Source organism: Curtobacterium sp. VKM Ac-1395, assembly GCF_015350975.1.
Classification (GTDB): Bacteria; Actinomycetota; Actinomycetes; order Actinomycetales; family Microbacteriaceae; genus Curtobacterium.
This window is the reverse complement of the sequence record NZ_JADKRX010000004.1, coordinates 166,852-224,522: the sequence shown is the minus strand read 5'-3', so window position 1 is coordinate 224,522 and position 57,671 is coordinate 166,852. Positions and strand designations below refer to the sequence as shown.

General features: G+C 72.8%; 47 protein-coding genes (2 of these 47 only partly in view). 23 read left to right on the top strand and 24 right to left on the bottom strand.

The annotated features are described in order from the left end of the window. On the top strand, positions 1-463 hold the end of the coding sequence (locus tag ITJ68_RS12695; RefSeq protein WP_194661620.1) for a LacI family DNA-binding transcriptional regulator. The gene continues 557 nt to the left of window position 1, outside the view; 463 of the gene's 1,020 nt are visible here — the last part of the coding sequence; its start codon lies beyond the left edge, outside the window; it ends in the stop codon at positions 461-463. 134 nt (positions 464-597) lie between these two features. On the opposite strand, the gene ITJ68_RS12690 is transcribed toward ITJ68_RS12695, so the two are convergent. Next, the gene (locus tag ITJ68_RS12690) at positions 598-1,314 is read right to left on the bottom strand and encodes an esterase/lipase family protein (RefSeq protein WP_228505469.1); all 717 of its coding nucleotides are present in this window, start codon (positions 1,312-1,314) and stop codon (positions 598-600) included. Continuing rightward, positions 1,311-2,084 (bottom strand): alpha/beta fold hydrolase, encoded by a 774-nt coding sequence (locus tag ITJ68_RS12685; RefSeq protein WP_194661619.1) that lies wholly within the window; start codon positions 2,082-2,084, stop codon positions 1,311-1,313. Before ITJ68_RS12685 ends, ITJ68_RS12690 begins: the two co-directional genes overlap by 4 nt. A gap of 88 nt (positions 2,085-2,172) precedes the next feature. On the opposite strand from ITJ68_RS12685, the gene ITJ68_RS12680 reads away from it, so the two are divergent. Together ITJ68_RS12680 and ITJ68_RS12675 are read left to right on the top strand one after the other, a co-directional pair. Continuing rightward, on the top strand, positions 2,173-2,721 hold the full coding sequence (locus tag ITJ68_RS12680) for a dihydrofolate reductase family protein (protein WP_194661618.1): 549 nt from the start codon (positions 2,173-2,175) through the stop codon (positions 2,719-2,721). A 109-nt stretch (positions 2,722-2,830) separates the two neighbouring features. Then, a complete protein-coding gene (locus ITJ68_RS12675; protein ID WP_194661617.1) occupies positions 2,831-4,129 on the top strand; it encodes an NAD(P)/FAD-dependent oxidoreductase in 1,299 nt (432 codons plus the stop codon). 430 nt (positions 4,130-4,559) lie between these two features. Here the strand turns inward: ITJ68_RS12675 and ITJ68_RS12670 are convergent, their stop codons facing one another. After that, positions 4,560-5,462: an SDR family oxidoreductase gene (locus ITJ68_RS12670; protein WP_194661616.1), complete on the bottom strand. Its 903-nt coding sequence runs from the start codon at positions 5,460-5,462 to the stop codon at positions 4,560-4,562. Between the two features lie 120 nt (positions 5,463-5,582). On the opposite strand from ITJ68_RS12670, the gene ITJ68_RS12665 reads away from it, so the two are divergent. The 3 genes from ITJ68_RS12665 to ITJ68_RS12655 all read left to right on the top strand — a co-directional run bounded on the left by ITJ68_RS12665 (position 5,583) and on the right by ITJ68_RS12655 (position 8,643). Then, entirely contained in the window at positions 5,583-6,176 is a 594-nt protein-coding gene (locus tag ITJ68_RS12665) for a TetR/AcrR family transcriptional regulator (protein ID WP_194661615.1), read from the top strand. Positions 6,177-6,241: 65 nt separating this feature from the next. Continuing rightward, positions 6,242-7,471, top strand: a complete 1,230-nt coding sequence (locus tag ITJ68_RS12660) for an acyltransferase family protein (RefSeq protein ID WP_194661614.1) — start codon at positions 6,242-6,244, stop codon at positions 7,469-7,471. Beyond that, a complete protein-coding gene (locus tag ITJ68_RS12655; protein ID WP_323743315.1) occupies positions 7,468-8,643 on the top strand; it encodes an NAD(P)/FAD-dependent oxidoreductase in 1,176 nt (391 codons plus the stop codon). The genes ITJ68_RS12660 and ITJ68_RS12655 overlap by 4 nt, the downstream gene beginning before the upstream one ends. A 6-nt stretch (positions 8,644-8,649) precedes the next feature. On the opposite strand, the gene ITJ68_RS12650 is transcribed toward ITJ68_RS12655, so the two are convergent. Further along, a complete protein-coding gene (locus ITJ68_RS12650; RefSeq protein WP_194661613.1) occupies positions 8,650-9,504 on the bottom strand; it encodes a UbiA family prenyltransferase in 855 nt (284 codons plus the stop codon). An 82-nt stretch (positions 9,505-9,586) separates the two neighbouring features. On the opposite strand from ITJ68_RS12650, the gene ITJ68_RS12645 reads away from it, so the two are divergent. Then, entirely contained in the window at positions 9,587-10,459 is an 873-nt protein-coding gene (locus ITJ68_RS12645) for an alpha/beta fold hydrolase (RefSeq protein ID WP_194661612.1), read from the top strand. Continuing rightward, positions 10,452-11,024 (top strand): TetR/AcrR family transcriptional regulator, encoded by a 573-nt coding sequence (locus ITJ68_RS12640; RefSeq protein ID WP_194661611.1) that lies wholly within the window; start codon positions 10,452-10,454, stop codon positions 11,022-11,024. The genes ITJ68_RS12645 and ITJ68_RS12640 overlap by 8 nt, the downstream gene beginning before the upstream one ends. Positions 11,025-11,204: 180 nt before the next feature. Here the strand turns inward: ITJ68_RS12640 and ITJ68_RS12635 are convergent, their stop codons facing one another. Continuing rightward, positions 11,205-15,077, bottom strand: a complete 3,873-nt coding sequence (locus ITJ68_RS12635; protein ID WP_228505467.1) for a TIM-barrel domain-containing protein — start codon at positions 15,075-15,077, stop codon at positions 11,205-11,207. Positions 15,078-15,266: 189 nt separating this feature from the next. Next, complete coding sequence (locus ITJ68_RS12630; protein WP_194661610.1) at positions 15,267-15,656, bottom strand: DUF6578 domain-containing protein; 390 nt, start codon at positions 15,654-15,656, stop codon at positions 15,267-15,269. A gap of 116 nt (positions 15,657-15,772) precedes the next feature. On the opposite strand from ITJ68_RS12630, the gene ITJ68_RS12625 reads away from it, so the two are divergent. The 3 genes from ITJ68_RS12625 to ITJ68_RS12615 all read left to right on the top strand — a co-directional run bounded on the left by ITJ68_RS12625 (position 15,773) and on the right by ITJ68_RS12615 (position 17,768). Then, positions 15,773-16,312, top strand: coding sequence for a hypothetical protein (locus tag ITJ68_RS12625; RefSeq protein ID WP_194661609.1), 540 nt, complete (start codon positions 15,773-15,775; stop codon positions 16,310-16,312). Beyond that, positions 16,309-17,139, top strand: a complete 831-nt coding sequence (locus ITJ68_RS12620; protein WP_194661608.1) for a zeta toxin family protein — start codon at positions 16,309-16,311, stop codon at positions 17,137-17,139. Before ITJ68_RS12625 ends, ITJ68_RS12620 begins: the two co-directional genes overlap by 4 nt. A gap of 167 nt (positions 17,140-17,306) precedes the next feature. Next, positions 17,307-17,768, top strand: coding sequence for a DUF4383 domain-containing protein (locus ITJ68_RS12615; RefSeq protein WP_194661607.1), 462 nt, complete (start codon positions 17,307-17,309; stop codon positions 17,766-17,768). Positions 17,769-18,035: 267 nt separating this feature from the next. Here ITJ68_RS12615 and ITJ68_RS12610 read toward each other — a convergent pair whose 3' ends face one another. Beyond that, the gene (locus tag ITJ68_RS12610) at positions 18,036-18,998 is read right to left on the bottom strand and encodes a DMT family transporter (RefSeq protein WP_194661606.1); all 963 of its coding nucleotides are present in this window, start codon (positions 18,996-18,998) and stop codon (positions 18,036-18,038) included. Positions 18,999-19,068: 70 nt separating this feature from the next. Here ITJ68_RS12610 and ITJ68_RS12605 point away from each other — a divergent pair, with 70 nt between their 5' ends. From ITJ68_RS12605 to ITJ68_RS12585, 5 genes are all read left to right on the top strand, one after another. Next, complete coding sequence (locus tag ITJ68_RS12605) at positions 19,069-19,917, top strand: LysR family transcriptional regulator (protein ID WP_194661605.1); 849 nt, start codon at positions 19,069-19,071, stop codon at positions 19,915-19,917. A gap of 32 nt (positions 19,918-19,949) precedes the next feature. After that, on the top strand, positions 19,950-20,762 hold the full coding sequence (locus ITJ68_RS12600; protein WP_194661604.1) for a fructosamine kinase family protein: 813 nt from the start codon (positions 19,950-19,952) through the stop codon (positions 20,760-20,762). A 196-nt stretch (positions 20,763-20,958) separates the two neighbouring features. After that, on the top strand, positions 20,959-21,141 hold the full coding sequence (locus tag ITJ68_RS12595; protein ID WP_071278138.1) for a hypothetical protein: 183 nt from the start codon (positions 20,959-20,961) through the stop codon (positions 21,139-21,141). Between the two features lie 326 nt (positions 21,142-21,467). Then, on the top strand, positions 21,468-27,065 hold the full coding sequence (locus ITJ68_RS12590; protein ID WP_194661603.1) for a glutamate synthase-related protein: 5,598 nt from the start codon (positions 21,468-21,470) through the stop codon (positions 27,063-27,065). Further along, the gene (locus tag ITJ68_RS12585) at positions 27,062-28,846 is read left to right on the top strand and encodes a sulfite reductase subunit alpha (protein WP_194661602.1); all 1,785 of its coding nucleotides are present in this window, start codon (positions 27,062-27,064) and stop codon (positions 28,844-28,846) included. Before ITJ68_RS12590 ends, ITJ68_RS12585 begins: the two co-directional genes overlap by 4 nt. A gap of 250 nt (positions 28,847-29,096) precedes the next feature. Here the strand turns inward: ITJ68_RS12585 and ITJ68_RS12580 are convergent, their stop codons facing one another. The 9 genes from ITJ68_RS12580 to mvk form a co-directional block, all read right to left on the bottom strand. Continuing rightward, positions 29,097-29,459, bottom strand: coding sequence for an ATP-dependent DNA ligase (locus tag ITJ68_RS12580; protein ID WP_194661601.1), 363 nt, complete (start codon positions 29,457-29,459; stop codon positions 29,097-29,099). Positions 29,460-29,795: 336 nt separating this feature from the next. Then, positions 29,796-31,022, bottom strand: a complete 1,227-nt coding sequence (locus tag ITJ68_RS12575; protein WP_194661600.1) for an alpha/beta hydrolase family protein — start codon at positions 31,020-31,022, stop codon at positions 29,796-29,798. Between the two features lie 13 nt (positions 31,023-31,035). Continuing rightward, positions 31,036-31,941, bottom strand: a complete 906-nt coding sequence (locus ITJ68_RS12570; protein WP_194661599.1) for a hypothetical protein — start codon at positions 31,939-31,941, stop codon at positions 31,036-31,038. Further along, the gene (locus ITJ68_RS12565; protein ID WP_194661598.1) at positions 31,941-32,396 is read right to left on the bottom strand and encodes a hypothetical protein; all 456 of its coding nucleotides are present in this window, start codon (positions 32,394-32,396) and stop codon (positions 31,941-31,943) included. The genes ITJ68_RS12570 and ITJ68_RS12565 overlap by 1 nt, the downstream gene beginning before the upstream one ends. Positions 32,397-32,460: 64 nt before the next feature. After that, positions 32,461-33,624: a hydroxymethylglutaryl-CoA synthase gene (locus ITJ68_RS12560; RefSeq protein WP_194661597.1), complete on the bottom strand. Its 1,164-nt coding sequence runs from the start codon at positions 33,622-33,624 to the stop codon at positions 32,461-32,463. Then, positions 33,621-34,700, bottom strand: coding sequence for a hydroxymethylglutaryl-CoA reductase (locus ITJ68_RS12555; RefSeq protein WP_194661596.1), 1,080 nt, complete (start codon positions 34,698-34,700; stop codon positions 33,621-33,623). The genes ITJ68_RS12560 and ITJ68_RS12555 overlap by 4 nt, the downstream gene beginning before the upstream one ends. Then, positions 34,687-35,775 (bottom strand): phosphomevalonate kinase, encoded by a 1,089-nt coding sequence (locus ITJ68_RS12550; protein WP_194661595.1) that lies wholly within the window; start codon positions 35,773-35,775, stop codon positions 34,687-34,689. Before ITJ68_RS12550 ends, ITJ68_RS12555 begins: the two co-directional genes overlap by 14 nt. Further along, complete coding sequence (gene mvaD, locus ITJ68_RS12545; protein ID WP_228505465.1) at positions 35,772-36,770, bottom strand: diphosphomevalonate decarboxylase; 999 nt, start codon at positions 36,768-36,770, stop codon at positions 35,772-35,774. Before mvaD ends, ITJ68_RS12550 begins: the two co-directional genes overlap by 4 nt. Then, entirely contained in the window at positions 36,770-37,747 is a 978-nt protein-coding gene (mvk, locus tag ITJ68_RS12540) for a mevalonate kinase (RefSeq protein ID WP_194661594.1), read from the bottom strand. Before mvk ends, mvaD begins: the two co-directional genes overlap by 1 nt. A 95-nt stretch (positions 37,748-37,842) precedes the next feature. Here mvk and ITJ68_RS12535 point away from each other — a divergent pair, with 95 nt between their 5' ends. From ITJ68_RS12535 to ITJ68_RS12525, 3 genes are read left to right on the top strand one after another with little or no spacing between them, the layout of a single operon-like run. Then, on the top strand, positions 37,843-38,298 hold the full coding sequence (locus ITJ68_RS12535) for a MarR family winged helix-turn-helix transcriptional regulator (protein WP_194661593.1): 456 nt from the start codon (positions 37,843-37,845) through the stop codon (positions 38,296-38,298). Between the two features lie 26 nt (positions 38,299-38,324). Beyond that, positions 38,325-38,747 (top strand): organic hydroperoxide resistance protein, encoded by a 423-nt coding sequence (locus ITJ68_RS12530; protein ID WP_071278111.1) that lies wholly within the window; start codon positions 38,325-38,327, stop codon positions 38,745-38,747. An 18-nt stretch (positions 38,748-38,765) separates the two neighbouring features. Then, positions 38,766-39,740, top strand: a complete 975-nt coding sequence (locus ITJ68_RS12525) for a zinc-binding dehydrogenase (protein ID WP_194661827.1) — start codon at positions 38,766-38,768, stop codon at positions 39,738-39,740. Between the two features lie 95 nt (positions 39,741-39,835). Here the strand turns inward: ITJ68_RS12525 and ITJ68_RS12520 are convergent, their stop codons facing one another. The 5 genes from ITJ68_RS12520 to ITJ68_RS12500 form a co-directional block, all read right to left on the bottom strand. After that, on the bottom strand, positions 39,836-40,306 hold the full coding sequence (locus ITJ68_RS12520; RefSeq protein WP_194661592.1) for a hypothetical protein: 471 nt from the start codon (positions 40,304-40,306) through the stop codon (positions 39,836-39,838). Positions 40,307-40,504: 198 nt separating this feature from the next. After that, a complete protein-coding gene (locus ITJ68_RS12515; protein ID WP_194661591.1) occupies positions 40,505-41,404 on the bottom strand; it encodes an NmrA family NAD(P)-binding protein in 900 nt (299 codons plus the stop codon). Positions 41,405-41,478: 74 nt separating this feature from the next. Then, entirely contained in the window at positions 41,479-42,441 is a 963-nt protein-coding gene (locus tag ITJ68_RS12510) for an NAD-dependent epimerase/dehydratase family protein (protein ID WP_194661590.1), read from the bottom strand. Beyond that, on the bottom strand, positions 42,438-45,167 hold the full coding sequence (locus ITJ68_RS12505; protein WP_323743314.1) for an alpha/beta fold hydrolase: 2,730 nt from the start codon (positions 45,165-45,167) through the stop codon (positions 42,438-42,440). The genes ITJ68_RS12510 and ITJ68_RS12505 overlap by 4 nt, the downstream gene beginning before the upstream one ends. Further along, positions 45,164-46,237: a 3-oxoacyl-ACP synthase III gene (locus tag ITJ68_RS12500; protein ID WP_194661823.1), complete on the bottom strand. Its 1,074-nt coding sequence runs from the start codon at positions 46,235-46,237 to the stop codon at positions 45,164-45,166. The genes ITJ68_RS12505 and ITJ68_RS12500 overlap by 4 nt, the downstream gene beginning before the upstream one ends. 142 nt (positions 46,238-46,379) lie before the next feature. Here ITJ68_RS12500 and ITJ68_RS12495 point away from each other — a divergent pair, with 142 nt between their 5' ends. Together ITJ68_RS12495 and ITJ68_RS12490 are read left to right on the top strand one after the other, a co-directional pair. After that, the gene (locus ITJ68_RS12495) at positions 46,380-51,497 is read left to right on the top strand and encodes an Ig-like domain-containing protein (protein ID WP_194661589.1); all 5,118 of its coding nucleotides are present in this window, start codon (positions 46,380-46,382) and stop codon (positions 51,495-51,497) included. Positions 51,498-51,658: 161 nt separating this feature from the next. Beyond that, on the top strand, positions 51,659-52,585 hold the full coding sequence (locus ITJ68_RS12490) for a LysM domain-containing protein (RefSeq protein ID WP_194661588.1): 927 nt from the start codon (positions 51,659-51,661) through the stop codon (positions 52,583-52,585). Positions 52,586-52,930: 345 nt separating this feature from the next. On the opposite strand, the gene pgi is transcribed toward ITJ68_RS12490, so the two are convergent. Both pgi and ITJ68_RS12480 read right to left on the bottom strand, forming a co-directional pair. Then, positions 52,931-54,649, bottom strand: coding sequence for a glucose-6-phosphate isomerase (gene pgi / locus ITJ68_RS12485; protein ID WP_194661587.1), 1,719 nt, complete (start codon positions 54,647-54,649; stop codon positions 52,931-52,933). A gap of 187 nt (positions 54,650-54,836) precedes the next feature. Continuing rightward, positions 54,837-55,829 carry a nitronate monooxygenase gene (locus ITJ68_RS12480; RefSeq protein WP_323743313.1) on the bottom strand — a complete coding sequence of 331 codons (993 nt, stop codon included), beginning with the start codon at positions 55,827-55,829 and terminating at the stop codon, positions 54,837-54,839. Between the two features lie 124 nt (positions 55,830-55,953). Between ITJ68_RS12480 and ITJ68_RS12475 the strand changes: the two genes are divergently transcribed. Both ITJ68_RS12475 and ITJ68_RS12470 read left to right on the top strand, forming a co-directional pair. Next, positions 55,954-56,493, top strand: a complete 540-nt coding sequence (locus ITJ68_RS12475) for an RNA polymerase sigma factor (protein ID WP_194661586.1) — start codon at positions 55,954-55,956, stop codon at positions 56,491-56,493. Then, the gene (locus ITJ68_RS12470) at positions 56,483-57,319 is read left to right on the top strand and encodes a hypothetical protein (protein WP_194661585.1); all 837 of its coding nucleotides are present in this window, start codon (positions 56,483-56,485) and stop codon (positions 57,317-57,319) included. The genes ITJ68_RS12475 and ITJ68_RS12470 overlap by 11 nt, the downstream gene beginning before the upstream one ends. Before the next feature lie 69 nt (positions 57,320-57,388). On the opposite strand, the gene rimK is transcribed toward ITJ68_RS12470, so the two are convergent. Beyond that, positions 57,389-57,671 carry the 3' end of a 30S ribosomal protein S6--L-glutamate ligase gene (gene rimK, locus ITJ68_RS12465; RefSeq protein ID WP_194661584.1) on the bottom strand. 908 nt of this gene lie beyond the right edge of the window, so the window shows 283 of its 1,191 coding nt (coding positions 909-1,191); its start codon lies beyond the right edge, outside the window — the gene reads right to left on this strand; its stop codon occupies positions 57,389-57,391.

The window sequence follows — 57,671 nt, the reverse complement described above, 5'->3', positions numbered from 1 at the left end:
CGCTGCTGACGGCGCCCAGGTCACCGCCACGAGCGAGCGGCGGGTCAACGGACACGACGCCGCCCTGCGCGACGCCGGCCTCACCCCCGACCCCGCGCTCCGGGTGCCGCTCCCCGGGTGGTCGACGGCCGACGCAGCCGGGGCCTTCGGCGTCTGGCTGGACACCCACCCGCTGCCCGACGCCGTCTTCGCGTTCACGGACTCGATCGCGTTCGGCGTGCTGCACGTCCTGGCGGCACGGGGCATCAGCGTGCCGGACCAGGTGAGCGTGGTCGGGTTCGACGACGTCGACGGTGCGGCGTTCGCGATCCCCGCCCTGACCACGGTGTCGTTCGACCGACGGGCCTTCGCCGACGCTGCCCTCGACCTGCTGACGGCACGGATCGCGGACCGCGACGCTCCCCCGTCGACCGTCGTGATCCCGCACCGGATCGTCGAGCGCGCGAGCGTCGCCCGGCGCTGATCCCGCACCGTGCGCGGTCGCTCGACCGGTGCGAGCTCCCACACCTGGTGCGCCGCCACGACCGGGCACGGGGTGGTCCACCCCGCACCGGGCCGTCGGCTCGCTCACGGACAGGCCGCCCCAGCCCGTGCGGGTCAGCGCGGCGCGGCCGCCTCGAGCACGGCGTCGCGGGCCCGGGCGTCGCCGAGGATCCGGAAGTGGCCCCCGACGGGCACCCGCACGTTCGTGGCCCCGGCGAGCGCGCTGCCCCCGGGGATGAGCGTGTCGAACACCCCGTACACCGACGTGATCCGCCGGTTCGCGTCGAGCTCCCGCGCCAGCCCGGCGAGCACCGGGTCCGCCGCACGGAACGCGCGTAGGTGCGGCACCGGCGCGAGGTTCGCGTAGACGGAACCGCCGAACGGGGTGGACACCGCGACCATCCGGTCGAGTCGCCCGTCGTGGTCCAGGTGCGCCATCGCGTACTTGCCGATCAACCCGCCCTTGCTGTGCGTCACGAGCAGCACGTTCCGCAGGTCGAGCTCCTCGATGGAGGACATCACCTCTGCTGCGGAGATCGGGACCGGCCGGAGGTTGTGCCGCAACGACGCGAGCACGTGCACGGGGTGTCCCCGGTCGTGCAGGGCGTCCATGAGCGGCCGCATGAAGTGCCAGGTCTCGTAGACCCCGGGGATCACGACGACGGGCTGACCGTCACCGTCCCGGTAGTCGTCGGCCGTGGTCGGTCCGAAGCTCTGCACCTGCCAGCGGATCGCGTAGCACCAGTCGAGGACCGCCCACCACGCCCGTCGCACCAGTCCCACCCGGACAGGAGGCTCGGCCCGGGCCGCGTGGACCTGCCCGCCGCTCATGGGGTCGCCTCCAACGCCTGCATCCGGCGGAACTCGTCGACGAGCTCCGCGAAGGCGCCCGGCTCGTGCTCCTGCACGTGGTGCGCCCCCCGGAGTTCGGCGAGCGCCCCGCGCTCGGCGACCTGGGCGAGCCGCGCGGTCCAGGCGCTCCTGGCGATGGGGTCCCGGTGCCCACGCACGACGAGGACCGGCACGCGCAACCGCCCGACGGCCTCGCGCATCGGGTACCGCATCATCGGCCGGAGCTGCCAGCGGTACTGGCGGAGGCTCCGGAGGTAGTCCGTCACGAGGACGGCGTTCATCCGCGCCGTCTCGAAGAACCCGTCGACCCCGAGCGAGAGCGCCTGCTGCAGCAGGGTCCTCCGGTGGTCGTCGATGACCGGTCCGACGAGGACGACCGAGTCGACCTCCTCCGGATGGCGGATGGCGGCTTCGACGACGACCTGCGCCCCCATCGACTGGCCGACCAGGATGCTCTCGTGCACGCCGCGGGAGCGGACCGCCCGCATGACGAGGTCAGCGAGCTCGGTGATCTCGAGCCGGCGTCCGGTGCCGGGCAGGCCGCCGAAGCCGGGCAGGTCGACGGTGATGGTGCGGTGTTCCCGGGCCAGGGCGATCTGCGACCGGCCGAACGAGCGATGCGACATCCCGATGCCGTGCACCAGGACGACGGTCGGCTCGAGGGCGTCGTGCCGTCGGCCGGCCGGCGCGATCGTGCGGAGCCGGACGGGCATCCCGTCCACCGAGACCGTCTCCACCAGTGCGCGCACACCTCGACAGTACGCAGTCGTGGCTCGCAGTCGCCCGGTGGACGACCCGGGGGTGTCGCGACGGCGCCCGGCGCACTAACCTCCGGTCATGCGCACGGTGACAGCGGGCCTGTTCACGTCGGTCGACGGCGTGGTGCAGGACCCCTTCAAGTTCCAGTACGACAGCTTCGACGACGAGCTCGGCGCGGGCATGGGGACCTTCATGGCCCGGACCGACACGGTGCTCCTCGGGCGGAACAGCTACACGGAGTGGTCTGAGTGGTGGCCCGCCCACCCCGAGGACCCGTTCGGCCAGTGGATCAACCCGATCGAGAAGCACGTGGCCTCGACCACGCTCGGCGACGACCTGACGTGGGAGAACAGCTCCCGCATCACCGGCGACGTGCACGCCTTCGTGCGGGAGCTCAAGGAGCGGGACGGCGGTGCCATCGCGGTCTGCGGCAGTGTGACGCTCGTGCGCAGCCTGCTCTTCGCGGGGCTCCTCGACGAACTGCAGCTCATGGTGCACCCGGCGATCGCCGGCAGCGGTCGGAAGCTCTTCGAACCGACCGACCCGCCCACGCGCCTCCGACTGGTCGAGAGCACCGTGACGAGCCGCGGCAACGTCGTGAGCACCTACGCGCCCCGAGCTGACTGACGGCACGGCGCCCATCCTCCGATCTGGCACCCGCAGGGGTGGACCGGAGGATGCCGGAAGCGGCGTACCGTTGTGGTTGCCGTTGACCGCATCACCCACGGAGCTCACCATGCCGCAGGACCCTCGCCCGCACGTCGTCATCGTCGGCGGTGGGTTCGCCGGGATCGCCGCCATGCGCGAACTCGCCGACGCCCCGGTCCGCGTCACCCTCGTCGACCGCCACGTCTACAACATGTTCCAGCCCCTCATGTACCAGGTGGCGACGGGCGGCCTGAACGCCGGGGACGTGACCTACTTCCTCCGCAGCCTCCGTGCGCGGCAGGACAACGCCGAGTTCCGCCACGGACTCCTCACGAACATCCGACCGGACGAGAAGATCGCCGAGATGTCCGACGGGGAGGACCTGCACTACGACCACCTGGTCCTCGCGAACGGCGTCAACACGAGCTACTTCGGCACCCCGGGCGCCTACGAGTACGCGTACTCGATGTACTCCCGGTCGCAGGCCCTGCGCATCCGCGACGAGCTCTTCACCCGGTTGGAGGAAGCGGCAGCCAACCAGGGCCCGGACGAGATCCGGATCGTCATCGTCGGCGGCGGCGCGACCGGCGTCGAGATGGCCGGCGCGCTCGCCGAGCTGCGCGACCAGGCGCTCGAGGGCGCCTACCCGGAGATCGTCCGCGGGAACATCACCATCACGCTCGTGCACCGGAGCGGTGAGCTGCTGAAGCCCTTCGCGCCGCGACTCCGTCGGTACGCGGCGAAGGTGCTCCGCAAGCGCGGGGTCATCCTGCGCCTGAACACCGGCGTCTCCGAGGTCCGCCGCGACGGCGTCATGACCGCGGACGGCGAGTTCATCCCGGCGTCGCAGGTCATCTGGGCCACGGGCGTCGCCGCGCACAAGGAAGTTGCCAACTGGGGCATGCCGCAGACGCACGGCGGGCGCATCCAGGTGAACGACGACCTCAGCGTGAAGGGGGTCGAGGGCATCTGGGCCGCCGGTGACATCGCCGCGCAGGACGACGCCCTCGCGCAGCTCGCCCAGCCGGCACTGCAGGGCGGCAAGCACATCGCCAAGCAGATCGTCCGCACGCTCGAGGGCAAGCCGACCGAGCACCTCAAGTACCACGACAAGGGCACGATGGCCACGATCGGGACGAACGCCGCGGTGGCTCAGCTCCGCGGCGGCATCACGATGGTCGGGCCCGTCGCGTGGGCCGCCTGGGTCGCGGTGCACATCGCGTCGCTGCTCGGCAACGGCAACCGCCTGTCGACGCTGTCCCACTTCTTCGTGCGCTACCTGTGGTTCATGCGGAAGCGCTCCATCCCGATCGTCGGGGACGTCCGCCCGGTGCGCCCGAACGGCGACCGCGAGCCCGAGCCCTGGCAGATGCAGAAGGCCGAGTAGCGCGGACGCGCTGCGCCGAGCATCTCGACTTCGAACGACACGATCGCTGTCGTACGACCTCGGCTTTGTCGTTCCGAGTCGCGAGGCGCTGGGTCGAACGTGACGGACGACACGATCGCTGTCGTACGACCTCGGGTTTGTCGTTCCGAGTCGGAAGCGGCGTGCGCTCCCCGCCACGCGGCGGACGGGCGGCTCGGTGCCGGGCTGCCACGAGCCTCCCGTCCGGTGGATGGCTCGTGGCGCTCGCACCGTGCGCGTTCTTCCGGCCGGTGCGCGTTCGTGCACCCGGTGCAGCGCGAGGGACCCGCACCGTGTGGGCAACCTCGCACCGGGGCAGCCACCGGGCGGCCACCGCCCGGCCGCACCCGCACCCGCCCACGACCCAGCCGGGCCGCGCGGCGGTTACCGCGCGGCGGTTACCGCGCGGCGGTTACCGCGCGGCAGCGGCGTAGGCGCCCGCGGCGATGTCCTCGAGGAGCGTGGGGCCGGTCGGCTCCCACCCCAGGAGTTCCCGCGTCGCGGCGGACGAGCCCGACATCTCCATCGCGAAGAACTGCCCGATGAACCCGAAGTGGGCGACGGCGTCGGCCGGGTCGACCGAGGTGACGGGGAGCCCGAGGGCGTCCCCGATGGCCTCGGCGATCGCCCGCGTCGGGATCGCGGTCTCCGCCGACGCGTGCATGCGGGTGCCGGCGGGCGCCTGCTCGAGCCCGAGCCGGACGAGCCGCGCAGCGTCGGACCGGTGCACGGCGGACCAGGAGTTGGTGCCCTCCCCGACGTAGGCGGACACCCCGTGCGTGGTCGCGGCGGCGGTGATGAGCGCGATGAAGCCGTGGTCGCCCACGCCGTGCACGGTCGGGGCGAAGCGTGCGGCGACGGTCCGGACGCCCTGGCCGACGAAGTCGAGGGCGCGGTTCTCGCTGCCGCCGCGCATGGCCTCGGGGCCGCTGAACGGCGAGACGTCGGTCTCGACGGCCGGTCGGTCCTGCGCGAGCCCGGCGATGCCCGAGGCCACGACGAAGGGGCGGTCCGTGCCGACGAGCGCGGTGCCGATGGTCTCGACCGTGGCACGCTCGGCGGCGTTCGTCGCGGCTGCGTTCGCCCAGTCGTGCTTGTTGGCGAGGTGCACGACGGCGTCGGCGTCCGACGCCCCGCGGCGGATGGCGTCGAGGTCGTCGAGGTCCCCGCGGAGCGGTGTGGCACCGGCGGCGGTGACGGCAGCGGCGGAGGCGTCCGAGCGGACGAGTCCGGTGACGCGGTGGCCGGCGGCGACGAGCTCGTCGACGGTGGCGGAGCCGATCCAGCCGGAGGCTCCGGTGACGAATACGTGCATGGTGTGTCCTTCCAGGACGAGCAGCGGGGAACAGCCGAGATCGGCCGGCGACAGCCGATGTCACCGACTGACATCACCGTAGCACCCGATGTCATGCACTGTCATCAGTAGACTCTCCCCATGGCACGTTGGCAACCCGGCACCCGCGAGCGCCTGCAGAGCGTGTCCCTGCACCTCTTCGCGGAGCAGGGGTTCGAGCGCACCACCGTCGCTGAGATCGCCGCCGCTGCCGAGGTCACGGAGCGCACCTTCTTCCGGCACTTCGACGACAAGCGCGAGGTCCTGTTCGCCGGACAGGAGGACTTCGTCGCGATGTTCCTCGACCCGATCGTGGCCGCGCCGGACAGCACCCCCACGCTCGAGCTCGTCAGCCGGGCACTCGAGGGCACGGCAGCCCTCTTCACCGACGAGCGCCGTGCCTGGTCGCGGATGCGCCAGCCGATCATCGAGGCCGAACCGTCCCTCCGCGAGCGCGAACTCGGCAAGCTGGCGACGCTCACGGTCCGCATCGGCGAGGCACTCCAGGAGCGGGGCATCGGGGAACCCGGGGCCACGCTCGCAGCCGAGATGACCGTCACGGTGTTCCACCTGTCGTTCCAGCAGTGGATCGCACCGGGCGAGGACCGCTCCCTGCAGGCCCTCACCCGGGAACGCCTCGACGCCCTGACGGCCCTCGTGGCACCGTCGCCGAACGGACGTACAGGTCGATCTTGAGGTCGCTCTTGGGCTGACGGAGCATCCTGGCAGGTCAGGAACCCGACCCCTGACGAGGAGGCGACGTGTCGACGAGCACGCTCGCGCAAGCCACGACCGCCGGCACGACCGCAAGCACAGCGACACCCGCGCCCGCCGGCACGGCGACCAACACCGCAGCGACCGCAGCCGCCGGCCCCCTCGCGCACCGCGCCACCGCGCTCGACGGGCTCCGCACCGTCGCGATCCTCGTCGTCATGCTCTACCACCTGCACGTGGCCGGCTTCGAGGGCGGCTTCATCGGCGTCCAGGTCTTCTTCGTGCTCTCCGGCTTCCTCATCACGTCGCTGCTCCTCGGCGAACAGCGACGCACCGGCCGGATCCGCCTCGGCAGCTTCTGGCTGAAGCGCCTGCTCCGCCTGTACCCGGCCCTCCTGGTGATGGTCGCCGCGGGCATCGCGCTGTGGTCGTGGGTCGGCGACTACAAGGGCGCCTCGTTCTCCGCCGGCGAGGCCGCCCTCATCGCCCTGACCTACACCGGCAACCTCTTCCGCTCGTTCTGGGACACCACCCAGGGCGTCTTCGGGCACACGTGGAGCCTGTCGATGGAGGAGCAGTTCTACCTCGTCTGGCCACCCGTGCTGGTGCTGCTGTTCGCGGTCCGCGCCCACCGTCGAGCGCTCACCGTGGGTCTCGGCGTCGTGGTCGTCGGCGCGTCCGTCGCCTCGTGGGCGAGCTACCGCACCCCGGGTGGCGGAGCGACGCCGGACGTCTACTTCTCCCCCGTGCTCGGCCTGGTCCCGCTTGCGACGGGCTGCCTGCTCGCGCTGCTCCTCGACGACGAGCGGGTGCGGACGTGGGCGGCCGGGATCGCCGGGCACGTGGGCACCTGGGTCGGTCTCGGGCTCCTGGTGGCCGTGCAGGTCGCGATCGGCGACGACTGGGGCCAGCACGCCTGGACGTTCGGCCTGCTGCTCCCCGCCACCGGTGTCGTCTCCGCGCTGCTGATCGGCGGTCTGGTCTCCGTGCGGACGCCGGTGTCCGTGGCGCTCTCGTGGCGCCCGGTGGCCTGGTTCGGTCGCCGCGTCTCGTACGCCGCGTACCTCTGGCACCCACTGGTCATCGCCCTGCTCGGCACCGTGGTGTCCGGCATCGCCGGTGCGTCCGCCTGGATCTGGCTGCTCGGCACCGCGATCCTGGTCGCCGTCGGTGCGGCCTACGCCGTCGAGGTCCCGATCGAACGGCTCCGCCGCCGCTTCCGGGAGGCTCGGCGCCTGCTGGCAGCGGAGCGCGCAGCCGCGCAGGTGGCCGAGTGACCCAGGACGTGGCCGGGTCGTCCACGGACGTCCTGGTGGTGGGCGGCGGCCCGGTCGGGGTGTTCCTCGCGGCGCTGCTCGCGCAGTCGGGGCTCGACGTGCAGGTGTGGGAGCGGCGGGACACCACCCCGTGGGGCTCGCGGGCGATCGGCATCCACGCACCCTCCCTCGACGCCTTCGCCGCGATCGGCGCCGACGTGCCGGTCCTCGCCGAGGCCACGCTCGTGCGCCACGGCATCGCCCGGAGTCGCGGCCGGACCCTCGGCACGCTGTCGTTCGCGCGGGCGTCGGCCACGCACCCGTACGTCGCCACCCTCGACCAGCACCGGACCGAGGGCATCCTGCGGGACCGGCTCGCGGCCTGGTCGCCGGACGCCCTCCGGACGGGCACGAGCGTCACCGCGCTGCACCGCCACCGGGACCACGTCGACGTCGAGGGCACCGGCCCCGACGGCGCACCGATCGCCCTGCGCGCGGGGTTCGTCGTCGGTGCCGACGGCGCCCGCAGCACCGTGCGGGACCTGCTCGGGATCGACACCGTCGGCCGCGACTACCCCGACCGCTACGTGATGGGCGACTTCGCCGACCCCGAGCCCGTGTCCGCCCGCTCGACGGGGCTGGTCGACGTCGGACCCGATGGCGTCGTGGAGTCGTTCCCGCTGCCCGACGGCCGCCGTCGCTACGTCGCGCTTGTCGGGCGTGGGACCCCGGCGGACGACGAGGTGGACGCGGGCACGCTCGCCCGGACCGTCCGCGAGCGCACGGGAGCCGCGGTCGACCCCGACACCTGCTCGATGCTCAGCGGCTTCCGGGTCCGTCGCCGCGAGGCGCTCCGCGTGGGGATCGGCCGCGTCGTCCTCATCGGCGACGCCGCGCACGAGATCAGCCCGATCGGCGGGCAGGGCATGAACCTCGGCTGGCTCGACGCCGCCGACCTCGCTCCCCTGCTGACGGCCGGTGTCCGCACGGGCAGCGCCGGCCCGTGGCCCGGCTACGCCCGCCGCCGACAGGCGGTCGCCCGGCGGGCCGCGCGTCAGGCCGAGGCCAACATGGCCGTCGGTAGCCGTGCCGTGGGGCCGGCCGTGCTGGCTCGTGAGGCGCTGTTGCGGACGGCCTTGGGCCTCCCGACCGCCGACCTGCTGGCGCGCCTGTACGCGATGCGGTGGGCCTGAAGCCCCTCAGGCGACGAGCCGCGCCCCCGCGAGTCCCAGCTCGACGACGAGCACCAGCGACGACACGATGACCAGCCGGAACAGCACGCGGGTCGGTGGCCCGGTGAGCACGAGACGGACGCCGACGACGGCGAGCACGACGACCACGACCGTGCCGGTGACCGCGAGCACGACGCCGAGGCCACGCACCGGGTCGTCCCCGCCGAGCTGACCGACGAGGACGAGTCCGGCGGCGACCACGAGCGACGCGAACGCGACCACGCCCGCGGCGTGCAGACCGAGCCGGTGCGGGAAGCCGCGCACACCCGTCGCCTCGTCGTCGACCAGGTCGGGCAGGACGTTCGTGCAGTGGATCGCGACGCCGAACACCGCGCCGGTCGCGATCGCCCACGCGGCGGGGAGCTGCGCGTCGGCACCGGCGGACACGGCGACCACCGGCAGCAGCCCGAACGCGACGACGAACGGTGCCACGGACCAGACCGAGCGCTTCAGGCCGGCGTCGTATGCCCACCCGGCGGCCACCAGCACCAGGTGCGCGACGGCGGCGACCGGTCCGAGGAACAGGGAGAGGACGACGGCGATGCCGGCGGTGACGACGGCGGCGTCCCGGACCGTCTCCTTGCGGATGAGACCGCGGGCGACCGGCTTGTCCGAGCGGCCGACGGCCCGGTCGCGGTCGGCGTCGATCCAGTCGTTCGCCAGGCCGATCGACAGCTGCCCGGCGACCACCGTCAGCGCGACCAGCACCACGAGCCACACCGGGTGGCCGACCGCGGCGGCGATGACCGCGGCGAGCACCGTGACCGTGACCGTGGGCCCGGGGTGCGACGAGGCGAAGAGCAGGCGCGCCGGTGACGTCATCGGGCCAGCCTACGGACGAGGTGTTGACATCGCTGGCTAATGGTCGTAGCTTTTGGCTACAACCATTAGCCAGGAGGCCGACATGCTCGAACACATCACCACCGACGACGGGACCATCGCGGTGGACGTCACCGGTGCCGGCCCGCTCGTGGTCCTCGCGCACGGCATGGGCGACAGCCGCCACGCGTACCGGTTCGTCGTCCCGCAGCTCGTCGCCGCCGGCTACCGGGTCGCGAACGTCGACATCCGCGGCTGCGGCGACTCGAGCGCCACGTGGCCGTCGTACCAGCGCACGGACATCGCCCGCGACCTCGTCGCCGTCGTCCGTCACCTGGGAGGGCCGGCCGTCGTCGTCGGGCAGTCCATCAGCGGCGGTGCCGCCACCATCGCCGCGGCGACCGCTCCCGACGTGGTCGTCGGCATCGTCGAGCTCGCCCCGTTCACCCGGAAGCAGGGCGTCGACCTCGTCGGGCTCCTGCGCAACAAGCACCACCGCGCCGGCACCCTGCAGCTCGCGAAGGTCATGACGACCGGCAGCCTGGCCGGCTGGATGGCCTACCTCGACGTCGCCGTCCCGACGAAGCCCGTCGACTGGACCCAGGAGCGCGCCCGCATCGAGACCACCCTGCAGCAGCCGGAGCGCATGGCCGCACTCCGCGCCATGACCAAGACCTCCCCCGCCGACGCCGGCGCCCACCTCGCCGACGTGCGCTGCCCCGTGCTCGTCGTCGAGGGCAGTGCCGACCCCGACTGGGCGGACCCGCGCGCCGAGGGACTCCGGGTCATCGGCGACCTGGCCGAGGGCCTCGGCGAACTGGCGGTCATCGACGGCGCCGGGCACTACCCCCACACCGAGACGCCCGACCAGGTGGTGGCCCTGCTGCTGCCGTTCCTCCGCCGGACCGTGGGTGCCGGCGCCGCGGACACCACGGGCACCAGGGGTCCCCGTGCCTAGGGCCGGCCTCGACCCGGCGACCGTCACCGACGCCGCCGCGACGCTCGCCGACGAGATCGGTCTCGCGCAGCTCAGCATGAGCGTCGTCGCCGAACGCCTCGGCGTGCGGTCCCCCTCGCTCTACAAGCACGTCGACGGGCTGCCCGACCTGACCCGCCGGGTCGCGGTCCTCGCGGCGAACGAGCTCGGCGACGAACTCCGCGAGGCCATGCAGGGACTCGCGGGCGTGGACGCCCTCGGGGCAGCCGCGCAGACCGTCCGACGGTACGTGCAGCGGCACCCGGGCCGGTACGCCGCGACCGTCGGCACACGTCCGACCGGACCCGAGGACCCGCTGGCCACCGCGCTCGAGCGCAGCCTCGCGTCCTTCGCGGCCGCCCTCCGCGGGTACCGCCTCGACCCGGCCGACGAGGTGCACGCGATCCGCATGCTCCGGAGCGTGCTGCACGGGTTCGCCACGATCGAGGCCTCGGACGGCTTCCGCATGGGCACTGACGTCGACACGAGCTTCGCGTGGATGATCAACTTCGTCGACCGGGGACTGCGCGCGTCCACGGAGCGCTGAACTGCGCCCCCGAGCCCCCTGGTGCGAGGTTGCACACCCGGTGCGCGCGCAGGGGTCCGCACGGCGTGGTCATGCTCGCACCAGCCGGACGGTCGCGCACGGTGCGGGACGGCCGGCGGTGCACGAGCAGCGGGCGGCGCGACGTCCTCCGTCACACCGCCCGCCGTCACAGCGCACGCCTCAGCCGCGCGACCGTCCCCGACGGAGCCGCCGCGTCAGCAGCAGCCCTCCGGCAGCCAGCAGCGCCGCGGCGAGCAGCCCCATCGGCACCAGGTCCGCGCCGGTGAACGCGAGCGCCCCACCCGGACGCTCGGCCCCCGTCCCGGACCCGGCCCCTGCCGGACCGGAACCGGCGCCGTCAGCGGCACCACCGCCTCCAGGGCCGGGCGCCCCCGCACCCGAGGTGGGTCCGGCACCGGGAGTCCCGCTCGCCGGGGCCGTCGGAGCGGGACCAGCCGCCGTCACCGTGAAGGCGGCGCGGGCCACGACGGCACCGTCCACCGACGCCGTCACCCCCACCCGCCCGGAGGCCGTGGTCGCCACCGGCAGGTCGGCCGAGAACGCGCCGTCCGCGTCGGACCGCACGGTCACGCCACCGACGTCGGGCTGCGTCGCGAGCACCACGTCGCTCGAGGCGGGGAACCCGCTGCCCGTGACGGTCTGCGTCGCGCCGGCCTCGACCCGCGGGTCGGCGACCTGCAGCGTCGGGGTCACCGCGGCCGCGGTGGAGAACCGCACGACCGTGCGCTTCGTCACGGACCGCTCGGCGACCGGCACCGTCAGGGTGCGCGCGTCGGCGTCGTAGGTCCAGCCGGTCTGCGGGACAGCCCGGCCGTCGACGGTGACCGTGGTCGGACGATCGGTGTCGGTGAAGGTCGCGGTCCAGCTGCGGTCCCGCACCTGACCGGCGAACGACCCGTCGGCCGGCGCGATGGCGAGCTGGCCACCGGCGTGCTGCTGTGTGTACCGCACCGCGGTGGAGGCACTGCCCGCCGCCGCCCGGCTCGTCGCGTCCGCCGTCGTGGTGGTGTCCGCGGCCGCGCTCGCACCGGTCCCGCCGGTCGCGGTGTCCTCGCCGGCGTCCTCGTGCAGCGCGAAGGCGCCGTTCGCCCCGGTCGCGACCCGGAGGGTCACGGCGTCGAGCGGTCCGGAGCCGTCGTTCGCGACGTGGTGGGAGCGGGTCGGGACGATCCCGCCGCTCTTCACGAACACCGGCATCGCGTCGAGTCCGGTCGTCACCTGCGCGGTCGTGCCGCCCTGGTGGGTCTCCCCCGTGAACCAGTCGGTCCAGGAGCTGCCGGCCGGGAACCACACCGAACGGGTGGCCTTCCCCGAGGAGTCGTTCGCGGTCGTGACCGGGGCGACGAGGACGTCCGGCCCGTACAGGTACTCAGAGCCGGCCATGGCGTACGACTGCTGTGCCTCGGGGTACTGCAGGTAGAGCGGCTGCAGGATCGGGGTGCCGGTCGCGGTCGCCTGGGCGGCGAGCGTGTACGTCAGCGGGAGCAGGTCCTCACGGAGGTCGAGGAACTGCTTCGCGGAGGCGTTCGCCGCAGCCGGGTACTGCCACGGGAGCCGGTCGCTGTGGTTGCTGTGCAGGCGGTCGATCGGCTGGAAGGTCCCGAGCTGCACCCAGCGGGCGTAGAGGTCCTCGGGCAGCTGGGTCGTCCCCGGCTCGGCGCCGGTGATCCCGTACTGGGCACCGTTGTGGCCGCCGATGTCGTGGCTGATCGACGCGAGGCCGGTCGCCGCTGACTCACCGGGTGTGTAGCCGACCTCGGCGAGCAGCATGTCCCACGACGACGTGGTGTCGCCGGTGAAGTGCACGGTGGTGCGCTTGTCCGCCCAGGGGCCGGTCGGCACGGGCTGCGGGTTGCCGTAGCCGCCCGCGGTCAGCGACCCGTACGCCCGCGAGAACGCGAGTCCGCGGCCACCGAGGGCCTCGTTGGTGGCCTTCGCGTACTGCTGGTTGATGAAGGCGTCGGGGGTGACGCCGTTGGCCGAGTACTTCGAGACCTCACTGCAGCACCAGTCGAGCCACCACATGTCGACGCCCTTCGGCTGCATCGCCGTGTGCAGGTCGAAGTAGGCCTTGAGCTGGTCGGGGTCGGACCAGTCGAACAGCCAGCGGTCGCCGTCGCCCTTGGTCAGCTTGCCCTTCGCCGTGGCCTGCGCCTGGGCGAACCGGGGGTCACTGCCCGAGATCGACGGGTGGATGTTGAGCGTGTTGTGGATGCCCTCGGCGTGCCAGTCGGCGAGCAGGCTCGTCATGTCCGGGATCCGGGCCGGGTCGACCGACCAGCCGTCCCACTTGCTGTCGCCCTCGTTCGTCGGGCTGCCGACCTTGTAGTCCGTGTCGATCGCCATCACGTCGACGGGGACCTGCTCGTCCTTGAACTGCTTCGCGATCGCGAGGTAGTCCGCCTGCGAGCGGTCGTAGTACTCGGAGTACCAGACGCCGTACGCCCAGCGGGGCAGCAGCTTCGTCGGGCCGGTCAGCACGGCGAGCTCCTGCAGGGCGTGGCGGTAGCCCGTGCCGTAGCCGAAGACGTAGCCGTCCTGGTACTGCTTCCCGCCGTGGTCGCCCGCGGGCGTGACGGTGTCCGTCGCCTGGTCGTACCCGGCCGACGCGCTGTCGTCCAGGAGCGACCACCCGTCCTGGTAGAGCAGGCCCGGGTTCGTCTTCACCGACCCGTTGGCGGTGTCGAGGTCGCGACGGTAGCCACCGAGCGGGGCGTGCGCGGCGAGGACCGGCGACGCGGGGTCGACCGCGGCGACGGTGTCGAAGTTGACGTTGCAGTTCGCCGCGACGGTCGGGCAGCCGAGCACGACGTCGTTCGCGCCGGCTGCGAGGTGCACCGGCACCTGCACGGTGTTCCAGTAGTCCCAGCCACTCGTCGGCGGCAGGGTCGCCGTCGTCGTGGCCTGTCCGGCCGGGGCCGCGGTCAGGGTCGGTGTGGCGGTGCCGCCGTTGGCGTAGCGGACCTGCAGCGTGTAGTCGCCGGCGGCCGGCACGCCGGTGACGTGGGTGGTCATCGCGGCGCCCGCACGCTCGAACCCGGCGACGAAGCCGTCACCGGCGAAGCCGTTGTGGTTCGTCGCCGCGGTGGCGGGGGCGGTGAGCGTGGCGTCCTCGGCCTGGCAGACCGCGCCGAACGCGCAGTCCTGCCCGGCGACGGTCGTGGTCGGAGCCGGGTACGCGGCACCCGTCGTCACGAGGGCGAGGCTGTCGACGTTGACCTGGCCGGAGTCACCCGCGGCGCGCTCGATGCGCACCGTGTGGGTCCCGGCGGGCAGGTCGACCGCCGTGGCGGCCGTGGTCCTCCAGTCGTCCCAGTCCGCACCGGGAGCCAGGCTGATCGTCCTCGGGGCACCGCCGTCCACCGTGACGCTCAGCGTGCGGGTGGCGACCTTGCCGTCGCCGCCCTGCGAGTTCGCGTAGCGGAGGGCCAGGTCGTACGAACCGGCCGTCGCAGCGGTCGTCGTGAAGGTCATGGCGTTGCCGACCGACTCGAAGCCCGCGGCGAACCCGGCACCGGTGAAGCCGGCGTGGTCCGTCGCGAGCGACAGCCCCGTGAGCCCGAGCGTCTCGGCCTCGCACAGCGACCCGATCGCGCAGGACGGGGTCGGCGTGGACACCCACGGCGTCCCGGCGACCCGCTGCCCGGACGGCAGGGTCAGGGTGGTCTGCAGGGTGTCCTGGGTGAACGCCCCCGACCCCTCCTTGTACCGGACGGTCATCGACCCGGTGTCCAGCGTCAGCCAGCCGTCCCGCTCGGTCTTCGTGAACGTGGTCGGCGTGAAGTCGTCGCGGCCGATGACGTTGAAGGTGCTGCCGTCGGTGAACCGGCTGTCCCCGGCGTACTCGGTGCGGATCAGCGTCGGGGAGAGCACCTCGAAGCGGGCCTGGCCGGACTGGACGGTGCGAGCGGCGGCGGTGTCGGCCGTGGCCGGGAGCGCGGCGAGGCCGAGCAGGCCCAGCACGGTCGTGCCCACGACGGCAGCGGCGACGGCGCGCTGCCGCCCCCGGGATCGGACGGAGAAGGGACGCAACAGGGAACTCCTCGTGGACGACGTCGTCCATCGGGCCGGGGTCGGCCGGGTGTGCGGAGTGTCCTGATCGACGCTCCGTTTACAACGCTGTAAACCCTAGGACCCTTTCCGCTTCCCGGGAAGGGCCCATGCGTCCTCGATGAGCCCGATGCGCCCTCCGGACGAACAGACGTCCCGCCGACGGAGCGATCACTCCACGCGGACGACGAACCCGACCAGCACGTCCGGCTGGGCGGGACGGTCCCAGAGGGAGGTCACCGCCTGCACCACCGCGGTCCCGGGGACGGGAACGAGGCCGGGGTCCGCCGGGTCATCCGACGCGACGAAGGCGACCGTGACCTGCTCGATGCCGGACACCCGGCCCTGCACCCGGTGCCAGGACGGGTCCTCCGGCGCTCGGGTCGCGTCCGCGTAGGTGTCGCGGGTCCACGGGATCGCCCGGTCGACGAACAGCCGCGACAACCAGGACGCGTCCATGTTCACGGTGTCCCAGTCGACCTGCTCGCCGAGCGACACCTCGAAGTGGTCCTCGTCGACCTGCCAGGAGTCGAGCCACACGTCGACGCCGTCACCGCCCATGCCCCGATCCTACGGAGACGCTCGACGACGAGACGATCGGGGCTCACCGGCGGACGATCGCAGGCGCTCGCCGGCGGTACGATCGGCACCGCGGGAACGGAGTGACGATGACGGACATGGACCCTCGGCCCCGAGCCGGACGACGGCCTCGGCACGACGTCGAGTCGCTCGTGGACGCCCTGGCCGCGCGGATGGACGGCGACACTGCGTCGGTGCGGGCCGCCGTGCTCAGCGTCCTGCACAGCCGCGAACAGCAGCACCTCGCCGAGATGGAGCTCCGTCGCGGCATCTTCGACCTCGCCGACCTCGGGGTCTCCCAGCGGGACATCGCCCGGCTCGCCGGCATCTCGCAGCCCGAGGTCTCCCGCCGCCTGACCCGGCGAGCGCTCACGGCGTCGCGGCCGTCCCCGCGCGAGGTCATCTCCCAGCGCCAGGCCGGCCTGATCGACTCCGACACGATGGTGCGCGAGCTCTCGACGATGGCGATGACCCACCGGACACCGGCGCGTGACTCCGGCTACGACAGCGCCGCGGCCCAGACCGGCACCGCGAAGGAGCTCGCCGCCGCGTTCCAGGACGGCCTGATCAGCGAGGGCGAGTACGAGACGGTCCGCCGGGCGATCGCCGGGCGCCAGGGCCGGGTCCGCCGCCCGTGACCGACGCCGACACGAACGACCGTCCGCTCCGCGACCGCACCGCCGACCAGCTCGCCGCGTTCCTGCGGCAGGCCTGTCTCGACGACCCCTGGTCGGACGACCCCGCGGCGAGCAGCCGACTGCGGTACGCCCCGGACGGCTTCCTCTACACGGCCGAGCGCCTGCGCCTGCACGAGGAGCTGCTCGCCGCGCACGCCGACCGGACGCCGACCCCGAGCGATGACGGCACCCTGGCGGTCGTCGTCACCGCCGGTCCGCCCGGCGCCGGCAAGTCGACGGCCCTGGCGCGGATGCCGGAGCTCGACGCCTACCGCCACGTCGACGCCGACGACTTCAAGGACGCCCTGCTCGAACGCGCCGCGGCGGACGGGCTGCTCGACGGGTGGACCGGCCAGGTGCTCGTCGACGGCCGCCCTGTGCAGCCACGTGAGCTGGCGGGCTTCGTGCACGCCGAGTCGACGGCCGTCGCGGACACCCTGCGCCGCCGGTCCCTGCGCGACGGTGAGAACGTCGTCGTGCACGGCACCCTGTCGAGCGTCGACTACCTCGACGACCTGTTGTCCGAGCTCGACGACGCCGGCTACGACCGCCTGAAGATCGTCGACGTGGAGGTCCCCTTCGACGCCGCGCTCGAACAGGCCACCGAGCGCTGGTGGCAGGTACGCGACCTCGGGTCCGACCCCCTCGGCGGGCGCTTCGTGCCGGAGTCCGCGATCCGCCGGTACTACCCGGACGGCTCGGGATCGCTCTGCCGGTCGAACGCGTCCGAGCTCGAGCGCCGCGCCTCGGACCTCGGCTGGCACGTCACGGTCGAGCGGATCGGCTGACCGGCGGAGCGGCTGACCGCCGGAGCGAATGACGGCCAGGCTGCCTGACCGCCGGACCGGCCCGCCGCTGCGACGGAGGCACCCCCGAACTGGGGCGAACCTGTCCCGGACCGTCCGCCTACGGTGAAGGCCGCGCGGGCACCCGCGCCCCGACGAGAGGTCCGATCGTGACCAGCAACGCAGCATCTCCCCGCACCACCGCAGGCTCGACCTGGACGCAGCGCGGCGCACTGCTCTTCGGTGTCGTCTTCCTCATCGTCGGCATCGCCGGGTTCATCCCGGGCCTGACCATGGACATGGGCACGATGTCCTTCGCCGGCCACGGGTCGATGGCCCTGCTGCTCGGCCTGTTCCAGGTGTCGATCCTGCACAACATCGTGCACCTGCTCTTCGGCATCGTCGGGCTCGTCGCGTCCCGCACCGCCAGCGGCTCGCGCCTCTACCTGCTCGTCGGCGGCATCGTCTACGCCGTGCTGTTCGTCTTCGGCCTGTTCACCGCCGGCATGACGAGCGGCGCGAACTTCGTGCCGCTGAACAGCGCCGACAACGTGCTGCACGCGTTCCTCGCCGTCGCGATGATCGTCCTCGGCATCGTCCTGCCCCGTCTCGGGACGACCCGCACCCGCTGACCCCGAGCAGCGAACGGAAGGGCACGTCGATCCGTCGACGTGCCCTTCCGCGTTCCCGTCGGCCCGGCGTCCGGAGTCCGGCGTCCGCCGTCCGCCACTTCAGCGCCCGCGAACGGTCACGACACCCCGTCGGCGGTTCGGCGAGCGGGCGCTGACCGTCGGATCCGGGGCCGCCGGCCGACGACCAGCGACCGCTCGGCGAAGGTGAGCGGGGTGTCGTGACCGTTGGGCGCGCGGGGTGGAGGCTCCGGCCGGCGCCCCCTGCCGTCAAGCGCCGCGTGCGCCGTCCCGGGCCTCGTGCGGAACCGTGACAGGACGCTCGTCCGCCCCGTCGGGGACGGCCGCGCGGCGCCGCCGCCCGAACACCCCCGACGCCAGCGCGATCCCCACCAGGATCACGATGCCCCCGACCGGCTCGTTCCACCGCACCCGCTCCCCCAGCACGAGCACGCCGAGCACCACCCCGACCACCGGCGTCAGGTACGTCACCGTGGACGCGCGCGCAGCGCCCCAGGCCTGCACGAGTCCGGTGTTCCACATGTAGGCCAGCCCCGTGCCGAGGCAACCGAGTGCGAGCATCGCAGCCACGATCCTCCAGTCCAGGTGCATCGCGCCGGTCGCCGTGACGGGCGCGACCACGAGCAGCAGCGCCGCGCCCAGCGTCAGCTGGACCGTCGTCAGGGTGATCGCGTCGTACCCACTGCCGGCGACGAACCGGCGCATGTAGGCCAGGCCGAACCCGTAGCAGGCGGTCATGCCGAGCAGCGCGAGCTGGCCGGGCACCGTGGCGAGCACGGCCGGGTCACCGATGAGGCCCCACGGCCCGACGAGGACCAGCACCCCGAGGATCCCCACCAGCACGCCGACGAGCTGCCGACCGCGCAGCCGTTCGGCCGGCAGCAGCAGGGGCAGCGCGAGCAGCACCATGATCGGCGTCGTCGCGTTGTAGATGCTCGCCAGGCCGCTCGGCACGCTCTGCTCCGCCCACGCCACCAGGCTCGACGGCACCGCGTTCAGGAACACCGCGAGCACGAGCAGGTGCCCCCACAGCGCCAGCGACCGCGGCCACTTCCGCCGCGTCACGACCATGATCACCAGGAGCGTCAGCGCCCCGAGCAGCACGCGTCCGAGCGCGACCTGCTGCGGCGACAGGCCCTCGAGCCCGATCTTCATGAAGAGGAAGCTCGAGCCCCAGGTGAGTGCGACCAGGACGAACAGGAAGGCGTTCATGCCGCTAGTGTCGAGCCACTGCTCGGCATGAGGCAAACGCATCCGCCTCATGCTCCCATGAGGGAGACGCATGAACATCACCATCGCCCAGCTCCGCGCCCTGGTCGGGACCGTCGACTCCGGCTCGTTCACCGCCGCCGCCGCCGCCCTCGGCGTCGGGCAGTCGGCCGTCTCGCACGCCGTCGCAGGCCTGGAGCGCGAGGTGGGCGGTGCCGTCCTCCGCCGGGGCGGTCCCACCGCACCCACCCCGCTGGGTGAACGCCTGCTCGGTCACGCCCGCAGCGTGCTCGCCTCCGTCGACGCCCTGGAGGCTGTGGTCCGGCCCGGCACAGCGCGCGGCACCGTGCGCCTCGCCGCCGTCCCCACGGTCTGCCAGGGCCTGCTGCCGCGGCTCCGCGAGCTGTGGGCGGTGACCCTGCCGGACGTCGACGTCCAGGTCTACGAGGGGGACGACGACGAGATGCCCGAGTGGCTCGAGGCCGGCACGGTCGACGCAGCCGTCCTCGTCGACCCAACTGTGGTGCCGGACGGCGGAGTCGTCGTGGCGACCGACGAGATGGCGGCCGTGGTGCGCCGGGACCACCCCCTCGCCGACGCGACCGCGCTGACGCTCGACGACCTGCACGAGGACGGACTCGTCGCGGGCGGCGGCGGGTGCGAGTACCAGATCCAACGGATGCACGAGATCGCCGGGCAGCCCTTCCGCTACGCCCACCGGGTGCGGGAGATGAGCACGATGTTCGGGATGATCCAACGGGGCGAGGGCGTCTCGATCGTGCCGACGCTCGGCCGCGTGATGCTGCCGGCGGACCTCGTCATGGTGCCGACCCTCCCCCGGCTCGAGCGGACGCTGGTGTTGAGCGGGCCGTCCTCGCGGGCGTGGCACCCGTTGGCGCGGGCGCTCGTCGACGCGGTCTGACCGTCCGCAAGGCCGACGGGTTGGATGGGGTGATGCCCGAGACCTACGTCAAGACCTTCACCGACCCGAACGAGGCCGCCGCCGAGGCCGCGGGGCTCGAGTGGCTCGCCGAGGCCGAGGACGCGGGGGGCACCCGCATCGCCCGGGTGCTCGGTCGTCCGCGACCGACGGTGCTCGAGCTCGAGTTCGTCTCCGACACCGCACCGACAGCGGCCCAGGCGGAACGGTTCGGCCGGTCGCTGGCCCACACCCACGCCGCCGGCGCCGCGCACTGGGGAGCGCCGTCACCCGGGTTCCCGGCGAACGGGCCGATGCGGATGGGGCGCTCCCGCACGCCGTTCGTGCCCGCGTCCGAGGCTCCGGAGACCTGGGGCGAGTTCTTCGCGGAGTACCGGATCCGCGACTACGTGTCGCGCATCGTCGACGCCGGCGGGTACGACGGGTCCGAGGCCGCCGTGTTCGAGCGTGTGTGCGCCCGGCTCGAGGACGGTTCGCTCGGCTCCCCGCAGCCGGCGCTCGTCGGGGACGGCCCCGCGCGGCTGCACGGCGACCTCTGGGCGGGGAACGTGCTCTGGCCGCGGGACAGCTCCGAGCCGACGGGCGCCGTGCTCATCGACGCGAACCCGCACGGTGGCCACGCGGAGACCGACCTCGCGCTGCTGGCACTGTTCGGGCTCCCCCGACTCGAGACGGTCGTCGCTGCCTACGACGCCGAGTCCCGCCTGGCGCCCGGGTGGCAGGAGCGCGTCGAGCTGCACCAGCTCGCGCCGCTGCTGCTGCACGTGGTGCTGTTCGGCGGCTCGTACACCGACGCCGCGCTCCGGGCGGCTCGGCGCTACGCCTGAGCTGCCCGGGACCAGCCGTCCGCGCTCGCACCGTGCGGGTTCTCCCGCGCCGTGCGAGGTCCTGCACCCCGTGCGGCCACAGGAGCTCGCACGGGGTGCGCAAGCTCGCACCAAGTGCTCCAGGAGCGTGAGTACCGTGGCGATCCCGAGACACGGACCGTACGTCCGCCGCTCACCATCTGCGAAGGAGCAGCGCATGACCGACAGCAACGCATCCGACACCCACGCGCACGACAGCACGCCGGACCCCGAGGGCACCGAGAAGCCCGGCGGTCTCGGCGAGGACGGCACCATCCCCGACCACCCCGAGGGCGTCGCAGCCGGCTTCACCGAGGACGGCTCGCACTTCAACCAGGAAGAGGACGAGGGCGCCGAGTAGCCCGCTGTCGCTGCACCACCGGAACCGGTCCGAACCGCGCACGTCCGCGGTTCGGACCGGTTCCTGCTGTGCGGCGCCGAACGGCACCAGGCACGGCCGACCCGCCGGCGCCGAACGGCACCAGCAACGCCCGACCCGTCCGCGCCGAACGCCACCAGCCACGACGCGCCACCGCCCACCCGACGGTGTTGCGCCCGCGGTATACCAGCCCGTAGCATCGGCTCACCGCACCACCCCCACAGGGCCCGACTGCCACCCACCGGTCTGCCCGCGGCGAGCGCTCCACCGTTGCAGCCTCCGTCGTCCGCTGCTGGCACCCGCTCCACATGGACACGCTCGTGAACCCCTCTCCCTTCGGTCTGTACGACCCTGCCCGCGAATCCTCCGCCTGTGGCGTCGGCTTCATCACCCGTCTCGACGGGACCCCGAGCCACGACGTCATCCGCAAGGGCGACGAGGCGCTCTGTGCGATCCCGCACCGCGGTGGCAAGTCCTCCGAGGGCGTCGGCGACGGCGCGGGCGTGAGCATCGACCTGTCGGTGGAGTTCTTCAGCGCGCTCACCGGCGAGCCGCTCCGCGCCGGCCACTTCGGCGTCGCGAACTGCTTCGTCCCGACCGACCCGACCGAGCGCGCCGCGGCGGAACGCACCGTCGCGGACGCCGTCACCACCGAGGGCTTCGAGCTCCTCCTGGTCCGCGACGTCCCCGTCGACCACACGGTGGCGCGCCCCGAGGCCGAGCAGTACCAGCTCCCGATCGTGCAGTGGGTCTTCCGCGCCCCCGAGGCCTGGTCCCGCGCCGAGGTCGACGCCGCCGCGAACCGGGCGCTGCTCGCCATCGAGGCCGTCTCCTACGGTCAGGCAGCCGAGCAGCACCTGGAGCACGCCGCCCTGTCGCCGCTGTCGCTGAGCGCGCGCACGCAGGTCCTCAAGGGCCGCCTGAACTCCGGCGAGGTCATCGGGTACTTCACGGACCTCCGTGACCCCCGGCACTCGGTCCACACGCTGTACTTCCACACCCGCTTCTCGACGAACACCGAGCCGCACCCGACGATGGCGCAGCCGTTCCGCCTGATGGCGCACAACGGCGAGCTGAACACCGACCGGAAGAACCGGCTGTCCGACGAGGCGCTGGCGCGTGCCCGCACCCGCAGCATCGTGCGCCCGCCCGGCCAGTCCGACTCGAGCCGCCTCGACCAGACGCTGCAGAGCCGCGTGTTCGACGACGGGCTCGAGATCGTCGAGGCCGTGGTCACCCTCATGCCGCCGGCGTGGGAGAACGACCGCACCCTGACGCCCGACGTCCGCGCGATGCTCGAGTACTTCTCGCTGTACGAGGAGAAGAACGACGGACCCGCCGCGGTGATCTTCAGCGACGGCGACGTCGTGGGCGCCCGGCTCGACCGCCTCGGGCTGCGGCCGCTGCGCACGGTGCAGACGTCCGAGTACCTCATGGTGTCGTCGGAGTCCGGCCAGGTGACGTTCCCCGACGACGAGGTCGTGCACCGCGGCCGGATCGAGGCCGGCGGCATGCTCGTCGTCGACCACCGCACCGGTTCGCTGATGCGCACCGGCGAGGTCCTGTCGATGCTCGCTGCCCGCCGCGACTACGAGACCCTCCTCGACGCGGCCCGGGTGAACCTCGACGACCTGCCCGCGCCGGACTACGACCGCACCACGAACACCCTCGGCTATGACGGCGACCTGTCGCTCCAGGGCCGCTACGTGGCGTACTCGCTGAACCAGGAGAGCTTCCGGTTCATGCTCGACCCGATGCTGCAGAACGGCTCGGAGCGGATCTCGGCGATGGGCTACGGCAACGCCATCAACGCGCTCAGCGACACCGAGGGCGGCATGGCGAAGTACTTCTCGCAGCGCTTCGCCCAGGTCACGAACCCGCCGCTGGACTCGATCCGCGAGGCCGACGGCATGAGCATGCGCGTGACCCTCGGCAGCAAGCCGGACGGCACCGGCAGCGCCACCGACCCGGGCCACGGCACCGGCGCGACGACCCGGCAACTCGTCGTGGAGTCGCCGATCCTCGGTCACCTCGACATGGTCCGACTGCGCGACCAGGACGTCGTGCCGCTCGAGCGCTTCGACATGCTCTACACCCCCGTCCGCGACGACGAGCAGGCCAACGCCGACGCCATGCGCGCCGCCGTGCTGCAGCTCGCCGAGGACGTCGTCCGCTTCGCCGAGCGCACCGGCGGCATCGCGGTCGTCACGGACCGCGAGGTGTCCTCCACCCGCGCGCCCCTGCCCGTGATCCTCGCGGTCGCGGCCGTGAACCAGCGCCTCATCGAGACCGGGCTGCGGCTGCGGGTCTCCGTGGTCGCGGAGTCCGGGCAGCTGCCGTCGTCGCACCACGTGGCGACGGCCCTCGGCTTCGGTGCCGCGGCGGTCTACAGCCTGAGCGCGCGCCTGCGTGCCGAGGAGAAGTACCCTGCAGCCCCCGCGCCGGCCGGCGAGCTGACCGCGACGGACCTCGCACTGAAGCAGTTCCGGAAGGCCGCGGAGAAGGCCCTCGCGAAGACGATGGGCCGCGTCGGCCTGTGCACCGCCGAGAGCTACATCGGCGGCGAGTTCTTCGAGCCGAACTACCTCGACACCCGTGACGACCTGTTCGCCCGCGTCTTCCCGCACATGCAGGCCCCGGTCGGCGGCGTCGGCTTCACCCGCATCGCGCAGGCGGCGACCGACTGGCACGAGCGCGCCGTCGCCGTGCAGGGCGACGCCCAGGTGCCGCTGCTCGGCCTGTTCAAGGAGCGCTCGGACGGTGCCGGGCACTCGTTCGGCGTGGCGTCCGTCCGCGGCTTCGGCGGCATGACCGAGGAGCGCCCGTCCTTCGAGCGCGCCGGTGACTCTGAGGCCCTCCGCCTGCTGACGCTCGGCCAGCTCGACGACGCCTTCGGCATCACCGACGCGGCGTACCGGAACACCGGCTACGACCGGCTCAGCACGGCCGAGATCGACGCCTTCCGCATCACCCCCGGCTACCGCACGTTCCTGCAGACCACGCACGAGGAGCGCTCCCGTCGCCCCTCCGCGCTCCGCGACGTGCTCGCCCTCCCCGCGGACGTCACCGGCATCGACGACGCCGAGGACTTCGCGCGTGAGCTCGGCCGGTTCTCGCTGACCGGCAACAGCAGCGTCACGGTGCGCGGCCTGCTCGGCTCGCGTCCGTCTGCTGACGACAGCCGGTCGGGAGGCCCGGCCCGGTTCCGCCTGGAGCTCACGTCGACGGCGTCGCTGGGTGCACTGCGCCACCAGGCCCTCGCGGACGGGCTCGGCCTGCTCTTCCCCGGCCAGGTGGACGTCGACTCCGTCGACGCCGACCAGGTGACGCTCCGCGCCACCGGCTCCGCCGTGGACCTGCTCGGGCTGCTCGAGAGCGCCCCGGCCAGCGTCGAGCTCGACGAGGTGCAGCCGGCACACGAGGTCACCAGGACCCTGGCGTCCGGGGCGATGAGCCACGGCGCCCTCGTCGCGACCGCGCACGAGGCCGTCGCGCACGGCACGAACATGGTCGGCGGGATGTCGAACAGCGGCGAGGGCGGCGAGCACCACACCCGCTACGGCACCATCCGCGGCTCCCGCATCAAGCAGTTCGCCTCCGGCCGGTTCGGCATCTGGGCGGGCTACCTCGCCGACCCGATGCTCGAGGAGCTGGAGATCAAGATCGGCCAGGGCGCGAAGCCCGGCGAGGGCGGCCAGCTGCCCGCCGCGAAGGTCACGGTCGACATCGCCGCCGCACGTGGTGGCACCCCCGGCGTCGAGCTCATCTCGCCGCCGCCGCACCACGACACGTACTCGATCGAGGACCTCGCGCAGCTCATCCACGACTGCAAGGCCGCGCGCGTCCGGGTGATCGTGAAGCTGGTGTCCTCCGAGGGCATCGGCACGATCGCCGTGGGTGTCGCGAAGGCCGGCGCCGACGTCATCAACGTCGCCGGGAACACCGGCGGCACGGGGGCCGCGGCCGTCACGAGCCTGAAGTACGCCGGCCGCTCCGCGGAGATCGGCGTGGCCGAGGTGCACCAGGCCCTCGTCGCGAACGGGCTGCGCCAGAAGGTCGTCCTCCGCTGCTCGGGTGCGCACCAGACCGGCAGCGACGTCGTCACCTCGGCGCTGCTCGGCGGGGACTCGTTCGAGTTCGGCACCACCGCGCTGATGATGCTCGGCTGCGTGATGGCGAAGAACTGCAACGTGAAGTGCCCGGCGGGCCTGACCACGAACGCCGAGGCGTTCGAGGGCGACCCCCGCGCGCTCGCGCAGTACCTGCTGAACATCGCCCACGACGTCCGGCAGATCCTCGCCCGCCTCGGCCTGCGCTCCCTGCGCGAGGCCCGTGGCCGCACCGACCTGCTCCAGCTCCTCGACCACCCGGCCAGCGTCGGGCGGCTCGACGTCCGGGCGCTGCTCACGCAGGTGCCCGAGAAGGTCGTCACGGACCCGGAGTACCTGGAGAAGGACTACGCCACCGACGACGCGCTCATCGAGCGGGTCCGCGAGGCCCTGCTCGTCCGGCACGAGCACAGCGTGACGATCGACGGCGTGCTCCTCGGCAACGCGGACAAGTCCGTCGGCGGCCAGCTCGGCATCGACCTGGAGCGCGTCCTCAACCACGAGCTCGGGGCCGACGCCCTGCAGGGTGCCCCCGCGGTGTCGACCGACGACCGCGGACGTCGTCGGCTCGTCGACGGTGCCGTGACGATCCGCACGAGCGGCTCCGCCGGGCAGTCCTACGGCGTGTTCAACAACGACGGCGTGACGCTCGACCACACCGGCACCGCGAACGACGGCGTCGGCAAGAGCCAGAGCGGCGGGCGCATCGTCGTCCGTGCGCCCGGTGGCGGCAGCTCCGAGCGCGGCGGCAACGTCCTGGTCGGCAACTTCGCGCTGTTCGGCGCGACGGGCGGCAGGACCTTCGTGCAGGGCGAGGCGGGCGACCGCTTCGCTGTCCGGAACTCCGGCGCGACCGCCGTGGTCGAGGGCGTCGGCGACTTCGGCTGCGAGTACATGACCGGCGGTGCCGTGTTCAACCTCGGCGGCTTCGGCAAGGGCCTCGGCAACGGCATGTCCGGCGGGTTCCTGTACCAGTACGACCCGACCGGCCGGGTGGCCGAGCGCGCCAGCACCGACTCGCTCCTGGTCTTCCCGGTGCTCGACACCGCGCGCGGCGCCTTCCACGAGGACGCCGCCCGCCTGCTCCTGACGTGGCACCTCGAGGCGACGGGCTCCGAGCTCGCCGCCCGCCTGCTCGCGGACTGGGAGACCACGCGGACGCACGTCTTCGTCGGCATGCCCCGGGCGCTCCTGCTCACCCAGGACGCTGACGCGATCCTGACCGGTTCGACCCGGAACGAGCTGCTCGACGAGCTCGCCGTCTCGACCGCGACGGACAAGCTCCGCGCGTTCAAGCTCGACTACCGGGACCGCCGCACGGTGCTCGGCGGCCGGGCCCCCGCGCTCGGCGACCAGGGCGGCGACCTGTTCTCGCTCCTGTCGTCGTACACGGTGCTCGGCGTCGCCCAGGACCTGGCGCTCGAGCGCGTGCCCGGCGCCGTCGGTCCCGCCGACCCCCGGGTGCTCGAGGCCGTGCGGAACCTGGTGCTCACCGAGGACTTCTTCGTCAAGCAGCGCGTCGTGAAGTACCTCCGCGGCACGCTCGAGCGCTTCACGGACGACCAGCTCGCGACGCTCATCGCGGTGAAGCGCCTCGACGACCACAAGCGTGCGCTCACGCAGCGGAACAACCGCAGCATGGACGCACCCGGCACCACGGGCTGGATCATGCACCAGAACGCCAAGAACGACGGACGCCTGCACGAGGCCCGCTTCGACGAGCTCCTCGCGACCGCGGCACTCGAGGACATCGCCCGCCGCGCCCCGCAGGCCCCGGCCGAGGCGGTGACCGCGTGAGCGTCCTGCCCCCGACCGGTCAGCTGATCCCGGTCGACGCCCCGTTCTCGGCCGCGCAGGAGTCCTGGCTCGCCGGGTTCATCGCGGGCATCGCCGCCGCCGGCACCGCCACGGCCCCGAGCACGCCGACGACCACCGTCGACGTGCTGTTCGGCACGCAGACCGGCACCGCGGAGGCCCTCGCCGACCAGCTCGTGGCCGGGGCGACCGCCCGCGGGCTCGGCGGCCGGGCACGAGCGCTCGACGACGTCACGCCGGAGCAGCTCGCCGGGATGTCGCACGTGCTCGTCGTCACCTCGACGTACGGCGAGGGCGAGATGCCCGACAACGCCGGCCTGTTCTGGGACGCGGTCCAGGCGAGCACCGTGCCCCGCCTCGAGGGCCTGCAGTACGCCGTCCTCGGGCTCGGCGACACGAGCTACGACGAGTTCTGCCAGGCCGGCAAGCTCCTCGACACCCGGTTCGAGCAGCTCGGCGCCACCCGGGTCCACGACCGCGTCGACTGCGACGTCGACTACGAGGACCCGGCCGCCCTCTGGACCGCCGCCGTCCTCGACCGGATCGCCGCTGAGACCGGCGCGACCGGCGGCACCGGCGCGACCGGGACGGTGACCACGGGCACGACCGCGGCCGGCGGGGCGGGGTCGACCCGGGCCTCCCGTCCGGGGTCCCAGTGGACCAAGCGCAACCCGTACCCGGCGCGCCTGGTGGAGAACCGTCTGCTCTCCGACCCGCGCAGCGCGAAGGAGATCCGGCACTACGAGTTCGACCTCGGCGACAGCGGCATCACGTACGCCGCCGGCGACGCGCTGGCCGTGGTGCCCGTGAACGACGACACCCTGGTGGACCACCTGCTCGAGCACCTCGGTGCCACGGGCGACGAGACGTTCGACGGCCGGTCGGTCCGCGAGCTGCTGCGCACGGACCGCGAGGTCCGGACGCCGTCGAAGGACCTGATCGCCGACCTCGTGCAGCGGGCACCCGCCAGCGAGCTCGCGGCGGTGGTCGCGCACGGCGACAAGCAGGAGCTCGACCGCTGGCTCTGGGGGCGCGACGTGCTCGACCTGCTCCGCGACGCCGGTGACACGGCGCCGGGCCTCGACGAGCTGCTGCCGTTCCTCCGGCCGCTGCAGGCGCGCCAGTACTCGATCTCGTCGAGCCCGCTCGCGCACCCGGACCGGATCCACCTGACCGTGGCGTCCGTACGGTATGGCGACGACCACCGGAAGCACTCCGGGGTGGCGTCGACACACCTGGCCGACCGGGTCCAGGTCGGCGACGAGGTCGGCGTGTACCTGCAGCCGAACGCGGCGTTCGGTGTGCCGGCGGACGGTGACGCCCCGCTCGTCATGGTCGGGCCGGGCACGGGCATCGCGCCGTTCCGCGGGTTCCTGCACGAGCGTGCCGCGAGCGGTGCGACGGGCCGCAACTGGCTGTTCTTCGGTGACCAGCACCGCGACACGGACTTCGTCTACGCGGACGAGCTGTCCGCGCTGCAGGCCGACGGCGTGCTGACCCGCCTCGACCTGGCGTTCTCACGCGACCAGGCCGAGAAGGTCTACGTGCAGACGCGGATGCGCGAGCAGTCACGGGAGCTGTACGCCTGGCTCGAGGACGGCGCGACCTTCACGGTGTGCGGCGACGCGTCCCGCATGGCGAAGGACGTCGAGGCTGCGCTGCTCGACGTCATCGCGACGGAGCGCGGTCGTGGGGCCGACGACGCAGTGGACTACCTGGCCGACCTGCGCCGGGCGAAGCGGTACGTGCGCGACGTCTACTGAGCACCGCGGCGACGGCGGGCTGCCGAGATCGTGAGGTGGTCGCCGCCCCCGGGTTCGGAACCCGAATCCTCTGCCGGGGACGACGACCTCATCACTCGATACGCGCGGGAACCCCCTGATCCAGGTCTCCCGAGGCCCACGCGGCGCCCTGAGCCGGCGCAGGTCCGCGCATCGGGCGATGGGGCCACCGTACGCGATGGTCCTGATGGCGCGGAACCCGTTGACGAAGAAACTTCATGATGGTAGGACGCTACGACTCGTCGGAGCCCGGCGCCACGGCGCGCGACCACGGTGAGTCGTCGCCCACACTGGTGTCGACCGGCTCCGGCGTGAGCACGAGTCCGGACCCGGACGACGCCGACGCGTAGAGCTGTTCGAGCCACGACCGGTTGATCGACGGCGTGCGACCACCAGCGAAGCTGAAGTGCAGGCTGACGTTCGGGTGCAGCCAGATGCTGCTGCGACCGTCCCCGTGGGTGACGTCGTCCTTCCACGAGAACACGAAACGGTGGTCGCGCCGGAGCAGGTTGACGATGACGATCTGCAGGTGCGTCAGGGCCCGGTCGTCGATGTGCAGGTCGAGTGTCTCGCCGGCGTAGATGAGCTGTCCCATGCGTCTGTCTACTCCCCCGGTCGTAAGCCGGCGTCCGGGTGGCGTGCGCGGCGCCGGGGCGCAGCGTGCACCCCGTCTGGACGGCGTCGGGGACGTCGGCGGTACGGGAGCGCCGGGTCTGGAGCGCCGGGTCTGGGGCGCCGGGTCTGGGGCGCCGGGTCTGGGGCGCCGGGTCTGGGGCGCCGGGTCTGGGGCGCCGGGTCTGCGCTGCCGACCGTGGGATCCGAGATCGCGCGGTGCAGGATCCGGTTCACGATCCCCGGGCATCGCCGACCGGATCCGTCACCGCGCGATCCGGAAACCGCCTGTCGGCGCCGGGCCGCCGGAGCGCACGCATCAGTCGAGCGCGGCGCCCCACCCGGTGACCTGCGCGTCGAACCAGGCCGCGTCACGGTTCCGCTCCCAGCCGTGTCCGGTCGGCTCGCTGACCGCGAGCGTGACGGTCCCGGGGTGCTGCGCCGCGAACTGCTCGCTGAGCCGGAACGGCACGGTCGGGTCCCCCGGCGAGTGCACGACGAGCGTCGGCGGCAGGTGGTCGAGCGGCGGGGCGGTCGGGTCCCGTACCCACGACAGTACCCGGACGTCGACCGGTGCCCGGAGCCCGACCAGCCGGCAGAGCCCGGGCGCCGCCATGGTCCCGAGCGCCAGGCGGACGACGGGGCCGGGCAGCCCGGAGCGTGCAGCGGCCGTCTGCACCGTCGTCGCCCAGTCGAGCGCCGGTGCGACCAGGACGATCCCGGCGATGCGTGCCCGGTGCGCCGAGTGCACGAGGAGCTCGCGGGTGATCGTCGCGCCCATCGACCATCCGACCAGGACGAGGCGTTCGGCGCCGTGGGTGACGGCGTGGTCGAGGGCGGCCTCGACGTCCGGCCACTCCCGCGCGCCGAGGTGCGAGGCCGGGGTGTCCGACGGGGCTTCGCCGTCGCCGCGGAACGACGGCACGAGCGAGGTCCAGCCGAGGGCCGTCACCGCGGGGACGGTGCGGAGCGCGGTGACCCGGGTGGTGCGGATGCCGTGCACGTGGACCGCCCAAGTGCGGGAGGCGCCGGGCGGAACGGAGACGGCGGCGCCGACGGCACCGGCCGCACCGGCCGCACCGGCGGCCGGCGGCGAGATCTGCCACGCGGGCGCGGGGCCCAACGCCGTCGGGATGTCGACCTCGTTCCACGGGGTGCGGAGCACCGAGGGGTCACGCAGCATGTGGCCCGTCCAGCGGACCTCGGTGGGACGGTCCCCGACGGAGTCCAGCACGGCGCGGCGGACGGTCCCGCGCACCTCGTCGACCTCGAGCACCGACCCGACGACCGTGTGCCCGGCTACGGTGCGCCCGGCCACGCTGTGCCCGGCGCCCGCACCCCCGCCGTGCCACAGCCCGAACGTCCCCACGCTCCTGGTCTCGTCCGACGACGGCAGCGTGATCGACCCGGTGTCCACGGCGAGCACCGGCGTCCAGTGCTCCCGTCCGGGCAGCACGACCCGCCCCACGACGAGCCGGACGACGACGAGCAGGCCCAGCAGCACGAGCAGCACGAGCACCAGCCCGAGCACGCCGAGCGCCGTCACCGCTGCGCCCCGCTCATCCGACCAGGCTCCGCGCCAGCACGGACTCCACCGACCGCACCTGCCCCGCCTCGGCCGGACTCAGCGTCTGCCCCTGCACCTCGGCGTCGCGGATCGCGATCACCAGGTCGTAGGCCCGCACGCGCGGGTCCCCGCGCCGGCCCCGGCCGCGCAGACCGTGCCGACGGGCGATGCGCTCCAGCCGACGGCCGTGGCGGACGTACTCGGCGTCGCGGCTCCACCGCCGCATGGTCAGGGACGCCATGGCGGCCACGATGAGCACGATCCCCACGTAGAAGGGCGGGTCGAAGAGGAAGCGGAGCACCACCCGGGTCGGCTCGTCGAACAGCCCGAAGTGGTCGGCCGCCATCGAGAGCAGCTCGTCGACGCTCGCCACCAGCACGAGCACCAGCCCGACGCGGAACACCACGAGCGCCCCGGGGCTCCGCAGGACACCGCGCACCAGGGTCGACGCCGCGAGCGCCCCCACGACGCACATGTAGATCGTCCCGTACAGCCAGGTCGGCGTCTGGTGCAGCTCGTCGATGAGGAACGTGAACACCGTGCCGCCGCGGTCCTGGATGAACAGGAACGGCACCGTGAACGCGGCGAGCATCACGACGATCGACAGCGGCCGCGCGAGCAGGGGCCGTTCGGGCAGGTCCTGCGTGCTCGCGCGGAGCATCAGCCAGAACGCGGTGGCGGCGAGCAGGTTCTGCGCGAGGTTGATGACGTTCGTGCCGCCCAGCAGCGCGTCGAGGTCCCGCTGGGGCACGACGCTCCCGAGCGTCAGGAGCCCGACCGCGCCGACGCCCGTGGCCGCCCAGGTCGCACGCCCCTGGGGGTTCCGCCACACGTGCCGTGCGCGCAGCAGGAAGATCAGTGCCGCGCACCAGAACGTGGCGGCGTGCAGGGCGACCACTACCCGTAGGTCCGCTCGTCGGCGTCGACGGTGCCGGCGAGCAGCACCTGCGCGAGGTCGTACGCGAACGCCTCGGCGAAGTGCTCGTCCGCACCGCCGGCGCCGACCAGGTCCGGCCGGTCGTCGAGGGACCGCTGGCAGACGTGCCCGCCGGAGACCCAGCTGTCGAAGCCGAGCTGCGTCGTCGGCGGGGCACCGGTGTCCCCGCGGACCAGGTGCCCGAGCTCGTGCAGCACGCAGTGCATCCGGTACAGCGGCGGGGCGGTGGTCGGCACCAGGACCATCGCCTCGTGGTCGTGCTGCGCCACGAGGGCGGTCAGGCCGCCCCAGCCCGGTCCGTCGACGTCGACGACCCGGACGGGTTTGCCGACGCGTCCCGCGACGGCGTCGACCACGTCCGACAGGCGCGGGGCCGGCGGGAGCGACGCGACGAGGTCGCGGACCTGGTCATGCATCGTCATCCCCTCGCACTCGTCATGACAACGATACGGGAGGCTCGGGGTGCTCCAGACCCGCGGCTCAGGCCGCGGGGGTGGTCGCCTCGTAGTGCCGTGCGCCGCCGAGGACGCCGGCGAACCGGAACGGGGCCGCCGTCACGCGCGGACGGTCGACGTCCCCGCTCGTCGCCGCGCCGTCGGCGTGCAGCGCGCGGTAGGCGTCGACGGTCAGCGGCACGCGGGCATCGAGGTCCGCACGGACCGCTCCCTGGCGACGGTGCTCGCGGTACCCGGGACGCACGACCCCGGTGATGAGCTCCCCGACGCTGCCCGAGCCGTAGCTGAACATCCCGATGCGGGTGCCGTCGAGGTCGTCGTCGAGGTCGAGCACCGCCGCGAGCGCGATCCAGAGCGACGCCGTGTACGTGTTGCCGACCTGCCGGTTGTACGTGAAGCCGGTCTGCAGCTCGGTCTCGTCGAACGGCACGCCCACGTGCTGGGTGAGCTTGCGGTGGGCCTTGAGCGCCATCTTCGTGAAGGGCTGGTGGTGCACGAAGCGGTCGATCGTCTCGTAGGCCGGGCCGCCCCGCGCGGCGAGGTCGTCCCACGCGCCGATGAAGGCGTCGACGTAGGCGCTCACGGACAGCCGCCCGTCGACGAGCGCGGTGGAGCGGTCGTTCGGCCGCCAGAAGTCGTCGACGTCGGCGGTGAACAGCCCGGACAGCGGCTCGATCTCGATCAGGTCGGGGTCGGCGGACACCAGGACCGCGACCGCCCCGGCGCCCTGCGTGGGCTCGGCGGCGGTGTCGACGTCGTAGCGGGCGACGTCGGCCGCGATGACGAGCACGCGCTCGTCGGGGTTCCGCGCGATGATGCCGAGCGCGAGCTGGAGCGCCGCGGCCCCGCCGTAGCAGGCCTGCTTCAGCTCGACGACGCGGACGGCCTGCGGCAGGCCGAGCAGCCCGTGCACGAAGACGCCGGCGGCCTTGGACTGGTCGATGCCGGACTCGGTGGCGAAGAGCACCGTGCGGATGCCGTCGGAGCCGTGCCGGTCGATGACCTGCTTGGCCGCGGCGGCGCCCATCGTCACGATGTCCTCGTCGGGTGCCGGCACGCTGAAGGCGTCCTGCCCGATGCCGACGTGGTACTTCGCGGGGTCGACGCCGAGCCGTTCGGCCAGGTCGTCCAGTTCGAGCACGTGGTGCCCCGTCGCGACCGCCAGGTCGTGGATGCCGATGGCGCTCATGCTGCGTCGCCGCCCTTCGTCGATCCGGCACGTTCCATCGCGACGTGCGCCGCCATGAGTTCACCGGGGTTGGTCTGCGCGGCGAGCAGGGACAGCTCGCCGCAGAGCACGGTCGCGGCGCAGAGGCCGGCGAGTCGTCGTGCGTTGAGGCCGGGCTCGCGGTCCTCACGGCAGCCGAGGCGCACCAGGGCGTCCTCGACGACGGGCAGGTCGTTGCCCTTGCCGTTGCCCACCGTGCCGACGATGAGGTGCGGCAGCGAGCAGGAGAAGTACAGGTCGTCGCCACGGGCCTCGGCGAAGGTGATGCCCTGCGAGCCCTCGACGATGTTGGCGGCGTCCTGCCCGGTGGCCAGGTAGAAGCCGAGGAGCATGTTCGCGTAGTGGGCGTTCGCGGAGCGCAGGGCCCCGGCGATCGTCGACCCGACCAGGTTCTTCGCGGTGTTCAGCTCCACGATCCGCTCGGTGGAGGACTTCAGGAAGCGCTCGACGACCATGCCGGGCAGGACGATCTCGGCGATCGTGTGCCGCCCGCGCCCGCGGATGCCGTTCACCGCCGTGGCCTTCTTGTCGGAGCAGAAGTTGCCCGAGATCGACACGTACGACAGCTCCGGCTCCCAGGCCAGGATCGTCGGCAGCAGCGTGTCCGCGGCCTGCGTCACCATGTTGTGGCCCGAGGCGTCGCCCGTGGTGAACGCGAAGCGCAGGAACAGCAGGTCCCCGACGATCTCCGGGTGCACCTCGATGAGCTTGGCGAACCGGCTCTGCCCGACGACGACCTGCTCGAGCTCGGCCTGGCGCGCCAGGATCCGACCCGTGGCCATGTGCGCGGCAGCGGCGCTCGAAGCCCGCACGACGACCGAGCGGGTCATCCGCTCGTCGACGACCGTCGCGACGATGCCGCCCTCGACCATGCGGGAGATGCGGGCACCGCGGCCGACGGAGGGCCACAGCGGCGACTCGTACGTGGCGAGCGGGACCTCGTGCTCACCCTCGACCGCGTTGCCGCTGACCCGGATCGGTCCGACCCAGCGGGTCGGGATCGGGGTCTGGGTGGTGGTCTTGTCAGCGGTGTGCATCGAGGGGGCCTTCCGGGGGTTGCACGGCGATGGTGAGGTGCCGGATGTCGTGGGCCTCCCACTCGCGGAGGATGCTCGGGATGTCGCCGTCCGCGGGGACGAGCGCGATGCCGCAGTCGCCGCCGCCGGCACCGGACGGCTTGGCCGCCCCGCCCGCTCGCTCGACGACGTCGCAGAGCGTGGTCAGGCGGTCGGTCTCGATGCTCGACCCGACGGAGTCGCCGAGTCGCTGCATGAGTCCGCGGGCGCGGCGGAGCGCGTCGAGCGTGCGCTCGGCGTCGCCGGTCTGGAGGCCCGTCGTCAGGTCGTCGACGCAGCTGCGGCTGTCGTCGAGGAACGTCGCGTAGCCGCCGTTGCGGTGCCGACGCACGGCACCGACGAGCTTCGTGGTGGACGCCGGCGAGCCGGTCCAGCCGACGAGCAGCCGCAGGTCCTCGGGCTCGGGCAGGCGTTCGACGTCGAAGCCCTCCCACGCGTCGGCGTCGTGCAGGATCTCGGACACGGTGCGGGTCTCGAGGTGCTCGGCGAGGCGCTCGCGGTCCGGGGCGCTGTAGCGGAGCCACCCGCCGAAGGTGCTCGCGGCGAGGTCACCACCGGACGCGCGGGGGTTCACCCGGATGGTGGCGAGCAGGGCCGTCTGGAAGCGCTGGCGCTGGGTCAGCCCGAGGCCGTAGAAGCGGTCGAGGGCACCGACGGTCGCGACGGTCACGGCGGCGGACGACCCGAGGCCGAACTTGCGCCCGCTGGCGTCGTCGAGCTGGCTCATGATGCGCAGGTCGTGGAAGCGCGGTTCGATCCCGAGCTCGGCACGGAGCTTCTCGACGAGGTCGATCGTCGCCATCACGTAGTCGTAGGGGTGGTGCTCGCGGTCGAGCGCCAGGCCGTCCTCGGCGCGGGTCCACGTCAGCGGCAGGTGTCCGTACTCCTCGGAGTGCACGCTGCCGGCGCCGTGGCCCTCGGCGACGGTGGCCGTGATGGCGCGGTCGAGGGCGATGAGCACGGACGGCTGCCCGGGCTCGACGACGGCGTACTCTCCGGCAACGAACAACTTGCCGTGGGCGCGGAACTCGATCACTCGGCGGTCTCCTTCTGGACGGGCTGGCTCCCCGTTCCTTCGGAGCGGACCACACGTGCGGCGGGTCCCGTGCCGGACTCGATGACGTCGCCCAGGTGCCCGAGCGCAGACGCCACGGCGCCCCGGTCCTCGGGCTTCGTGAGCACGACGACGTTCGGTCCGGCGTCGGCGGTGGCGTACGCCTCGAGACCCGACGCGCGAAGCTCGGCGACGGCGTCGAACACTGCGACGCTGCGGGCCGTGAGGTAGCGGATGGGCGGGAACGAGCCCTCGATCGTGGCGTGCATGCGGAGCGCGTTGCTCTCGGTGAGCTCGCCCACGCGGGTGAAGTCCCCCGCGGCGCAGGCGTCGAGCATGTCGGTGACGGTCGTGGTCGTCGAGGTCACCCACGCCGGGTAGAACGGCGACGTCGCGATCGTGCGGCGCATGGCCTCGCGCGAGCCGATCTCCTTCGGGCCGTGGTTGATCGTCACGACGACCATGGCCATCGGCGGCGCCGGGATCGTCTCGGCGAACGAGCCCTGGTCGTCGCCCGCGTGCCAGACGGACACCCCGCCGGGGATGGACCGCGTCGCAGACCCCGATCCGCGTCGCGCGAGCCGGGACAGGTCACGCTCGGACAGGTCGAGGCCGTAGGCGGCCGCCGCCGCGGTGGCGAGCGCCGCGAAGCCGGAGGCGCTCGAGGCCAGGCCGGCACCCGTCGGCACCGTGTTCGTCGACTCGACGGACGCGCGCGCGTCGCTCCCCGCGAGCTCCCGGACCAGGTCGAGGAACCGCTCGACGCGTGTCAGGGGACCGTCCTCGACGACGCGACCGTTCAGGACGAACGCATCACGGGCCTCCTGGCTGTCCTGCAGGGTGACGGAGGTCGTCGTCGGGAAGACGTCGAGGCCCATCGAGACGCTGCCCGTCGCGGGCAGCGCGAGGTCGGCGTCCGCCTTGCCCCAGTACTTCACGAGGGCGATGTTGGGGTGCGCGACGGCGGTGGCGGTCATCAGGCACGGTCTCCGATCCGAGTGGTCCAGGTGGCGGTGGCACCGGCGGCACGGAGCGCGTCGGCGATCCGGACCGCGTGGTCGCCGTCGGCGGCGAGTGTGAGGACGCAGCCGCCCCGTCCACCGCCCGTGAGCTTCGCGCCGAGGGCGTCCGCGCTGCGGGCGGCGCCGACGAGGCGGTCGAGGTCGTCGCTCGACACGTCGAGGGTGGTCAGCAGTGCGTGCGCGGCGTCCATGGTGGCACCGAGCGCCTGGGCATCGCCGTCGACCAGTGTCCCCCGTGCGCGTCGGGCCAGGTCGCCGATCTGTCCGATCACCGCATCGACCTCGGCGGGGGCCCGGTCGTGGTGCTCGCGGACGGCGGCGACGGCGCCGCGGGTGTGGCCGGGCACGCCGGTGTCGGCGACGACGAAGACGAACTCCCCGGTGACGTCGACGGGCTCGACGTGGCCGTCCTCGAACCAGACGGGCACGTCCGCGACGACCCCGCGGGCGTCGAGTCCGGACGGCCGACCGTGGGCGACGCGCTCGCACTCCTGGATCAGGTCGTGGTGGGTCTGCGCGTCGAGCGTCACCCCGAGGGCGTCGGCGACGGCGGCCGTGACCGCGGCGGCGACGGCTGCGCTCGAGCCCATGCCGCGGGCGGTGGGCACGTCGCTGTCGACCCGCACGTGGAAGTGCTGGTCCGTGACGCCGAGGTGGCGCAGGGTGGCGGTGACCGCCGTGACCGTGGGCAGGACCGCGGCGGGGGCCAGGTCGAGCGGACCGGTGTGCACCGCGGACTCGAGCCCGTGCCCGCTGCTGCCCGGGGTGGGCGTGACCGTGGCCGTGACCCGGACGTCGTTGACCGGGAGCACGAGGGCGGGTGCGCCGTACACCACGGCGTGCTCGCCGATCAGGATCGTCTTGCCGTGGGACGTCGACGAGCCGACTCGCGGGGTCGTCGTTCGTGCCGAGGCTGGGTGGTTGCTGGTCATCGTTGGTCCCGTCAGCCTAACGGCCTCGCTGCGCGACCGCTCAGCAGGCGCACGGAAAGGTTGTGCGCAACCCGGTTGTGTGCGACGGTGGAGTCATGCCCGTGACCGACGAGATGGTGTGCTTCTCCCTCTACGCAGCGACCCGCGCCACCACGCAGGCCTACCGCTCCATGCTCGAGCCCTGGGGGCTGACCTACCCGCAGTACCTCGTCCTCGTCACCCTGTGGGTGGAGGGCGACCAGACCGTCTCGGGCCTCGGGGAGCACCTGCAGCTCGACTCCGGCACCCTGTCGCCGCTGCTGCGCCGCATGGAGCAGTCGGACCTGGTGCGCCGTGAGCGCCGCAGCGCGGACGAGCGCGTCGTCACCGTGACCACCGGCGAGCGCGGGCGTGCCCTCCGGGGCGAGCTCGCCGACATCCCCGGGCGGATCGCCGCCGGCACGGGGCTGCCCGACGAGCGTGCCGCCGCCGAGCTCATCCAGACCCTGCACCGTCTGACCGAGACGATGCACGCCGCCGCTGCGCCCGCCCCGGCGCCGACGGACCACTGACCCCACGAAGGAAAGGAACCTCCACCATGGACGTCCTCTACACCGCAGAAGCCATCTCCACCGGAGAGGGCCGGAACGGCCACGTCGCCACCAGCGACGGCCGCGTCGACCTCGACATGGCGATCCCGAAGGACATGGGCGGCTCCGGCAACGGCGCCAACCCCGAGCAGCTCTTCGCCGCCGGCTACGCCGCGTGCTTCCACTCCGCACTGCAGGGCGTCGCCCGCTCGCAGAAGGTCAAGGTCACCGACTCGTCCGTCGGCGGTCGCGTGCAGATCGGCCCGAACGGCCAGGGCGGCTTCCAGCTCGCCGTCATGCTCGAGGTCGTCATCCCGGGCATGGACCACGACCAGGCCCAGGCCCTCGCGGACGCCGCCCACCAGGTGTGCCCGTACTCGAACGCGACGCGCGGCAACATCGACGTCACCATCACCGTCTCGGAGGACTGACCCATGACCGACTCCACCATGCGCGCCGTCGTCCACGAGACCTTCGCCGAGCCCGCCGACGTCCTGACCGTCGCCGAGCGCCCGGTCCCCCAGCCCGCCGCCGGCCAGGTCCTGGTCCGCACGGTCCTCTCCCCGATCCACAACCACGACCTGTGGACCGTCCGCGGCACCTACGGCTTCAAGCCCGAGCTGCCCGCCCAGTCCGGCACCGAGGCGCTCGGCGTCGTCGAGGCCCTCGGCGAGGGCGTCACGGCCCTCTCCGTCGGTCAGCGCGTCGCCGGTGGGACCTTCGGCGTGTGGGCCGAGTACTACGTCGCCGACGCGGCCGGGCTCATCCCCGTGCCCGAGGCCATGACCGACGAGTCCGCTGCCCAGCTCGTCTCGATGCCGTTCAGCGCCATCAGCCTGCTGCACTCCCTCGACCTGCACGAGGGCGACTGGCTCATCCAGAACGCCGCGAACGGCGCCGTCGGCCGCATGGTCGCGCAGCTCGCCGCAGCGCGGGGCATCAACGTCGTCGGGCTGGTGCGTCGCGCCGCCGGTGTCGACGAGCTCCGCGAACAGGGCATCGAGCGCATCGTCGCCACGGACGCCGAGGACTGGCAGGACCAGGTCACGGCGATCACCGGTGGCGCCCCGATCGTCGCGGGCGTCGAGTCCGTCGGCGGGAAGGCCGCAGCCGACATCGTCTCGACACTCGCCGAGAACGGCACGCTCGTCGTCTTCGGCGCCATGGCGTCGCCGACGATGGAGATCCCGTCCGGTGCCGTGATCTTCAAGCAGGTCACGGTCAAGGGCTTCTGGGGCAGCGTCGTGTCGCGGACCATGCCCGCCGACACGAAGCAGCAGCTCTTCGGTGAGCTCATCCAGCGCGTGCTGGACGGCTCGCTGACGCTCCCCGTCGCCGAGACCTTCGTGTTCGAGGACGTCCGCGACGCGGTCCGCGCCTCGGACACCGCCGGTCGCGTCGGCAAGGTGCTCCTGCGCCCGTAGCGTCTGCCACTTTCGGACGGGAGGCCCGGTGCCAGCTGGCACTGGGCCTCCCGTCGTTCCCGGGGTGCGGTCCGGAGCCGGCTGCGCGGTGTGCCCTACTCGGCGTCGGGCTGCTGGTCGCGCAGGACGTCCCCGAGGGTCGACATCTCGGCGCCGTGGTCCGTGTACCGCCGGACGGTGCGGCGTGCGGCCGTGCGGGCGGCGCCGCTCAGGCGTTCGTTGCGGCGCGCGGCATCGGCGACCCGACCCGCGTGGCCTGCCGTGGAGAGCAGCACGTTCGCCAGCGCTCGGCCGGGGCCCGGGTCGGGGACGCCACCGACGGACCACGCTGCCCGGACCTGGGCGTCCGGGGACACCCCGCGGCGGGTGCCCATCCGGCGCCAGTCGGAGAGGACCCCCTCGGTGCGGTCGGCGGCCCGGTCGGCCTCGTCCACGCGGCTGTGGTCCTGCGGCGCTGACGCTGCCGACTCGGCGCGGTCCCGCGCGGCGGAGTCGTCACCGCCGGCAGCGGCGATGCGGGCGGCGTGCGCGGCTGCGGCGGCAGCGATGACCTCGGACCTGTCCATGCGACGACCGTACCGCCGACGCCCGACGCCCGCGTCCGGTTGCAAGACACCGGCGTCTTGCGGCGGGACGTCGCGGTCCGGGGGCAAAACACCGGCGCCTAGGCACGACGCCGCGACTTTCCGCGGCGCCTCCGCGAAACACCGGTGTTTTGTGCACCTCGGCAGGCCCAACGCCGGCGTCTCGGCGACGCCGGACGGTCAGGCCGCGACGTGCGCTGCCAGGACGTCCTCGACCGTCGTCCATGTGTGGGGACCGTAGCGGTCGTTGTCCACGTGGTGGAGCTCGGCCTCGCCGCTGAACATGCTCACGAAGTACTGCATCCCCTGCCACGCCGGGAAGGGCTCGTCCGGGTCCTTCGACAGGCGGCGCCCGACCTTCGCCATGCCCGAGAGCGTCGTCGCCGTGCCCGCCCACTGCAGACGGAAGGGCATGCCCGTCAGGCGCGACATCGTGTCGGCGACGGACCGGGCGGTGACCTGGTCCCCAGCGACCTCGACGACCCGCGGGGCGTTCGGGTCGAGGGCTGCCGCGGCGGTCACGCGTGCGACGTCGTCCTTCGTGGTGAAGTCGAGGACCTGGTCGGCCGAGGACCAGAACAGCACGCGGCGACGGTCGAACAGGATCATGGGCGCCTGCCCGGTGAGCATGTCGGCGAACGCGCCGTTGAGGACCGACGTGGCGCGGATCGGTGCGGCGTCGAGGGTGGCGGCGAACTCGCGGCGCAGCTCGAAGTTCCGGTTCGTCCCCGGGGTGATGGACCGGTAGTCGGCGGAGTAGTCGGACGGGATGAAGCGCGGCACGCCGGCCTCGACCGCGGCGGCGAGCAGCGCCGTCTGCGCGTCGACGATCACCGAGCGCGTGCCACTGACCGCGGAGACGACGACCTCGACGTCCGTCAGCGCCGCCACGAGGGCCGCGTGGTCGGTGTACGCCGCGGTGACGACCTCGACGCGGTCGGTGCCGCCGTACTGCTCGGTGGCGGAGGAGCTGCCCGGGCGCGTGAGCACGCGGACCCGGGTGTCGTGGTCGAGGAGTGAGCCGACGATGCGGCCCCCGAGGTCTCCGGTGGCGCCGGCGACGAGGACGGTGGTTGTCATGTCCCCGACACTACGGACGCGACGACCGCGTGGCACAGGACGGCAGCACAGCACGCGCGCAGCGGCGCGGGACGTCAGCCAGCGAGCCGGCGCAGCCCCTCGTCGATCGACACGCTGGGCTCCCACCGGAGGTCCCGCCGGGTGCGCCGCTGGTCGAACCAGTGCGACGTCGACAGCTGCTCGGCGAGGAAACGCGTCATCGGCGGCTCGTCCGCACCCGGACGGACGCGCCACACGGCCTCGACGAAGGACCCGGCCGCGCGGGCGACACCGGCGGGGACGTGCCATCCCGGGGTCGGCACGCCGGACGCCCGGCAGATGCCGTCGAGCAGGTCCGCGACCGGCCGGGGCTCCCCGTTCGTCACGACGTAGGCGTTGCCGTGGACCTCGTCGGCGTCGGCACGGTCGAGCGCGGCGACCATCGCGGAGGCGGCGTTGTGCACGTAGCAGGAGTCGATGAGCGCGGCGCCGCTGTCGAGCAGCGGGAGTCGCCCTCGTGCGGCACGGTCGACGATCCGTCCGACGAGCTGCGTGTCCCCCGGGCCCCACACCAGGTGCGGTCGGACGGCCACGACGGCGAACCCGGGGGCGTCGGCGGCCAGGGCGAGCAGTTCGGCGGCAGCCTTCGTCCGGGCGTAGTCCCCGCGGGCGTGTGCCGGCGACGCCGGTGCGGCACCGTCGCCGGAGATCGACGACCCGGTGTGCGCGACCGAGGGTGACGACACGAACACGAACCGGGACACCCCGGCCGATCGCGCTGCCGCGAGGAGCGTCCGCGTGCCCTCGACGTTCACCCGCTCGAAGTCGGCGGGGTCGCCGGCGAGCGAGACCTTCGCGGCGAGGTGCATGACCGCCTCCACGCCGTCCACCGCCCGCGCGACCGCAGCCGCGTCGGTCATCGTCCCGAGCGAGTCCGAGACGCCGTCGACCCCCGACGGTCGCCGCTGGAACGTCCGGACCTCGTGGCCGGCGTCCCGCACGGCGGCGGCGACGGCACGACCGAGGAACCCACTCGCCCCCGTGACGAGGACCCTCACGGCCGCACCATCCGCCCGCCGCTGAGCACCGACGTCGCCCAGCGCGCCAGACGGGTGCGGTCGACCTTCGAGTTGTGGCGGATGTCCGTCGGCAGCACCGGCACGACGAGCACGGCGGCCACCGAGATCCCTGCTGCGGCACGCACGGCTGCGGCGAGGTCCGACGGCGCCAGGCCCGGCTTCCGCGCTGCCGGCACGGTCTCGACGACCGCGACGACCTGCTGGGTGCCGCTGGGTCCTATGCCGGCGACGCCGACCCGTCCCACGCCCTGCACGCGTTCGATGCGCTGCTCGGGCCCGACGGGCGTCAGCACCCCGGACGGCGTCGTGACGACGTGCTGCAACCGGCCCTCGACCCAGAGCTGCCCGGAGGCGTCCAGGTGGCCGACGTCGCCCGTGCGGTGGCCGCGCGGGTCGGTCAGCCCGAGGCGTGACGCCCGGTTCGTCCGCCACAGCCGGTCGTAGGCCTGGCGCACGTGCGGCGCGGCGACGACGATCTCCCCGGTGACGTCGGGCTCGTCGGTGAGGTCACCGGTCGGCGACCCGGAGGCGGACAGCGGGGCGATGCGCACCTGCACGGACGCCGCGGGCCGGCCGACGCAGACCCCGCCGGCGCCAGCACCGTCGCCGCCACCGTCACCGTCGACGACCGAGGCAGCCGCACGGATCGCGGGCAGGTCGACGTCGGTCATGAGCAGCCCCTCGGTCATGCCGTAGGGGGTGTGGGCGCTGGCGTTCGGCATGAGCTCGGTCGCCGCGGTCAGCAACGCCGCCGACACGGGAGCGCCCGCCGACAGGAACAGCCGCACGCGAGCGAGCGCCGCCTGCTCGGAGGCGTCGAGCGCACCCGCGGTGGCGACCACGTTCGCGAGCGCGGCCGGCGACAGGAACACCACGGTCGCGTCCGCAGCGACGACGGACGCGGCGACGGCCGACGCGGTGAGCGTGCGCGGCGCGGTGACGTCCATGTCCGGTGCGACCGACCGGGCTCCGAGCGCGGGTCCGAGCAGCGCGAACGGGGCGAAGCCGGCGACGAGCCCCGTGCCGACGCCGATGCCGTACTGCGCCGAGAGCACGTCGCGGACGGCCCCGAGCTGCGCGTGCGTGTAGACGACGCCCTTCGCCGGACCGGTCGACCCGGACGTGAAGAGCACGGCAGCCGGGGTGTCCGACGGCGGGGCGTCCGGCAACGCGGTGCCTGCGGCGAGACGACGGGCACCACGGCGCGCCACCCCGGCGAGCGTGTGCTCCACCCGGAGCGCCGCGCGTGCCGGAGCCGGCAGCGCGAGCGTCGCGATCCGTCGACCGGGCCACCCGAGCGCTCGGGCCGCGGCCAGTCCGGGCAGCGCCCCGATGACCCAGTCCGGCCGGGCGCCCTTCACGGCACGCGTGAGGCCGCGCAGCCCGAGTCCCGCGTCCGCCACGACCACGGTCGCGCCGATCCTGATCGAGGCGTACAGCGCAGCTGTCAGGTCGGCTCCGGGCGTCACGAGCAGCGAGACGCGGTCACCCGGTCGGACCCCGACGTCGAGCAGACCGGCTGCGACCTCGTCGACGCGTCGCGACAGCAGCCGCCAGCTGATCGTCCGGGTGCCGCCCGGCGCCGCCATCTCGACGAGGGCGGCCTCGTCCGAGTCGCGGAGGGCGTCCAGTGCCGCCCACAGGGGTCGGGAAGGCGCGTCAGGACCGGACGGGAGGCTCGGCTCGTCCCCGGCGGGCACGTGGCCCTCCGGCAGGCGGTCGCCCAACCAGTCGAACATCGTGCCGGCGACGTCGGCATCCTCCGGAAGCAGGTGCCCGGCGCCCTCGAAGCGGTGTACGTCGGCGTGCGGCAGCCGGTCGACCAGGTCGTCGAGGTAGCGCTCCAGGAACACCGGGTCCCGCGGCCCCCAGAGCAGCAGTGCGGGGACGTCGAGCGCGGCCACGCCGGACGCGATCCGGTCGAGCTCGCGGGCACTCGGGTGTGCGGCGCCGAGGGGGATGTCGGCGACGAAGCCGCCGATGCCGCCACGCCGGGCAGCGCCTCGGTAGGGAGCGCGGAAGCCGTCCGCCACGGCCCGGTCGAGCTTCGGGTGGGCGATCGCCAGCGTCGTCTCGAGGAAGGCGGGCGTGACGACCGTGCCGCGACCGAGCACCTGCGGGCGGAGCGCCAGGCGCAGGGGCGCCGGGACGGGAGCGTCGTCGGGCTGGTGCACGGCCGTGTTGCACGTGGTCACACCGACCACGAGGTCCGGGTGGTCCACGGCCCAACCGAGGGAGACGACCCCACCCCAGTCGTGGCCGAGGGTGACCACGGGTCCGGTCAGCCCGAGCTCGTCCGTCAGCGCACCGAGGTCCGCGACGCGCTGCGGCAGGCCGCGGAGGACCCCGGTGCGCTCCGAGAAGCCCATGTCGAGCTGGTCGACGGCGACCACGCGCCAGGCCGGACCGCCCGCGGCGGCGACGTCGAGCGAGGTGCGGAGCACCGACCGCCACAGGTACGACCACGTCGGGTTGCCGTGCACGCACAGCAGCGTGCCGACCGGTTCCACCCCCAGCGCAGCCAGGGACGCGGCCGTGTCGAGGACGTGCCAGGTGCGCTCGGCGTGATCCGAGCCTCCCGGCCGGACCGAGCGGTCTGCTGGCACCGTGACCAGGCGCGACCACGCGGGGTCGAGGCCGGGCAGCGAGGGCGGCTGCGTCGCCGGAGCAGTGCTCGCGGCGACGCGGGGCAGCCCCGATGTCACCAGCGGAGTTCCATCATCGCCGTGTTGATGCCGGAGCCGACCCCGCCGAGGAAGACGCGGTCGCCGGGGCGGATGCGTCCGCTCGCGACCTCGTCCGCCAGGGTGATCGGGATCGACGCCGGGCCGACGTTGCCGAAGCGCTCGTACGTGGTGGGGACCTTCTCGCGCGGGACGCCGATGGCCTCGACGAAGGCGTTGGTGTGCACGTCCGAGACCTGGTGCAGGACGTAGCGGTCCATGTCCGCCCAGTCGAAGTGGGCACGGGCCTCGTTCCAGGCCGCGACGACGAGCTCCATGCCGCCCTTGAGCAGCATCTTGGCGTCCGTGAACATGCCGTCGACGCTGCCGACACAGAGGTCGTACCACTGGGTCGCCGCGCGGGTGACGCCGCCCACGATCCGGTGTCCACCCGGGTGCATGTCCGCCGGGCCGAGCACGGCAGCGGCAGCACCGGAGCCGAGCGTCAGGCTGGCGAACTCGCTCATGAAGTCCTTGCGGTTCCGGCCGCCCTGGTTCAGGCGCTCGATCGTGTTGAGCTGCACCTGGTCGGCGTCCTCGCCGTCGACCACGAGCGCGTACTTGATCTGACCGGAGTCGATCATGCCCGCGGCGACGCTCATGGCGTTGACGAACCCGAGGCAGGCGTTCGCGATGTCGAAGTTGATCGCCGACGACGGCAGCCCGAGTCCGTGGTGCAGACGCACGGCGACGGAGGGTTCGAGGTGGGGACGGGTCACCGAGGTGTTGATGAGCAGGCCGACGTCCTCGGGCTTGATGCCCGCCTCGGCCATGGCACGGCGTCCGGCGTCGATGGCGGCGTCCTGGAAGGACTGCCCCTCGCCCCAGTTGCGACGCTCCTTGACACCGGCCACCCGCTCGAGCAGACCCATCGGCAGACGCAGGCGTCGGAGCACCCCGCGGAGCTTCTCCTCGATGTCCGCCGAGGTCGTCACACGCTCGGCCACCGTGGTCGCCACCGAGAGCAGCGCGACGTTGTCGTGCCTCGCCGTCGCGTTGCCGGGCCGCTCGGTTTCAGTGGTCGTCGACTCGTCGACCGGCCGTTCCGTCATGATCGTCACCGATACATACTTCCGCATCTGGCCTGGATGCGCGATCCGGAAGCGTTCGGCGGTCCGTTTCCCGGGAGTGAAGCATTGCGTTCGTTATTGATATTTCGTATGCTGATGCTCACACCCGAGGATCGGAGACCGAATGCCCCCGCGCACCAGAGCCACCACCGCCGCCGCGCTCCTGCTCGCCTTCGCACCGTTGGCCGTGCCCGACGTGGCCGCCGCGACGGAGGCCACGGTCGAAGCGCCGCCCATCGAGGACGACACGACGCCGACGGACGCGGCGTCGGAACTGCCTGCGAGCGATGAGACGCCGGAGCCCGCGCTGGCTGGTGAGGACGCCGAGCTCGTCGAGGAGGTCGCACCGACCCCGGAGCCCACGGCTGCGGCGGAGGACCCGCAGCCCGAGCCGACCGTGGGTCTTGATCCGGCTCCTGCTCCTGCTCCTGCTTCCGCGCCGGCACCGGTTGCCGCGGCTCCGGATGTGGCCCCCGCCGCGACTTCCGTGAACCTGGTCGCAGAGGGCGGGGGCACCGCGACCGCGCTGCCCGGACAACAGGTCGACGACAACTCCTCGCTGAACATCAAGAACCGCGGAAGCGTCGCGGTGCCCAACCGGAAGCTCGACATCCAGTGGACGATCACCGGGCCGGCCACCTTCCCGGCGAGGCTCCCGTGGGCGGTCTCCAACGTGGGGACGGCCAACGTCGTCGGCTGTACCTACAGTGCTGACCGCAAGACGAACACCTGCGTCAACGCCAACCCGCACGCGCTCAACACCGGAGGCGCCAACTTCTCCCACATCCGCGTGCCCTTCAAGGTCGACGCCGATGCGATGCCCGGTGACCAGATCACGCTCGTCGGATCCTTCGTGCCCAACCCGGAGTCCGGCTTCGAGAACACCAGCACGCAGACCTCCACCACCCTCGTCATCACGGTCGCCCTCACCGCTGCCGTCATCAACGAGCCGTCGACGAAGGTCGGCCCGACACCGGTCATCCGTGGACGTGGCGTCCCCGGCGGGACCATCGACCTGACCGTGGGTGACCAGCCCCTCGTCACCGTGCCGGTCGAGGACGACGGCACGTGGATGTTCCCCGTCACCGAGGCCCTGCCCGAGGGTCCGGTGACCGTCACCGCCCTGCAGCACCGCAACGGCATGACGGCGACGCCGACCGTCGCGACCCTCGACGTCGACGCGACCGCCCCCGACGCTCCGGTCGTCGACGACCCCGGAACCCTCACCGACCCGACCGGCCCCATCACCGGGTCCGCCGAACCGCGCTCCACGGTCATCGTCCGCGACCGAGACGGCAACGAACTCGGCAGGGCCACGGCAGAGGCCGACGGGTCCTTCTCCGTGCAGCTCGACGAGCCGCTCCCTGTGGGCACGACCGAGCTCGACGTCGTCGCCGCGGATGCCGTCGGCAACGTCTCCCCCGCCACCGCTGCGACGGCGACCGTCCTCGACACGACCGCGCCCGACGCCCCCACCGTCGACCGACAGGAGCTCGCGTCGCCGACCGGGCCCGTCGTCGGCACCGCGGAACCGGGCGCCCTCGTGGTCATCCGGGACCAGGACGGGCGGCCCCTGGGGCAGGACCGAGCAGACGGCGACGGCGAGTTCGCTGTCCGTCTCGACGCACCACTCGACGAAGGCCCCCACGAGCTCGTCGTCGTCGCCCGGGACGATGCCGGCAACGAGTCCGGCCCGTCGCCGGTCACCGTCGTCGCGCCGGACGTCACCGCACCCGACGCGCCCATCAGCACCACGCCCGAGTCCCTGACTGACGGCACCGGTCCCTTCACCGGCTCCGCCGAGCCCGGCGCGACCGTGATCGTCCGCAACGAGGACGGCGACGAGATCGGCCGTGGCGAGGCAGGACCTGAGGGACTGTTCGAGATCGTGCTCGACGAGCCGCTCGTCGACGGCGCGCACAGCCTCGAGCTCGTCGCATCCGACGCGAGCGGCAACGTCTCCGCGCCGACGCCGATCACCGTCGACGTCGATGCGGACGCCCCGGACGCACCCGTCGTCACCAGCCCGTCGGACCTGGCCGACGGCACCGGACCGATCACCGGCACCGCCGAGCCCGGGGCCACGATCGTGATCCGGGACGAGGACGGCAACGTCATCGGGCAGGACGAAGCCGACAAGGACGGCAACTGGAGCATCGAACTCGACGAGCCGCTCGGCGAGGGCAAGCACGACCTCGAAGTCGTCGCCTCCGACAAGGCCGGGAACACCTCCACGCCAACCGACACCACCGTCGACGTCGATACGAAAGCGCCTGACTCCCCCAAGGTGACCAGCCCGTCGGACCTGTCCGACGGCCAGGGCCCGATCAGCGGCACCGCAGAGCCCGGCACCGTCGTGGTCATCCGCGACGAAGACGGGGACGTCATCGGCCAGGACGAAGCGGACGAGAACGGGGACTGGTCCATCGAACTCGACGAGCCCCTCGGCGAGGGCAAGCACGACCTCGAAGTCGTCGCCTCGGACAAGGCCGGCAACACCTCGAAGCCGACCGACACCACAGTTGACGTCGACACGAAGGCACCCGACGCGCCCGTCGTGACCAGCCCGGCCGACCTCGCAGACGGGAAGGGTCCGATCACCGGCACAGCAGAGCCGGGAACGGTGGTCGTGATTCGCGACGAGAACGGCGACGTCATCGGGAGCGACCAGGCCGACGAGAACGGCAACTGGACCGTCGAACTCGACGAGCCGCTCGGCGAGGGCAAGCACGACCTCGAAGTCGTCGCTTCCGACAAGGCCGGGAACGCGTCCGACCCCACGAAGACCGCAGTGGACGTGGACACGAAGGCACCTGACGCACCCAAGGTGACCAGCCCTGCCGACCTCGCGGACGGGAAGGGCCCCATCACCGGCACCGCCGAACCCGGCGCGACCGTCATCATCCGCGACGAGAACGGCGACGTCATCGGGAGCGACCAGGCCGACGAGAACGGCAACTGGACCGTCGAACTCGACGAACCCCTCGACGAAGGCAAGCACGACCTCGAAGTCGTCGCGTCCGACAAGGCGGGGAACACCTCCACGCCGACAGACACAACCGTCGACATCGACACAAAGGCGCCCAACGCGCCCGTCGTGACCAGCCCGGCCGACCTCGCAGACGGGAAGGGCCCCATCACCGGCACAGCAGAGCCGGGCACGGTGGTCGTGATTCGCGACGAGAACGGCGACGTCATCGGGAGCGACCAGGCCGACGAGAACGGCAACTGGACCGTCGAACTCGATGAACCCCTCGACGAAGGCAAGCACGACCTCGAGGTCATCGCCCAGGACAAGGCCGGGAACACCTCCGACCCGACAGACACCACCGTCGACGTCGACACGAAGGCGCCCGACGCGCCCGTCGTGACGAGCCCGTCGGACCTCGCCGACGGCACCGGCCCCATCACCGGCACCGCAGAGCCCGGCGCGACCGTCATCGTCCGCGACGAGAACGGCAACGTCATTGGCGAAGGCGAAGCCGACGAGAACGGCGACTGGACCGTCACGCTCGACGAGCCATTGAAGGACGGCGCCCACGACCTCGAAGTCATCGGACAGGACGACGCGGGCAACAAGTCAGCACCCACTCCGACCACGGTCGACGTCGACACCGAGGCGCCCAACGCCCCCGTCGTGACGAGCCCGTCCGACCTCGCCGACGGCACCGGTCCGATCACCGGCACCGCCGAACCCGGCGCGACCATCATCATCCGCGACGAGAACGGCAACGTCATTGGCGAAGGCGAAGCCGACGAGAACGGTGACTGGTCCGTCACGCTCGACGATCCCCTCACGGACGGCAAGCACGACCTCGGAGTCATCGCGCAGGACGACGCCGGCAACACCTCCGACCCGACAGACACCACCGTCGACATCGACACGAAGGCACCCGACGCACCGAAGGTCACCAGCCCCGCCGACCTCGCCGACGGCACCGGCCCCATCACCGGCACCGCCGAACCCGGCGCGACCGTCATCATCCGCGGCGAGACCGGCAACGAGATCGGCCGCGACACCGCGAACGACAACGGCGACTGGTCCGTCGAACTCGACGAACCCCTCGAAGACGGCAAGCACGACCTCGAAGTCATCGCCGAGGACACGGCCGGGAACAGCTCCGACCCGACGAAGACCACGGTCGACGTGGACACGAAGGCACCCGACGCTCCGAAGGTCACCAGCCCGACGGACCTCGCCGACGGACAGGGACCCATCACCGGCACCGCTGAGCCCGGCACCATCGTCGTGATCCGCGACGAGGACGGCAACGTCATCGGCCAGGACGAAGCCGACGAGAACGGCAACTGGACCGTCGAACTCGACCAGCCCCTCACGGACGGGTCCCACGACCTCGAGATCGTCGCTGAGGACAAGGCCGGCAACGCCTCCGACCCGACAGACACCACCGTCGACATCGACACGAAAGCACCCGACGCACCGAAGGTCACCAGCCCCGCCGACCTCGCCGACGGCACCGGCCCGATCACCGGCACCGCCGAACCCGGCACCGTCGTCCTCATCCGCGACGAGAACGGGGAGGAACTCGGCCGTGACACCGCCGACGAGAACGGCAACTGGACCGTCGAGCTCGACGAACCCCTGACGGACGGCAAGCACGACCTCGAGATCATCGCCGAGGACAACGCCGGCAACGCCTCCGCCCCCACGAAGACCACCGTCGACGTCGACACCACGGCCCCGGCAGCTCCCGCGCTGGAGCACTTCGACGACATCGTCGACGGCACGGGCATCGTCCGCGGCACCGCTGAACCGGGCTCGACCGTCATCGTCAGCGACGAGGACGGGCGTGAGATCGGCCGCGGCGTCGCCGACCAGGACGGACGCTTCGCCTTCCGCACGACGCTCCCGCTCGACCCCGGCGCGCACCTGCTCACCGTGGTCGCCGTCGACGAGACGGGCAACACGTCAGAGGGCAGCAGCATGCTCGTGACCCTGGTCCCCGAGAGCAGCGTCGAGGACGGAGACCACGAGAGCGGGACGGGTGTCGATGCCGGCTCGCAGACGGTGCCTGGCTCCACCACGTCGAGCGGTTCGCTCGGCGCGGCACCCTCCGACGCCTCCCCCGCGACGATCCCGTCCCCGATCAGCGCGCAGGACCGCGAGCTGGCGTTCACCGGCGCTGAGCTCGGTGGATGGCTGTCCGCCGCACTCGCTGCGCTCGGGCTCGGCTTCGTCCTGCGGCTGCTCGGCCGCCGCCGGCGCGACCGCGTCAGCTGAGGCAAGCAGACGACCGGGAGGCCCGGCTCGCGTTCCCCACGTCGGGTCGCGAGCCGGGCCTCCCGTCGTTCCGGAACGACCCGATGTGTCCTCCGACGCAGTGTCCGGATCGCCCGCCAGCGCCGCGGGCACGTCCGCTACGATCCCGGACGAGGGGGAACGTGCACACCAGGACCACCAGGATCGCAGCCGTCGCGGCGGCACTCGCACTCACCACGACCGTGGGCGGGTGTTCACTGCTGCGGGGCGGTCAGGACGCGCTGCCGGCACCGTCGCGGTCGACCAGTGCGACGCCGACGTCGACGCCGAGTGCGACCGCCGACACCGATGCGGCCGGACAGACCGAAGCCGACCTGCTCCGGGAGTCCGCGTCGCCTCGACCGCCGACGGCTGCCCCGACCGAGGCACCACGCCCCGCGCCGACCATGTCGTCGATCCCGCCCGGGACCGTCGTCAGCGAAGGGGACGTCGCGTCGCCGAAGGGCAGCGTGCACTTCCACTTCCGAGTGGTGGCCGACCAGGACGACCGGTTCGCCGTGCAGTACTCGGGCTTCACCTCGACGCTGCCTGTCCCGGTGTCGGCCTCGTTCCTCCGCGTCACACCCGCGGTCGGGGACGGCATGAGCCACATCGGTGACGGTGACCAACAGCTCGGCGGAGCGACGACCACCCCCGGCCCGACGGTCTCCGTGCCGATGGCGCAGGCTGGCCACGACCCGTCCTTCCTCGGTGCGCTCGTGACGTACTCGTCCGCGACCCCGGACGCCGCCCTGCCGGTCGAGATCGGGCCGGGCAAGGTGCTCGCCGTGACACCGCTGTCGTGGTCGGTCCCGGCCAGGACGACCAACGTGCACCCGACGGACAGCGGAGCCGCTCCGAACGCCACGGGCACGGTGCCGTCGACGACCGCCAGCGGGGCGCCGGCGTCCTACGTCGTCGCTCCGGATGACCTCATCGGCGACGTGGCAGCGCGGTTCGGCCTGTCGGTGTCGGACCTCGTCTGGCTGAACCCGTCCCTGACGGTGTACGGCGACCAGCAGTACCTCTTCGAGGGCACGACGATGAACCTCGACCCGCTCCGACGCTGACCTCGGGCGAGCCACCTCCGACCCGCTGAACGGTCGCACGCTGTCGGTGGGACGGCTCGTACGAGACGGCGCGCGACCGCTCGACGACGCACAGTCGGTGTGTCGTGACCACTCACCGAACCCGGGACACGGGACCCCGAACCCGGGACCCGGGACCCGGGACCCGGGACACGACGCCCGGGACCCGGGCCTCGAGACTCCCCGCCCGGTGAGATCGCACTTCGTGTCGCCTCCGCACGCCGGGATCCGACACGAAGTGCGATCTCACCGCGGGGCACGGCTGGCCCCCGACACGACGACACCCCGCCGCCACGAGGGCGACGGGGTGTCGTGGTGCGCCGGGTGCTACTTGCGGAGCTCCAGGTACTTGGCGATGAGCGCCTTGGTCGAGGAGTCCTGGGTCTCGAGGACCGACTGGTCGCCGTCGACCGCGGGGGCGATCTGGAGCGCCAGCTGCTTGCCGAGCTCCACACCCCACTGGTCGAAGGAGTCGATGCCCCAGATGGTGCCCTCGGTGAAGACGATGTGCTCGTACAGCGCGATGAGCTGACCGACGACGCTCGGGGTCAGGGCCGGCGCCAGGATCGACGTCGACGGCTTGTTGCCCGTGAACGTGCGGGCAGCGATGATCGACTCGTCGGTGGTGCCCTCGGCGCGGACCTCGTCAGCCGTCTTGCCGAACGCCAGCGCCTTGGTCTGCGCGAAGAAGTTCGCGAGGAACAGGTTGTGGACGTCCTGGCCGGGCTCGACCGCCTTGCCGTCGCCGGTCTCGTCCTTGAGCGGACGGGCCGGGTTCGCGACGGCGATGAAGTCGGCCGGGATCAGGCGCGTGCCCTGGTGGATGAGCTGGTAGAACGCGTGCTGGCCGTTCGTGCCGGGCTCGCCCCAGAAGACCTCGCCGGTGTCCGTCGTGACGGGGGTGCCGTCCCAGCGGACGCGCTTGCCGTTCGACTCCATCGTGAGCTGCTGCAGGTACGCGGCGAAGCGGTGCAGGTACTGCGTGTACGGCAGGACCGCGTGGCTCTGGGCACCGAGGAAGTTCGAGTACCAGACGTTGAGCAGGCCCATGAGGACGGGCACGTTCGACGCGAGCGGGGTGGTGCGCATGTGCTCGTCGATGGTGTGGAACCCGGCGAGGAAGTCCTGCCAGTTCTCCTTGCCGACGGCGACGATCACCGAGGTGCCGATGGCCGAGTCGACGGAGTAGCGGCCGCCGACCCAGTCCCAGAAGCCGAATGCGTTCTCGGGGTCGATGCCGAACGCGGCGACCTTGTCGAGCGCGGTGGAGACGGCGACGAAGTGCTTGGCCACCGCGGCGGTCTTGTCGTCGTCCGACGCGTCCGTCAGCTCGAGCCGCTCCCACAGCCACTGGCGCGCCAGACGGGCGTTCGTCAGGGTCTCGAGGGTGCCGAAGGTCTTCGACGCGACGATGAACAGCGTGGTCTCGGGGTCGAGGTCCGCCGTCTTCTCGTAGATGTCGGTCGGGTCGATGTTCGACACGAAGCGGGCTTCGATGCCGGCCTGCACGTAGGGCTTGAGGGCCTCGTACACCATGACCGGGCCGAGGTCCGAGCCACCGATGCCGATGTTCACGACGGTCTGGATGCGCTTGCCGGTGACGCCCTTCCACGCGCCCGAGCGGACCTGCTCGGCGAATGCGTAGACCTTGTCGAGCGTGGCGTGAACGTCGGCGTCGACGTCCTGGCCGTCGACGACGAAGGGCTTCGCGGGGACGAGCTCGCCGGTGGCCGGACGGCGCAGCGCGGTGTGCAGGACGGCGCGGTCCTCGGTCACGTTGATGTGCTCGCCGGAGATCATCGCCTGGTAGCGCTCGGCGACGCCGGTGTCCTCGGCGAGCTGCAGCAGGGCGTCGAGGATCTCCTTCGTCACGAGGCCCTTCGACAGGTCGACGGTGAGGTCACCTGCCTGGAAGGTGTACGACTCGGCACGGCCGGGGTCGGTGTCGAACCACCCTCGCAGGTCCGGGGAGAAGCCGTCGGCGATGCCGGCGAGCGTCTTCCAGCCTTCGGTCGTCGTGGGGTCGACGGGTGCGGATTCGGTCACGGGGTCCTCCTGAACGCCAGAACTGAGTGGTCCGCGGACCACCGCAACGTTGCGACGCGGGCCGCATCCGAGCGTAGTGCGCCTGCGACGGGCGCGCGCACAGCCCGGTTGGCCTGTGGACAGCCACTCGCCGGTGCACAGGGCCGGGGCGACGGACGGGAGGCTCGCATCAGGTGACCGGCGCGAGTCACGTGAGCAGGGCCTCCAGGGTGTCTGCGAGCGGACCGTCCGACGCGGCCCGCCAGGACCGGCCGGCCCACAGGTGCAGCGCGTGCGCATCACCGTCGACGGCGGCCGCGGCGCGGATTGGCCGGGTCAGGTGATGCAGTGCCGGGTAGCCGAGCGGTGCGTCCTCGTGCTCGCGGACGAAGCGGTTGACGAGCGCGCGTGCCGGTCGTCCGGTGAAGGCGCGGGTGAGCGCCGTGCGGTCGAAGACGGGGTCGACGAGGGCCTCGCGGTGGGTCGCTCCGGTACCGGCCTCGTCGGTGCGGAGGACGAGCGTGCCGATCATCGCAGCGGAGGCGCCGGCGAGCCGGACGGCCTCGACGTCGTCAGGTCCGCCGATGCCGCCGGCGGCGACCACGGGCAGGTCGACCCGCGCCAGGACCGCGCGCACCAGGTCGGGCAGGGGTTCCCACACGGGCGACTGCTCGGGGTCGAGGACGGCGGAGTGTCCACCGGCGGCCTCGCCCTGCACGACCAGGACGTCGATCCCCCGGTCGGCTGCTGCCGCGGCGTCGACCGGGTTGGTGACCGACTGGACCGTCACCGTGCCCCGGCGGCGGAGGTCCGCGACGGTCTGGGCCGACGGCAGCCCGAACGTGAAGGAGACGACGGGTACCGGGTCGTCGAGGAGCAGCGCGAGCTTGTCGGACCAGGCGTCGTCGTCCTCGCGCTTGTCGGGCAGGTCGGGGACGCCGAGGGACGTGCGGTACCGGTCGTAGTCGGCGTCGCTGATCGGGACCGGGTTCGGCACGAAGACGTTGACGCCGAACCGGTCGGTGCGCGTGCGGACCTCGGCGATCTCGGCGGCGAGCTCCTCGGCGGTGCGGTGCCCGGCGGCCAGGGACGCGAACTGACCGGACCGGGCCGCGGCGATCACGAGCGCCGGCGTCGACGGCCCGCCCGCCATCGGTGCGACGTGCAGGGGTGACCGGAGGACCTCGGGGAGTTGGTTCACCCCTCGATCCTGCACTGGCGGACCGTGCTCCTGCACTGGCGCACCCGTGCGACACGCCGATGGGTGTGACGGCTCGTCAGGATCGGGCGGTACCGGACACTTCTTCAGGTGAGAGGGGGCAACCGTGGACGACGACACCCAAGCCGACGCGACACTGACGCGGCGGCTCGCGGACGGGGACCGTACGGCACTCGCCAATGCGTTCGACCGCTTCGCACCCACCCTGACCCGCTACGCATGGGCACAGGCCGAACGCCGACAGGACGTCGAGGAACTCGTGCAGGACACGTTCCTGACGCTCTGGCAGAAGGCGGCGACGATCGACCTCGCCACCAGCGCGCTGCTGCCGTGGCTGCTGGTCGTCTGCCGGAACCACGCCCGCAACCAGGCGCGACGCCTGGCGAAGGGCGCCGGTGACGAACTGCCGGAGGACCTGCCGGCCCGCGCGGACGCCGCCGAGGCCCGCGAGCGCCTGCGCTGGGTCCGCGACGAGATCGCCGCCCTGGCACCCGTCGACCGACGGATCTGCGAGCTCTGCCTCCTCGAGGGCCACTCCTACGCCGAAGCCGCAGAGATCCTCGGCCTCAGCGTCGGCGCCGTCACCCAGCGCGTCTCCCGATCCCGAGCCCGACTGAAGAAGGCGGTGATGCACGATGAACACTGAGCCCCCCACCGGAGACGACCTGCAGCGCATGCTCGTCACGATGAAGCAGAGCGTGCTCGACCGCGCGGAGGACCGGAAGCCGGCACCCCGCCGGCGCGGCCGTCGCACCGGGATCGCCATCGGCGTGATCGCACTCCTCGGCCTCGGCGCCACCAGCGGCGGCGTCGCCCTCGGCATGATCCCGCAGCCGTTCGCCGCCGCACCAGCACCCACCTCCACGCCGAGCCCGACGGAACCGGCAGCACCGAGTACCCCCGCGGCGGCACCCGTCGAGGAGACGCCCGACCCCGCGCCGACACCCTCGGCGACGCCCTCTGTCACGCCCACGAAGGGCGCGTTCGCACTCGACGACCCATCCACGTGGATCATCTCCGGCAACGAGGTCGGCCCGGTCGCCCTCGGCGGCACCACGGAGGCCGAGAGCGACGACCTCGAACAGGCGTACCGGCTGGTGCCCGCGACACCGAGCAGCTGCACGGCGCCGGGGACCTGGGCACGCGACGGGAGCCCGACGCTGCGGATCACCGACGACGACGACCGGGTGACGGGTGTGCTCATCGGGGCCGAGGGGGACCGGCCCCGGACGACGACGGCCGGGCCCACGACACCGGCGGGCATCGGCGTCGGATCGAGCTCCGACGCACTGCACGCGGCGTACCCGTCCTTGCAGGAGAAGGTCTCCACGGCGAGCGGCGCGTGGTCGAGGTGGGACCTGGAACTGCCCGACGGCCTGGTCTCGTTCCAACTCGACAACGACGGGGCGCACGTCGACTCGGTGTGGGTGAGTTCCGACAAGAACCTGCCCACCTCGGTCTGCGACCTCTGATGACCGATGACGGGCGGGAAGCGGGCACTGGGGGGCGCTTCCCGCCCGTCGTCACGGACGCCGCTGGCGTCACGGTTCCAGCAGCGGCTCCTTCGGGAGCTTCCGGAGCTTCGCGCGGCGCTTGCGGCGCTCGGGGATCATCGAGCGCATCTCCTCGAGCTTGCCGAAGCAGAGCAGCCGGTCGCCCGGTTCGAGGGTGACCGTGCCGCGGGGGTTCGGGATCACCGTCGAGCCGCGGTGCAGCGTGAGCACGGTGATGTCGCGGTCGCCGAGGCCGGACTCGTGGATCGTCTTGCCGACCAGGTCCGCGTTCGTGTGCACGAGGAGCTCCGCGACGCCGTAGCCGGTCGAC

What these genes read in the sequence shown, in the direction of transcription:
- ITJ68_RS12675 (WP_194661617.1), top strand. Translation starts at nt 2,831, where the DNA reads ATGCCGCAGGACCCTCGCCCGCACGTCGTCATCGTCGGCGGTGGGTTC.
- ITJ68_RS12535 (WP_194661593.1), top strand. Translation starts at nt 37,843, where the DNA reads ATGCCCGTGACCGACGAGATGGTGTGCTTCTCCCTCTACGCAGCGACC.
- ITJ68_RS12600 (WP_194661604.1), top strand. Translation starts at nt 19,950, where the DNA reads ATGCCCGAGACCTACGTCAAGACCTTCACCGACCCGAACGAGGCCGCC.
- ITJ68_RS12680 (WP_194661618.1), top strand. Translation starts at nt 2,173, where the DNA reads ATGCGCACGGTGACAGCGGGCCTGTTCACGTCGGTCGACGGCGTGGTG.
- ITJ68_RS12665 (WP_194661615.1), top strand. Translation starts at nt 5,583, where the DNA reads ATGGCACGTTGGCAACCCGGCACCCGCGAGCGCCTGCAGAGCGTGTCC.
- ITJ68_RS12555 (WP_194661596.1), bottom strand. Translation starts at nt 34,700, where the DNA reads ATGCACACCGCTGACAAGACCACCACCCAGACCCCGATCCCGACCCGC.
- ITJ68_RS12650 (WP_194661613.1), bottom strand. Translation starts at nt 9,504, where the DNA reads ATGACGTCACCGGCGCGCCTGCTCTTCGCCTCGTCGCACCCCGGGCCC.
- ITJ68_RS12530 (WP_071278111.1), top strand. Translation starts at nt 38,325, where the DNA reads ATGGACGTCCTCTACACCGCAGAAGCCATCTCCACCGGAGAGGGCCGG.
- ITJ68_RS12470 (WP_194661585.1), top strand. Translation starts at nt 56,483, where the DNA reads ATGAACACTGAGCCCCCCACCGGAGACGACCTGCAGCGCATGCTCGTC.
- ITJ68_RS12525 (WP_194661827.1), top strand. Translation starts at nt 38,766, where the DNA reads ATGCGCGCCGTCGTCCACGAGACCTTCGCCGAGCCCGCCGACGTCCTG.
- ITJ68_RS12580 (WP_194661601.1), bottom strand. Translation starts at nt 29,459, where the DNA reads ATGGGACAGCTCATCTACGCCGGCGAGACACTCGACCTGCACATCGAC.
- ITJ68_RS12645 (WP_194661612.1), top strand. Translation starts at nt 9,587, where the DNA reads ATGCTCGAACACATCACCACCGACGACGGGACCATCGCGGTGGACGTC.
- ITJ68_RS12605 (WP_194661605.1), top strand. Translation starts at nt 19,069, where the DNA reads ATGAACATCACCATCGCCCAGCTCCGCGCCCTGGTCGGGACCGTCGAC.
- ITJ68_RS12560 (WP_194661597.1), bottom strand. Translation starts at nt 33,624, where the DNA reads ATGAGCGCCATCGGCATCCACGACCTGGCGGTCGCGACGGGGCACCAC.
- mvaD (WP_228505465.1), bottom strand. Translation starts at nt 36,770, where the DNA reads ATGACCGCCACCGCCGTCGCGCACCCCAACATCGCCCTCGTGAAGTAC.
- mvk (WP_194661594.1), bottom strand. Translation starts at nt 37,747, where the DNA reads ATGACCAGCAACCACCCAGCCTCGGCACGAACGACGACCCCGCGAGTC.
- ITJ68_RS12630 (WP_194661610.1), bottom strand. Translation starts at nt 15,656, where the DNA reads ATGGGCGGTGACGGCGTCGACGTGTGGCTCGACTCCTGGCAGGTCGAC.
- ITJ68_RS12610 (WP_194661606.1), bottom strand. Translation starts at nt 18,998, where the DNA reads ATGAACGCCTTCCTGTTCGTCCTGGTCGCACTCACCTGGGGCTCGAGC.
- ITJ68_RS12625 (WP_194661609.1), top strand. Translation starts at nt 15,773, where the DNA reads ATGGACCCTCGGCCCCGAGCCGGACGACGGCCTCGGCACGACGTCGAG.
- ITJ68_RS12520 (WP_194661592.1), bottom strand. Translation starts at nt 40,306, where the DNA reads ATGGACAGGTCCGAGGTCATCGCTGCCGCCGCAGCCGCGCACGCCGCC.
- ITJ68_RS12500 (WP_194661823.1), bottom strand. Translation starts at nt 46,237, where the DNA reads ATGACGGAACGGCCGGTCGACGAGTCGACGACCACTGAAACCGAGCGG.
- ITJ68_RS12670 (WP_194661616.1), bottom strand. Translation starts at nt 5,462, where the DNA reads ATGCACGTATTCGTCACCGGAGCCTCCGGCTGGATCGGCTCCGCCACC.
- ITJ68_RS12495 (WP_194661589.1), top strand. Translation starts at nt 46,380, where the DNA reads ATGCCCCCGCGCACCAGAGCCACCACCGCCGCCGCGCTCCTGCTCGCC.
- ITJ68_RS12515 (WP_194661591.1), bottom strand. Translation starts at nt 41,404, where the DNA reads ATGACAACCACCGTCCTCGTCGCCGGCGCCACCGGAGACCTCGGGGGC.
- ITJ68_RS12565 (WP_194661598.1), bottom strand. Translation starts at nt 32,396, where the DNA reads ATGCATGACCAGGTCCGCGACCTCGTCGCGTCGCTCCCGCCGGCCCCG.
- ITJ68_RS12595 (WP_071278138.1), top strand. Translation starts at nt 20,959, where the DNA reads ATGACCGACAGCAACGCATCCGACACCCACGCGCACGACAGCACGCCG.
- ITJ68_RS12590 (WP_194661603.1), top strand. Translation starts at nt 21,468, where the DNA reads ATGGACACGCTCGTGAACCCCTCTCCCTTCGGTCTGTACGACCCTGCC.
- ITJ68_RS12690 (WP_228505469.1), bottom strand. Translation starts at nt 1,314, where the DNA reads ATGAGCGGCGGGCAGGTCCACGCGGCCCGGGCCGAGCCTCCTGTCCGG.